We start from the raw sequence: 57671 nt of genomic DNA, 5'->3' as shown, positions 1-57671 counted from the left end.
CAATATTGTTGATTAACTCCTTGATGAGCACGGTTTTACCTACACCGGCGCCACCAAACAATCCGATTTTACCACCTTTCAGATACGGTTCCAAAAGGTCAATAACCTTAATACCTGTAAAAAGTACTTCCTGAGTTGTTGCCAAATCCTCAAAACGTGGAGGCTCGCGGTGTATAGGGAAACCGTCCTTCTTGTCCAGTTCAGACATTCCGTCGATAGTCTCTCCCACAACGTTCATCACACGTCCCCTGATCTGTGCTCCCACCGGCATGGTTATAGGCTGTCCGGTAGGCACAACTTCCATTCCGCGTTTAAGTCCGTCAGTACTGTCCATGGCAACTGTACGCACAGTATCCTCACCTATGTGCTGCTGCACTTCGATAATCAATGTACGACCGTCCTTGCGGACTACAGTCATTGCATCGTGTATCTTCGGCAGTGCCACCTCGGCGTCCAATCCTTCAAGATTGAAATGAACATCCACTACAGGACCGATAACCTGCGAAATATGTCCAACGATTTTTGACATAAACTAATCTGTTAAATTATTATCTTAATTGATTATCGCAAATTTAATACATAATACAATACTAATGTATTATGATGTAACATTTTTTAGCCGAGAAACATCGTTATAGGACATAATTAAAGAAATATATCCCACTAAGCTTTACATATAATCACAAAGTATTAACACATATTTTACAGTATAGCATTAATTTTTCTCCTTATTGCTATAATATTATATGCAGAAACAAATATAAACAATGCCACTCCAACAGTGCATGACATAATAATACCGTTGCCCTCGAAACCTGTTATAATTTCTGCAAGAACATCGGAATACAAGCTTCGTATAATAACAAGAGCCATTATGGCAATTAAAAGCACAGCAAAGTTTATCCCGACAGTGAGAATCTGGTAAGGCAATGCCACACGCGAAGTGCTATATCCCATTAAAATAAGATTTTCAAGTTTATCAGTATTTTTCTGCAAAAGCAAATATATACTTAACAACAATATATAGAACGACAACGCACTGATTACAAGTCCTATTGCCATAACTATACCAACAGCTATTTTAAGGAACCATGTAATTTTTCCGGCATCAAGTTTATTATCCTCTGTCTCGTATCCGTTGTCGTTAAAAAAATGTGCGATTCTTTCGTCGGCAGGATTGTCAACCTCAATAATAACCCTCGAAGGTTCCATCTCATTACTATCACCATACTTGCTGTTTGCCGCGTTCATAAAATCTTCAGGTACGAGTATCGTATTAAGTCTGTTCGAGAATCCTACAATACGGCCTTTCTTCATATCACGCATACCATTGCCTGATATATAAAGATTGAGCGACACCATGCCTATCATTCCTTCCGAAAGTTGAGGAAGATTTCTGCTTCTGGCAAATCCAAAATTATACAGATTCAGATAATTCCGTGGGATTATTATAGGTATTTCACCCTGTCCTTCAACATATTTCCATTCGTCGGCTTTCACATCCACAAAATTGTCAGGAACTGATTCGAGAAACATGGCAGTAGATATGCTCATTCCGGCAAAAGACAATCCGGCCGAGACCTTAAAACGTGCCGGCTGGAATTTTCCTACACTAACGGCAAAAGGTTGCGACTTTATATTATCAACCTCATACGATGAAAAGGCAGAGTTCTTTCCTGAAATGCTTCCCAGCGTACTGACCTTCTTCGTTACAACCACATAATCTTTTTTTATAAAACTATCTTCTTCATTGAAAACGGGCGAAACATCGTTATAAAACTGAACGCCCAACATAACTATAACCATACCGCAAAGGTTGGCAATGAAAAAGCCTGTCAACTGAGCAACGCTTATATGTTGTTTTAATAATTTCCAAAGCATATTCCAACTTGATTACTTAGAGTTTTATCATCTCACTATAATTCATCAGCAACCGGCGGCCGATAGATGTAACTATGACCCCCACTCCTCTTTCCTTTATTTCATTTTCCATAATTGATGCCATAATGCCACCGTTAATATCATCAAGATGGCTTACAGGCTCATCCATCAACAGGAAATCGGAAGGCTGGCACAACATTCTGACGAAAGCCACTCTCTGCTGTTGTCCGAACGACATTCTGCCTATAGGCTCTGACCATTTATCATCAATGTCCAACATCCTGAACCACTCTTTTATCTGTTTTTCTTCTCTATATGCAGTCAGATTGTTCTTCAGTATAACATTTTCTCCGGCAGTAAGTTCCGGGAACAACCTAAGTTCCTGAAACATCATCCCGATGCTGTTCTGTCTAACCGAAGTCCATTCATTACCTGAAAAGGTTCTGACGTCTCTTGAATCGAAACAGATTTGTCCTTCATAATCCTTTCTGTATCCGTATATAAAACTTATAAGCGATGATTTGCCAGTACCGGATGCAGCTTCAATAAGATAAGATTTACCTTTCTGAAAAGTTACATTTTTTCGCCAGATTTCAGAATTTATATCATCTCTTGATGAGAATATACTTGGCACAATATTATTCAAACATATTTTTTCCACTTTTCATCACTCGGTTTAGTTCAACAATGTAGCCAATGGATTTTTATTATTATCTTTCATCAATATCTCGATATGAACATTGTTTCCATCTCCTGTCTCCACAGTAAGATAGTCAAGTCCTCCAAAGAAAGCAAGCACAGAAGCCATGGTACCTTCAAGATGTTTCAAATCAAACAAGCGGTTCAACGACGACAAATCCGAAACCATGAAGAATCTCTGACCAACTACCCTGTCTCCCCATTTACAGTTTCTCAATGAAAGGCCCAAGACACGTCTGTCTATCAATGATTCCTTATTCGTGATATAAAATCGTCCGTCCTTCACTCCTATCCATAGCGACTTAGGGCCGGAAGATAATCCGACAAGACCGCCATCTATTGTCTTGAACTCATACGCCTTGTCAGCATAATTTTTCAATACTACCTGACCTCCGGACATAGCAGCCATTGCCTTAAGACGCTCAAAAGAATTCATAAACGAATCAGAATTTACATCGGCATAAGCAATGAATTCCTTTCCTTCAGGACCCGACATAGCCAAAGCCACATCTCCGCTGATGGAACTGAAAATAGAACGGAAATCAAGAGGAATCATAGAGTTTTCAAAATATCTCCTCATAGCAGGGTTTTCGCATAAGAAATTATAGAACTCTCCACCTTTTATATTGGCCGTTGCCCAGAAAGGAGTATTCGACGGGAACAAATCAAGATAACTGCCCTTGATATTCGAAGTGACCTGCTGTTTCTTGTCAAGAATGTCCTTCATCACCTTGTCCGCAATCATTGTCTCTATGTCAATAACGGTTTTTCCATTCTGGAAATCTACTACAGACAGTGCTTTCACATCCTTCAGCTTCAGTTCTGCCGAAACTCCCATAGTGAGCGGATACACAGCTTCCTGAGGCAGCAGTTCAAGCGATGTCCACATTACGACATCACCATTCTTACTCTCGATAGACTTGAAATCTTCTGTAGCAGAAAATCCTTCACCCTCTTTCTGTCTAAGCCACATCGAAGCCTGTCTCACCAACGACTCAGGGTTGGAACCTTTATTATCGGCCACCAATACAAATGCACCTTTATTATACGCAAGCAGCCACTCACCAAGAATTGCCCATCTGCAGCCGTCAGATTCCTTTACATCCGAACACAACTGCTGTTTTTTCAACACTTCAAGCAGTTCTTCCAGTTTACTTCTGTCTGTCACCTTGATAAGCAGACCTCCCATTTTAGCCTGTTCGCCGGCAAAAAGATAAACCTTATTCTTAAGTGCGAGCCCACTCTCCGAACCGTCATCAAAAATTCTCTCTATAAGGGCATCCGAACCTGTCAGCCCGCTTTTTACCATATTTTCCAGCTTGTCGAGAAGAGCCTTGTCGGCTTTTTCTCCACTGAGTCCCATCTTTTCTGACATTGAGTTCAAGTCAACAGCAACTACAGCAGCAGATTTGGCCGGGATAGCATTTCTATAATCAGGAGCGTTACCACACGCGGCCATCAGAAAAGCCAGCGCAGGAATATATAAGCATTTAAGTTTCATATATTGTAAGTTATTAGTTGATAAATGGTTTAATCAGATTATTCAGCATTCAGCATATTCATAGTATGAACGGCTACAAGAGCGGCAGTCTCAGTACGTAATCGAGATTTTCCAAGACTGACAGGTTTAAAACCTTTTTCTATAGCCATTTCGACTTCCTCTATACTGAAGTCACCTTCCGGACCAATAAGTATCAAGGCGTCATTTCCTGGTACAATTGCATCTTTCAGCAATACCTTTTCTCCTTCATTACAATGAGCTATGAACTTATCGCCCTTGAAATCCTGATTTATAAACTTATTGAAATCTGTCATTTCATTAATCACAGGCTTACGGGCTTTCAATGATTGTTTCACTGCCGAAACTACAATTTTCTCTACACGTTCAGTCTTGATAACCTTGCGTTCCGAATATCTGCAGTTAAGAAAAGTAATTTCATCTATTCCTATTTCAGTAGCCTTTTCCGCAAACCATTCAATACGGTCCATCATCTTGGTTGGAGCCATAGCAATATGCAGATGTCCTTTCCACAATGGTTCCTGGAAAATCTGTTCTATAATCCTGACCTGACATCTCTTGGATGTCGCGGCACTTATAGCTGCCTTATAGAAATATCCTTTCCCATCTGTAAGCGTAACTTCATCCCCTACGTTCAAGCGCAAAACTCTTACACAGTGTCCTGCCTCTTCCGACGGAAGTTCAGAATCGGAAAGTATGTCCGGTGTATAAAATACGTGCATAATAATATACTTGAAATTAAAAACAAGCAAATGTAGCCATTTTTTCCGACACTTCAGACTACTGATACGTTTTAAATTAAATGACCTGTCATTTGAAGTAAAACGACAGGTCATTTAAGACCGAATGACAGGTCATTTTATTTAACAAATAAAAACATATTGAAATGATACATTATATCTTCAAAAAAGATTTTTTTTGTAAGTTTGCTGCTACTTACTACAAAAAACAAACACACATGAAGAAATTACTATTAATTATCTTGGCTATCATGCCATTTGTTGCCATAGCAAAGGACAACAAGAAAAACGACAATTCCAATCCAAAATATTTGGAAGGAGCAATAACTTTGAAAGACGACAAAGTGGTTTTCGAAGAGAAAATAAAAGTACCGTCAATGACGAAGGAAGAATTATACAATACAATGCTGGATTGGGCAGAAAAGAGATTCATATCAGAAAATAATCTGACAAGCAAAGTTGTATATACCAATGAAGAGAAAGGCGAAATTGTAGCATCGGCCGAAGAATATATTGTGTTCAGTTCGTCTGCATTATCATTGGACAGAACAAGAATTTACTATTATTTCTACATAGAGGTCGAAAACGGAATATGCAACCTCACTATGAACCGCATCAAATACTGGTACGATGAAAACCGCGATGGAGGCGAACGATATACCGCTGAAGAATGGATTACTGATGATATGGCGCTAAACAAGAAAAAAACCAAACTGGCACCTATATGTGGAAAATTCCGTCGTGAAACAATTGATTTAAAAGACGAGTTATTCACATCTGTAAAAAACTGTTTCGGACTTAAACTGATAAACAATAATACATCAACTACTACTCAACAGACATCGGAAAATGTCCTTGGAAAAGTTTCAGTATCACAATTACCGGACAATCTTAACGAAGTAGCCGCAAAAGGTAAAATCACTATAACAGCAGACAACAAAGAAACTGAAATAGAACATAATTCATGGGGTGGCTTCGGAAAAATGTTCAATAAAGATGTAGCATACATCCTTATAGACAAAAACCTGTCTGATATATATAAAAGTATGGAAGAAAATTCCGATTATAAGGTTTCATTCTACTCCTCCGAAAAAGCTTCCAAAGCAGAAATAATAGTAGAATGCAAGAAAACCATGACACAAACTTTATCATCCGAAGAGCTTAAATCACTAAACCAGAACATTGACACTTCAAAGGAATACATAATGTATATATGCGAAGTTACTTCTGCAGAGATTAACCAATAAAATATTTTGAAGCTCCAAAAAACGAATCAGGCTGCCCTCAACGGACAGCCTGATTCGTTTTTTCTGGGGGTATCATTATCTCTTCGGTATATCTACCGAAGTTTCCTTCTGACCTTTCAGATGTTCAGAGAAATAATCTACAAGTCGCCAATAGAAATACTCGTTCATATCTCCAAACCCATGACGCTGACCAGGCAAATATAACATGTCGAAACGTTTGCCTGCCCTGATAAGAGCATTAACCACTCGTGTGGTATTAGCCGGATGGACATTATTGTCTATGTCACCATGAACCAGCATCAGATGTCCCTTCAGCTGTTTTACTATTTCAGGATTAGTAGCAATCTTATATACAAATGTAGTGTCGCCCTGCTCCGTAATAGTTTCCTTCACACCATGATGCGTCTCACTCCACCAACGGTTATAAATACGGTTGTCATGGTTTCCGGCACACGAAACAGCAGCCTTATAGAAATCAGGATACTGACATATTGCGGCTGTGGACATAAATCCTCCACCTGAATGTCCGTGGATTCCTACCTTATTTATATCAATATATCCATATCTTGCAGCAAGTTGTTCCACTGCCGCCTTATGGTCTGCCAACGGATAATCACGCATATTGCCGTAACCGTAATTGTGATACCACTTCGAACGGCTTGGATGTCCTCCCCTTTGTCCTACGGAAATAACTATAAATCCAGCCTGTGCCAGACGGTCTGTCCGGACGCTCATCCGTGTGAAAGGATAATATACGGCCTCTACCTGCGGACCCGGATATACATAATCAATTATAGGATATACCTTGGTCGAATCAAAATTGTATGGCTTGTACATAACCCCGTAAAGGTCTGTTACGCCATCGGCCGCCTTGACTTTGAAGAGTTCCGGAAACTTGTATCCTGCCGCCATAAGACTTGAGAAATCGCTTTCCTGTATGGTCATAACCTTATTTCCGTTTCTGTCGATAAGGTCTGCACATGGGACAGTATTCACACGCGAGAAATTATCAACGGCAAACTGTGCATTGTCCGACAATGAAATCTGATGGAAATAATCTCCCTCGGTAAGTCTTGTCAGACCACTACCGTTCACATTTACTTTATACAGATGTTCATAATAAGGATTCTCGTCTTTTTCTTTTCCGTTAGCCAGGAAATATACTGTGCGTGTAGCCTCATCAATCTTTAATACCTGTTCCACATGCCATGGTCCTTCGGTAATTCTGTTTTTCAGATTACCCTTGTCATCATACAGATAAAGGTGTGCCCAACCGTCACGCTCGCTCCACTGTATGAATTCCTTTCCACCGTTTATCACATGTATAGGACGTGTCTCCTGATAGGTGTTCATACGCTCCTTAACGATAGGAACAATAGAATCCTCTCCTACTGTATATGTACATACGTCGATACGATGAAGATCTCTGCTGTATCTTGTCACAAAGAAACGTTTATTATCGCCTTGCCATACAGAAGGACGGAACTCCATGTCTCTCTGTTTTTTCTCCATTGGCTTATACTCCAGTCCTAACCACTGGTTCTTCCATGCCGACACCTTGATTTCCTTACGTGTATTCGATGTCATATCGAATATATAAAGATGTTCCTCTGGAGCTTCCATTTCTCCAGGCATCTGATACTTGTATGTTTCAAGTGTTGGACGTGGCTCAGCTATTGAGTTGATTACCCAAAGAGGTTTTACAGCCCTGTCATCCGAAACTATAGTCACAAAATGTTTTGAGTCAGGCGACCAGCATCCCCATGCCTTACGACGCTTGCCATTACAAAGAGTGTCTGTATTTAGAAGGCTGTAAGGTATACCATAACCGAAATCCGGCATACCGTCTGTAGTAAGCTGAATTTCAACGATTGTGCTGTCCTTTTCATCCTTCTGTGCCTTGCGATAGTCGGCTATGCTCATACGATACAGATTACAATCCTTAGCATAAACCACCGATTGTCCGTCAGGTGAGACAGATGCCCATTCAAGCTTCTTTGGTTCCTTTTCCTTGTCAGTCAGATGAGTCAGTTTTTTTGTAGGATAATCATACGAGAAATAAAAAACTTTTTTCTCGTCCTTGTTTTTTTTATCCTTATCCTGCTTCTCGTCCTGCGATGACACGACCTCGAAAGTAAAAGTCTTTCCGTCAGCTTCAGCCTTCAAATTCTTAACAGGCAGATGTCTTGCCTCGAACGGGTCTTGAACAATTTCAGTAAGCTGTGCAGCAAGCTTATCACGGTCGAACAGTAAATCTTTTCTTTTCAGCGAAGGATTTACCACGTACCAGAAAGTACCTTCGGAAGTTTTATATTCATACCAGAAGCCATTCCCATTTTGAAACCAATGTGGGTCCACCAAAGTAGAAAACAACATGTTTTTGAGTTTTTCTTCAGTAAACTTCTCTGCCTGCAGATATTCAGGAAGCCTTTCCTGAGCTTTTGAGACAGTAGATGAGAACACTAACCCACCTAATATTGCACACAACAATATTCTTCTCATAAACAAATATTAATTATAACAAAAATCTAAGTACATCATTAAAGTTTGCCCATATAAGCAAAGCGAAAAGCAGGAACATTCCTACCATCTGCGCATATTCCAGAAACTTGTCACTCGGTTTGCGGCGAGCCACAATCTCATAAATCAGGAACAGTACATGTCCACCGTCAAGAGCAGGAATAGGCAAAATATTCATAAATGCCAATATGATGGACAGAAAAGCTGTCATAGACCAGAAACGCTGCCAGTCCCATACTTTAGGGAATATACTTCCAATTGTTCCGAAGCCGCCTACACTCTTGGCTCCTTCTTTTGTGAACACATACTTAAGATCGTTTACATATCCCTTCAGAGTGTTTACCCCTAAAGTTACTCCTGCAGGAAAAGATTCAAAAAAGCCGAAAGTACGTACTGTTGGAGTATAATTAAGCATACCACCTATGGCAGCCACCTTGAACTGTTCGTCAGTAGTCACGTTCACAGTATCTCTCACCCCGGCACGTGAATATACCAGTGTAAATTCAGCAGTAGTTTTTTCAGACACTTCGGCCCTTAGTTTAAGATCAGACATCTGGTTCTGGAAATCATTCCATGAATTCAAAGCCTTGCCATTCACGGCTATCAGAGAATCGCCTTTCTGTATGCCCGCATTGGCAAAACCTCCACCGGCCAAAACCGAATCGACTACATTGGGACAGAAAATATCTACAAACATAGGATCCTGTTGTGCCACATCCAGAAGGCTTAGTTCGGGCATCCTGATTTCAACTTCTTCTCCATTACGCAATACCTTAACATCCTTGGCCTCAACTACACTGCGTATCATATCCATACCGAAACGGTCAAGTTCCTTTCCGTCGGCACTCAAAATTATATCTCCGTCGCGGAAGCCGATATTCTGGGCTGTCTCGTTAAACTTAAGTCCATAACTCATATCCTTGAGTGCCACATACTTGTCGCCCCATGTAAACAGAATCATGGAATATATGAACAGAGCCAGAATAAAGTTCATCAGCACACCGCCAATCATAACCAGCAATCGCTGCCATGCCGGTTTTGAGCGGAACTCCCAAGGCTGCGCCGGCTGTTTCATCTGTTCCGTATCCATAGACTCATCTATCATACCGGCAATCTTACAATAACCGCCCAACGGCAACCATCCTACACCATACTCTGTTTCGGAATTCTTCGGCTTAAATTTGAATAATGAGAACCAGGGGTCAAAGAAGATATAGAATTTCTCAACCCTGATTTTGAATAATCTCGCGAAAAAGAAGTGTCCTCCTTCATGTACAATGACCAAAATGGACAAACTAAGTACCAACTGAAGGGCACGAATAAAAAATGTCTCCATCTGATTTTTCCAACTTTTTACATTAATAAAAATTAAAAGCGAGAGTTGATTACAAACTCTGCTGCTATGCGGCGTGCTATGGCATCAGTCTCAACATAATCATGATAATTAGGATTACTGATGAAAGCCACCTTATTCATTGTCTTTTCAATTACATCACTCATACCGAGGAAAGAAATCTGGTCTTTCAGAAATGCCGCGACAACAACCTCGTTTGCCGAGTTAACTATACATGGCATATTTCCGCCACGATTCATTGCCTCGTATGCAAAAGCCAGGTTTCTGAAACGCTTTGTATCAGGTTCCTCAAAAGTAAGAGTATTACATTTCATGAAATCAAGACGTTCGCCCGAAAGAGTTTCACGCTTAGGATAGGAAAAGGCATACTGTATAGGCAAACGCATATCAGGCACTCCGAGCTGAGCCTTAACGGCACCATCCTTAAATTCCACCATTGAATGTATCACAGATTGTGGGTGTACCACTACCTGAATCTGTTCCGGTTTAACCCCAAACAACCATTTAGCTTCAATCACTTCAAAACCCTTGTTCATCATTGACGCCGAGTCTATCGTAATCTTCGCTCCCATACTCCAGTTAGGATGTTTCAAGGCCTGTTCCTTAGTGACTGTAGCAAGCTGTTCCATACTGAGAGTTCGGAAAGGTCCACCAGAAGCTGTAAGAATAACCTTACTGATAGGATTATTCATCTCCAGACATTGGAAAATGGCAGAATGTTCCGAATCAACAGGCAGTATAGGAGTTCTGTACTGCTGGGCCAGTTCAGTAATAAGTTCGCCGGCAACGACAAGAGTTTCCTTATTGGCCAATGCTATAGTCTTACCCGAGCTTATCGCATTTATTGTCGGTTTAAGTCCTGCATATCCTACCATAGCGGTAAGAACAATGTTGATTGGTCCTGATTCTACAATCTGACTCAATGCTTCGGCTCCTGCATATACCTTAATAGGCAAGTCTGATAAAGCATCCTTCAATACCTGATATTTATCTTCGTTTGCAATAACCACCGCTTCAGGATGAAACTTTCTTGCCTGTTCTATAAGCTTATCCACCTTATTATTAGCAGTCAGTGCATATACTTCGTACAAATCAGGGTGTTCCTCTATCACTTGTAAAGCCTGGGTTCCAATAGAGCCCGTTGACCCCAAAATTGCTATCTGTTTCTTCATAATCTTAGAAAACTACATATTTTTCCGGATTTATTGGCGTACCCCTGTGCCAGAGTTCAAAGTGTACATAATGTTCATTCTGCTTTTCCTCACTTTTACCCACCAAAGCTATGACATCGCCACCTTTTACCCTTTCGCCAGGCTGTTTCATCAATGAACCACAATGTTTATATATACTGATAAAATTTTGTGAATGCTGTACCTGTATCACATATCCGTCGCTCACCGTATAAGTAGCCATAATCACAGTTCCGTCTAAAACGGCCAACACATTTGCGTTAGGACCTGTCATGACATCTATTCCGTAATGTTTCTTTTCTGCATCAAAGTTCATTTCCATAACCCCTTCAACAGGTTTGAAAAACACAAGTCCTGAAACCGCGTTTCCTATATCAATGGCACGAAGATTATATCTTTCCTTTTCTTCATACTGTTGCCTAAATTCCTCCTCTTCCTTTGTTCTCTCCATAAGCTGTTCAGCACGAAGGTTTGTAAGCGAGTCAATAGACTGTATAGTGTCAGTCTTGATTTTACCACTGAAAATATCCTGAATATTCATTATATATCTGTTCTGCCTGTCAAGTGCAAGTTTTAGTGAATCGGCTCTCAAGGCATTTGATACCACCATTTCGCGAACCTCACTGTTCATATATCCTGGCAGGTAGTTTCGCAACGGTGTAAAAGCTATTATGGAAGCTGCAATAATGAATATCACAGTACAGGCAAAAATAAGTACAGAAAGCCCGTTAAGTTTGGAGACATGTATTCCTACCACCTCCTCAAGTGTATTCTCGTTGATGATAGTAAGTTTGTATTTAAACTTAATATTATGCCAAAACGCTTTACGTCCCTTCTTTCTCATACTCAACAGATTTTCTTATTATTCCAACAAACCTTCAGGAATATCAACTTTTACACATTTCTTCTTGTGGTCGATATTGAGTATAAACTCTTCATGAGCAGGAAGCAATATTTCACTGCCATCTTCCTTTTCAATAACGAACAAGACATTGATAGTAGCATCATCCACATCAACAACCTTGCCTAACATCCCGTGGGTTACATCATCAACATCAAAACCTACAAAATAATTCCATGACGTCACCTCATCCTGTTCCTCCACAAACTTTATCGGAAAAAACACTTCTACATTGGTAAACATCCTTGCTTTTTCCGCCGTATCAACATCTTCAAACTTAACCAATGCCGAATTATCCGAACGGAAACGATACTCTTCTATAAAGAACGGAACAAAAATCCCGTCCATAAGCAAAATCAGATAATCACAATCCACACGGTCGAATATATCATCAGTGAAAGTAAAAGAAACCTCTCCCTTCACTCCATGCGGTTTATTGATGACACCAATTTTATATACTTCTTCTTTTCTTATCATTTCTATTATGAGTTTGTAAGTTTTTGAGTTTTTAAGTTGGCTGATGCAAACACCAACAAACTAAAGAACTAAAAACTAAAAAACTAATTCTCAGATTCTGGTGATTCGCGCACCAAGTGCAGTAAGGCGCTGTTCAATGTTCTGATAACCACGGTCTATCTGTTCTATATTATGAATCCTGCTCGTGCCTTCAGCACCCAAAGCAGCTATAAGCAGAGCAATACCTGCACGTATATCAGGCGAAGTCATGTTTCCTCCCCTCAGACTGAAATTATGGTCATGGCCTATAACAACAGCCCTGTGCGGATCGCACAATATAATCTGCGCACCCATGTCTATCAGTTTATCGACAAAGAATAATCGGCTTTCAAACATCTTCTGATGAATAAGCACACTTCCTTTTGCCTGAGTTGCCACTACCAACATCACACTGAGCAAATCAGGAGTTAGTCCAGGCCACGGAGCATCGGCTATAGTCATGATAGAACCGTCGATAAACGATTCTATCTCATAATGTTCCTGTTGCGGAACATAGATGTCGTCACCTATCTGCTTAAGCCGGATACCAAGACGGCGGAAACTATCAGGAATAATGCCAAGATTGTCATACGAAACATTCTTTATCGTAATCTCACTCCTTGTCATGGCGGCCATAGCAATAAAGCTACCAACCTCAATCATGTCAGGAAGTATTGTATGCGTACAACCTTTCAATTCCTTTACCCCCTCAATAGTAAGCAGATTAGATGCAATACCAGATATTTTTGCCCCCATACGGTTAAGCATCTTGCACAATTGTTGCAGATAAGGCTCGCAGGCAGCATTATAAATAGTTGTCACTCCTTCTGCAAGCACGGCAGCCATGACTATATTGGCAGTACCTGTCACAGAAGCCTCATCAAGCAACATATATGTTCCTTTCAGCTTATCAGCCGAGAGTGTATAAACGCCGCGTTCTGCATCATAGTTAAATGAGGCTCCAAGTTTCTGTATTCCAATGAAATGAGTATCCAAACGACGACGTCCTATCTTATCACCACCGGGTTTGGAAATCAAAGCTTTACCGAAGCGCGACAACAACGGACCGACCAGCATGACCGAGCCCCTCAGTTTAGAACATCTCTGAAGGAATTCCTCACTCTCAAGATAAGACAAATTCACGTTATCAGCTTTGAATGAATACGTATCAGCATTCAGTTTCGTTACTTTAACTCCCATATCGCTGATAAGTTGAATAAGATTATTCACATCAAGTATATTTGGTATATTATGTACCGTAACCTCTTCCGAAGTAAGCAATGTGGCACATAATATCTGTAAGGCTTCATTTTTTGCACCCTGTGGTACTATTTCGCCATGAAGCTTGTGTCCTCCTTCTATTACAAATGAGCTCATACTTTGTCTGTAAGTTTGTGAGTTTGTGAGTTTGTAAGTTTGTTATCATCAGCAAACTTAAGAACTAAAAAACTCAAGAACTAAAAAAAAACTATTGTTTGCGTTTTTGCTGGTTATTATTTGCCTGTCGGCGACGCTGAGTGAACGTACGCTGCTCGAAGAACTTAACGTCATCAACAGTTATTTTGATTTTTCCGTCAGAAAGTTCACACAGGTCATCTATTATTCTTTGATTATCCACACCATCCTTATTCCAGTTCTGATAGTCTTTTTTCATCTGGTTGGCAATAAGATTGATGAGTTGTTTTTTTTCTTCACCTTCCTCATAGTCGGACGCTACCTTAATAAGGTCCTGCACAAAACGTCCGTAATGCCTGTATTTAAGTTTCGACTGGGGATATGGAACCATATCCGGCTTGACATGGAGACTTTCTTTCTTTACAATTTCCACCGGATAGTCAATATCAAGCTTGAAATCAGACATAATAGCCAGATGGTCCCAAAGTTTTTGGTTTAAGTCAGCATTATCCTTAAACTGAGGGAACATGCCCTTCATAATCTTGATTATAGTGTTCGCACATATCTGCCTTTGCTCGCGGTCCTCAATCGTAAGCGCATGGTCCACCATATTTTGTACACTTCGTCCATATTCAGGAAGCGGAAGACGGCGTTGCTGGGTATTATATTCCATATATTTCCAATTAAATATTATCAAAGCAATTTTTTAGGAGTAGATGCGACAAACTCTTTCAGATAGAAAGGTTCAAAATACGCAACATCCTTATAATCTTCAACAGCCACAGCCTTTTCGGCCAATGGGAACATCCATTTTGCCAAAGGATAAACATCATCAATAAAATGAGCATTAGGATGTGTTATCTTATCACGGCACTTTGCCGCACCGTTTCCGAAGAAATAGACCGGATGTTCGTCAAGAAATTCCTTATAAGAGTTTTCATCAATTATGTCGGCACCTATCTCACGACATGCTTTAAGAGAACGGTCGTATATTGCCGCATAAACTTCCATACGACGCGCATCAATCATCGGACATAACAGAGCATCATCAGGCAAATCATTATTCAGCAACACAGGCACACACATAATCTGAGGAGTAGGTATTCCTATAAGAGGAATATTTCTTCCATAGCAGATACCCTTGGCCATAGATACGCCAATACGTAATCCCGTATATGAGCCAGGTCCGCAGCTCACGGCAACAGCATCAAGCGGAATAGCATGATTATCAACAAACGACAAAGCCTCGTCAACATATACTCCGAGTACAGTAGCATGCGACGGACCGTTAAAATCTTCTTTAGTAAAAATAGAAGCTCCGTCCTGACTTACAGATACGGAACATACTTCTGTAGATGTTTCAATATGTAAAATGCACGACATAGTTTACTTTTAATACATTATTGTCTGCAAATATACACTTTTTATCCAACTCTCTTTCTAAAAATTCCTCACTTTTCCTTACTTTTGCAGAAAAATAGAATTTGTTATGATACAATCAATGACCGGTTACGGTAAATCAACCGTTACTTACAACGATAAGAAAATTATCGTAGAAATAAAATCACTAAACAGCAAGGCACTCGACATATCTGCCAGAATAGCCCCTCTGTACAGAGAAAAAGAGATGGAAATCAGAAACATGATTTCCAAAAGTCTGGAACGCGGTAAAGTTGACTTTAGTCTGTGGATTGAAAAAGAAGCCTCAGACGCGGCAACCCCTATAAATGCCGCCTTACTCCAAAATTATTACACACAAATCAAAAATATATCCGAAACTTGCAATATTCCTTTACCATCCGACTGGTTTGCGACTCTTCTCCGTATGCCGGACGTTTTGACCAAAGTTGATATACAGGTACTTGAAGACGAAGAATGGGAAGTGGCAAGAGGAGCTGTCGAAGAAGCAATAAACGCTCTTGTAAACTTCCGCAAACAGGAAGGAGCCGCACTGGAAAAGAAATTCACCGAGAAAATTGATAACATAGAGCGTCTGCTTGCATCAATAGAGCCATACGAAAAAGAAAGAGTGGCACGTATCAGAGAAAAAATCACAGATGCACTCGAAAAGACCATCAGTGTGGACTACGACAAGAACCGCCTGGAACAGGAACTGATATATTATATCGAAAAGCTCGATATAAACGAAGAAAAACAACGTCTGACGAACCATCTGAAATATTTCCGCGAAACGATGGCCGGAGGACACGGACAGGGCAAAAAGCTTGGTTTCATTGCCCAGGAAATGGGACGAGAAATCAACACTACAGGCAGTAAGTCCAACCACGCGGAAATGCAGAACATTGTAGTCCAGATGAAAGATGAGCTGGAACAAATCAAAGAACAAGTATTAAACGTAATGTAAAAATGGGAAAACTAATAATCTTTTCAGCCCCGTCAGGTTCCGGAAAATCGACAATAATAAACTATCTGCTGAAACAAAACCTTAATTTGGCGTTTTCAATATCTGCCACAAGCCGTCCACCACGCGGCACAGAACAGAACGGAGTGGAATATTTCTTTCTTACCCCTGACGAGTTCAGACAGAAAATAGCCAACGGAGAATTCCTTGAATACGAGGAAGTGTATAAAGACCGTTTCTACGGAACACTGAAATCACAGGTAGAAAAACAACTTTCAGAGGGACAGAATGTGATATTCGACGTTGATGTTGTAGGCGGATGCAACATCAAAAAATTCTATGGTGAGCGTGCATTATCTGTATTCATACAGCCCCCATCTGTAGAAGAACTTCGCAAGCGCCTGAACGGACGCGGCACAGACACACCTGAAGTGATAGAAAGCCGTATAGCAAAAGCAGAATTCGAGTTAGGCTATGCCGACAAGTTCGACGTAGTAATTATAAACGATGAACTCGAAAAAGCACAGGCGGAAGCACTTGAAACAATCAGTAATTTCCTGAAAAAATAATATGGCAAGAAATCCCAAAAAGATAATGAGACTGATGATGATTCTTACAATCGTCATCGGTTTCGCCGCTTTGGCTGTAGGCATTGTGGCAATGGCAAAAGAAGAATATATCATAGCTACAGCCATGATACTGGTAGCAGCATGGCAGATAGTCAACTATAGATTATGGAAGAAAAAAAGTTAAGAACAGGCATTTTCGGAGGCTCATTTAACCCTATACATATCGGGCACCTGGCATTGGGCAATTATCTGTGCGAAAACGGATATGTTGACGAATTATGGTTCTTAGTCTCTCCACAGAACCCGTTCAAACAGAACCAGTCACTGCTTGACGACAGCATACGTCTGAGATTGGTACAAGAAGCCACAAAAGGCTATCCTAAATTCTATGCTTCCGATTTTGAATTCAATCTTCCAAAACCATCATATACAGTCACAACACTCAACAAACTGTCAGAGACATATCCTGACAGGGAGTTTTATCTTATAATAGGAGCCGACAACTGGGCTGCTTTCGACCGCTGGAAATCTCCTGAAGCAATCATATCAAAATTTCATGTACTGGTCTATCCACGACTCGGATATGAAATACCGGATTCATTACCTCAGAACGTAGAAGCTATTGACAGTCCTTTAATAGAGGTAAGTTCAACATTTATCCGCGAAAGTATATCGCAAGGGAAAGACGTACGGTATTTTTTGCATCCAGCGGTATATAAGATTATAAATAATGAGGGACTATATAAATGAGTAACAAAAAAACGAACAGCTATTCAATGCTATCCATCATCAAGAATTTCCTTAAATGAAGATGAGTAATGCCATTATCATCATTTTGCGAGAGTAACGGTGTCATGGATATAACATATTTAGGGTAATTATCATTTATATCTCTAAGGTTTCCAAACTCACGTTTTCTTGTTATTTCATCATATATGACATACGACGCTTGAATATATACTCGTTTCATTCCAGCTTTTTTTGTACAGACAAAATCAATTTCACCTGCTTGTAATTGACCCACAGTCACATCATACCCCATTCTTACCAAATGCTGGTAAATTATATTTTCAATGACTTTTTCAATGTCTCCCTCTCTTGTTCCCCCGACAATTGCGTTACGAATACCATTATCTTCGAAATAGAATTTATCATTACTTTCAAATATCCGTTTGCCATGAATATCATATCTATTTACTTTATGTATTATATAAGCATCTTCCAGATATTTCGCATAGTTTATCACTGTATCAGAGGAAATCTTATCGCCTTGTAATTTCATATATTTGGAGATATTATTCGCAGAAATCAATTTTCCTATATTGTCAGCGATGAAATTGGTAAGATTTTCAAGGAATACAATATTACGAATTTTGTTACGGAAAATTACATCCTTCAATAGTACGGTATTAAATACATCTTTCTGGTACTCTACCGCATCATCCTCATCCAGTCCTATTTTGGCCAAACCTGGAAGACCTCCAAATTGAATATATTTTGCCAATGAATCGTCACTATCATATAAATTATGAAACAATAAAAACTCTTTATAACTAAGAGACTGAATATATATTTCCTTATATCTGCCACCGATTATTGTACTAAGTTCATTACTTAACATTTTCGCGTTACTTCCGGTAATAACAACTCTCGCGTCAGGTTCAGTACGATAACTCCTTACTGTACGTTCAAACCCTTCTATATCTTGAATTTCATCTACAAGAATATAATTCATCATACCTTTCCGATAATGTTTATCAATGTAGTCATTCAAGTCTTTATAAGTATTGATATAATCAAAATCCTTCTTTTCCTTATCAATATAGATAATGTTATTATTCAAATCCCTGCTTTTAATATCACGCAACATCTTTAACGTATAGCTTTTACCTACACGTCTCTGCCCAGTCAAAACTATTATATAATCATTATCAAGATACTTTTCTATCTTATCCAGATACATCTGTCTTATTATTATTTCCATATCTCGTTGTTTTATAACAAATACAAAAATAAAAAATTATCGTTTATAATCGATAGAATTGTAAAAAAAAATATTTTATCGATTATAAACGATAAAATGCAAATATACCCATAAAGAACTCTATGTTAACACGTTTTATGATATAAGATATTTTCTGTACAGAAACCTGGAGATGGGCTACAGTTCCGAAAATTTGGAATACGTAACATTATGCCTGTGGCATTTCATAGCTTCATTTAAATTTATCCAACAATATAGAGAAGTCAACAAATCTAAAAAAGGTGATGTAGTACAGGAAGCTATCAACTATATGAGAAGTAATCTTGATAAAAGACTATCACTTGAAGACATTGCAGGTAATGTAAATTATTCTCCATCACACTTCGGACAGATTTTCCTTAAGAAAACCGGACACAGTCCGTTGAATTATTTCAACCAACTGAAGATACAGAAGGCATGCCAGATGCTTGATTTCTCTGATATGAAAATTAAGGAAATAGCCTGTGAGCTTGGCTTCTACGACCAGTATCATTTCTCGAAAACTTTCTTCAAAATCACAAGCGAGACTCCATCTCAATATAAGAAAAGGAATAAGGGATAATAATGATTTTTTCTATTCCAAATACCCAAAATAAAACACGGGCATGTTTTCATTAAAACATGCCCGTGTTTTAACCTAAACGTGCCCGTGTTTTTTTTCAAGGCTTTTCAGCATTTGAAATTGACTTATTCGCTCAATGTTTTTCCTGTATTTCTAACCAGAAGTAAGACTTCATTATTTCCGGCATCCATAAGCGACAAAGTTCCGTCTTCGTTCACTACGAATGAAGCTACCTTGTTCATTGCCTCAAGAACCTTACCTTCTGTTTCCATTCCTGGACCAGCCATCATTGTACTTATCATCTGGCCAAACTTCAAAGATGAAGCATTTCCTTCCTCCTGCGAGAATGAACCGTTGATGATGTTGCATCCGCCATTTCCGTGGACGGCATTATCAGCGACATTGAATGAAAGGAACGGAGTCTTGTCGGCAACTTCAATTTCCACACCATCTACTTTTGAGATAGTCCATTCGCCGTTAATATCATTTATTGATACGGCAGGAGCTTCTCTTTTCTCGAGTGACATAAGAACTTTGCCGTCTTTATCCGTAAGCTCAACCCCTGTAGCCGATGCCTTATAGCCGGCAACTTCGTTCAATGCTTCAAGAACTTTCTGTTCTGTCTCCATATCCGGACACATCATACGTGTAGTGCCAATATTTGTGAGGCCTATATGACCGGGATTTACTGAATCGATTTCTACCCCACCCATTATTCTGTTACATCCTGCATTGCCATACAAACGGCCGTTTTCCATATCAAAACCTATATAAGGATTTCCGGTCACCTCTTTACCTTCTACTGATACGACATTCCATTCGCCAGAGATATCAACTGATTTACTTGCTGTTCCACAAGATGATAATAATACAGCAGCAAAAGCAGCTGCACTGATCAATGTTTTCTTCATACTGTTTTTCCTCTAAATTTTCTATCTAAAATAACAAAATCAATAATCGATTGTTCATGTAAAAGTAGCAAACGATATTATAGATTATTCTATTCTGATATAAAAATTGCGATAATTGGATAATACTGCATGCAGTTTTGAAAAAAGTCTTATCTTTGCATACTGAACGGTAACGTTTACCGGGAATTAAAATTTCACATTAATATATTAAATGAGTAAAGTATTGATTATCGGTGCAGGCGGTGTAGGTACCGTTGTTGCACACAAGGTGGCTCAGCATCCTGAAGTTTTCACAGAAGTGATGATAGCAAGCCGCACCCAGTCAAAATGTGACGCGATTGTAAAGGCAATCGGTAACCCAAACATCAAAACCGCTAAGGTAGATGCAGACAATGTGGCCGAACTGGTGGCTTTATTCAACAGTTTTAAACCCGAAATCGTTATTAACGTAGCTCTTCCTTATCAGGATCTTACCATCATGGAAGCTTGCTTGCAGGCAGGAGTAAATTATCTTGATACTGCCAACTATGAGCCGAAAGACGAGGCCCATTTCGAATACAGCTGGCAATGGGCTTACAAGAAACGTTTCGAAGATGCAGGTCTGACTGCAATCCTCGGATGCGGATTCGACCCGGGAGTGAGCGGTGTATATACAGCATACGCTGCCAAACACCATTTCGACGAGATGCATTACCTTGACATAGTGGACTGCAATGCAGGAAATCACCACAAGGCTTTTGCAACAAACTTCAACCCTGAAATCAATATCCGCGAAATTACCCAAAACGGACGTTACTGGGAAGACGGAAAGTGGGTAACCACAAAACCTCTGGAATTCCATAAGGACCTGACTTATCCTAACATCGGTCCGCGTGACTCATATCTGCTTTATCACGAAGAACTGGAATCATTGGTAAAGAATTTCCCTACTATCAAGCGCGCGCGTTTCTGGATGACTTTCGGTCAGGAATATCTCACTCACCTGAGAGTGATACAGAACATCGGCATGGCAAGCATCGAGCCTATCAACTACAACGGAATGGAAATCGTTCCATTGCAGTTCCTGAAAGCCGTATTGCCTAACCCACAGGATCTTGGCGAAAACTACGAAGGCGAAACTTCTATCGGTTGCCGTATCCGCGGTGTGAAAGACGGAAAGGAACGTACATACTACGTTTACAACAACTGTTCTCATCAGGCTGCTTACAAGGAAACCGGTATGCAGGGTGTAAGCTACACTACAGGTGTTCCGGCAATGATAGGTGCCATGATGTTCCTGAAAGGATTATGGAAACGTCCGGGAGTATGGAACGTGGAAGAATTCGATCCGGATCCATTCATGGAAGCATTGAACATGTACGGATTGCCATGGCATGAAGTGTTCGACGGAGATTTGGAACTTTAATATAAGATGACAAAGTCACAGAGTTACAAGTTGACAAGGTTTCTATCCAGAAGGATAGCCTTGTCAACTTGTCATCTTGTAAACTTGTCAACTAAATAAAAAAAACTAATATTATGAATGTAGGAGACAAGGCACCCGACTTTTTGGGACTGAACGAAAAAGGCGAAGAAATACGCCTGAGCAATTACAAAGGAAAGAAAGTAGTACTTTACTTCTATCCTAAAGACATGACCAGCGGATGTACTGCACAGGCATGCAATCTGCGCGACAACTACGAGACTCTGCAAAATGCAGGATACGAAATTATAGGTGCAAGCATACAGGATGCCAAGTCGCACCAGAAATTCATTGAAAAGAACAGTTTGCCATTCACCATCATTGCCGATACGGAACAGAAACTGGTTCAGGAATTCGGTGTTTGGGGTGAAAAAAGCATGTACGGAAGAAAATATATGGGAACTTTCCGTACTACCTTCATCATCAACGAAGAAGGGGTGATAGAAAGAATCATTTCTCCTAAAGAGGTGAAGACAAAAGACCACGCAGCACAGATTTTAAAATAATAACAACATATAAACTCAATCATATATGGCAAAGAAAGACGAACTGGAATTTGAAGGTGGCATTGACAGCCCTTCGAAGCCAAACAACTCGGAAAAACTGAAGGCACTGCAAGCTGCCATGGACAAGATAGAAAAGAACTTCGGAAAAGGTTCAATCATGAAAATGGGCGATGACCATGTGGAAGAGGTTGAAGTTATCCCAAGTGGTTCAATAGGACTTAACGCCGCACTTGGCGTAGGAGGTTATCCTAAAGGACGTATCATAGAAATCTACGGTCCTGAATCATCAGGTAAGACAACTCTGGCAATACACGCCATTGCTGAAGCCCAGAAAGCAGGCGGTATTGCAGCATTCATTGATGCAGAACATGCTTTCGACCGTTTCTATGCCGCAAAACTTGGTGTGGACATCGACAACCTGCTTATCTCACAACCGGATAACGGTGAGCAGGCTCTCGAAATCGCCGACCAGCTGATACGCTCATCGGCTATCGACATCATAGTAATAGACTCAGTGGCAGCCCTTACTCCTAAGGCAGAAATTGAAGGCGACATGGGTGATAACCGCGTAGGTCTTCAGGCACGACTGATGTCACAGGCTTTGAGAAAACTTACATCTACAATAAACAAAACCAACACTACATGTATCTTCATCAATCAGTTGCGCGAAAAAATCGGTGTGATGTTCGGCAATCCTGAAACTACTACCGGTGGTAACGCTCTTAAGTTCTATGCATCCGTAAGACTTGACATCCGCCGCGCTACACAGCTAAAAGACGGTGAGGACGTGATAGGTAACCAGGTTAGAGTAAAAGTTGTAAAGAATAAGGTGGCACCTCCATTCCGTAAAGCTGAATTCGATATAATGTTCGGCGAAGGAATTTCAAGAAGCGGTGAAATAATCGACCTCGGAGCGGAGTTGGGTATCATCAAGAAAAGCGGTTCATGGTACAGCTATAACGACACTAAGTTAGGCCAGGGACGTGATGCCGCCAAAGTCTGCATACAAGATAATCCAGAACTCGCCGAAGAATTGGAAGGTCTTATTTTCGCAGCTCTGAAAGACAAGGAATAATCATCACCAGATAACTGAAAAAGCCATTCACGAAACAAGGCTCTTTTACATTTTCTATATAAAAAAATCGTAAAAGATAGAGCCATATATTCGTGGATGGCTTTTTTTTGTATAAATTTACGCTGTGAGTAAAATATAAAATTAATATTAACATATAAAAAATCAGATTATGAAAATATCGCACCTGTTATTATCTTCAATATTATGTTGCGTATCGCTTGCGGCACTTGCACAAAAAAAAATCCCATACCGTTTTGCTACAAGAGCTGAATCACAAATGCTTATAACAGACATTGACAACTTCACAAACAAACTAAACAGTTTCGATATTAATCTGCGTCTGGAAAAAAAAGACGGGAAAAAGTCTGAACTGCTCCGTTTAGCCATGAACGAAACAAAAAACTGGAGTGATACAGACAAGAAAAAAATAGAAACAGCAATAAAATCACTTCAATCGAAAATAGACAAGCAAAAACTTAAAATAAAATATCCGCAGGAAATCATTCTTGTAAAAACCTCAATGAAAGAGGAAATGAACGTAGCCGCTTACACCAGAAAAAACTGGATTGCTTTAGGCGAAGACTTTATACAGAATGCCTCAAACGAAGAGTTGGAATATCTCATAGCCCACGAAATGTTTCATGTATTAACCAGAAGTAACACTGATTTCAAGAAATCGGTATATTCCATTATAGGATTCAATGTGACAGACAAGGAACTTTTCTTCCCTATAGACATCACTGAAAAGAAAATTTCAAATCCTGATATAGAAAAATATGACAGTTATGCCGAGTTCACCATCGACGGTACAAAGCAGAAATGTTCTATGATTATATATTCCGACAAGCCTTATACATCGGGCGGACTCGACAACTATCTGAATGTTGGTCTGATTCCGCTTGACGACAACCTGTTGCCATTACGCGCCGACGGTAATACAATAATATATAATATAGACAAGGCTACAGACTTTTACGACAAAATAGGCAAAAACACACAAAATGTTATCAACCCTGAAGAGATAATGGCTGATAATTTTGCTTATATGCTTATACAGAAAAAAGATTTGCCTAACCCTGAAATACTTGAAAAGATAGCTGCCATACTGAAATAACTGCAAATAGTGGAATGAAAAGAATTGGGTTACTGTCCGATACACACGGATACTGGGATGAACGCTACCTGAAATATTTCGAAGAATGCGACGAAATATGGCATGCCGGAGATATCGGAGCAAAAGATGTTATGGACAGGCTAATGGAGTTCAAACCTTTCAGAGGAGTATATGGAAACATTGATGGGCAGGATATCAGAAAGATATTGCCTGAGACAAACATATTTACTATTGAAGGGGCAGAAGTGATAATGAAACACATAGGAGGATATCCGGGCAAATACGACCCGAGCATAAGGAATTTATTAAAAGTCTCCACTCCCAACCTGTTCATTAGCGGCCATTCGCATATATTAAAAGTGAAATATGATAAAGATTTGGGTATTCTGCATATAAATCCCGGAGCTGCCGGAAAATACGGTTTCCATACTGTACGCACATTAATCAGATTCGATATCGATAATTGTAAATTTTCAAATTTGGAAGTTATTGAGCTTAAAGATTAATTGCTAAAATATTTGTCAGTTAAAGAAATCTTTCCCAAATTTGCACTCGAATTATAAACACTTTTTATGAAAACGTATTTAGTCACAGGAGCGGCAGGCTTCATTGGTTCGAATTACATCAAATACATCCTGAAAAAGCACGACGACATAAAAGTTGTCATATTGGATGCATTGACGTATGCCGGAAATTTGGCTACTATTGCCAATGACATAGACAATGAGCGCTGTTTCTTCGTAAGGGGTAATATATGCGACAGTGAATTGGTAGAACGCCTCTTTGCTGATTATAAATTCGACTGTATAGTTAACTTTGCCGCTGAAAGCCATGTTGACCGTAGCATAGAAAATCCTCAGTTATTTCTTCAAACAAACATATTAGGCACACAAAACCTTATGGACGCTGCCCGCAGGGCATGGGTAACCGGTAAAGACGAAACAGGCTATCCTACTTGGAGAAAAGACGTAAGGTTTCATCAGGTTTCTACTGACGAAGTTTATGGCTCATTAGGAGCTGAAGGCTATTTCACTGAAACAACACCTTTATGCCCACACAGCCCATACAGCGCGTCAAAAGCAAGTGCCGACATGATTGTTATGGCATATCACGACACTTACAAAATGCCAACGACAATAACAAGATGCTCAAACAATTATGGCCCATACCACTTCCCTGAAAAGCTCATACCGCTTATAATAAAAAACATTCTTGAAGGGAAGAGACTACCTGTTTACGGTGATGGCTCAAACGTAAGAGACTGGCTGTACGTAGAAGATCATTGCAAGGCTATTGACCTCGTAATAAACAAAGGACGTAACGGAGAGATATATAACGTAGGCGGACACAACGAAAAGAAAAACATCGACATAGTAAAGCTTACAATCAGTACTATCCACGACATGATGGAACAACAGCCTGAACTGAGAAAAATCCTTAAGAAAAAGGAACTCAATGCAAATGGCGAAATTTCAATAGACTGGATTAATGATTCGCTGATTTCATTCGTAAAAGACAGATTAGGACATGACCAACGTTATGCCATTGACCCTACAAAAATATTCAATGAATTAGGATGGACTCCTGAAACAAAATTCGAAGACGGTATCGTAAAAACCATAGAATGGTATCTTAACAATCAGGAGTGGGTAAAAAACGTAACAAGCGGTGACTATCAAAACTATTACGAAAATATGTACAAGAACAGATAAATCATCCATTATAGAAAAAAATAACGGTGCAAGTTTTGACATTTGCACCGTTATTTTTTTATCAGAACTGGAAATAAATGAATGGTTGGATATCACTACTCTTTATCTGGATTACTACGAATACTACTATAATAATCAGTATTGCCTGAACAAACAGAGGCATCTTTACAACAACGTTTGAACATGCGTCCTGCCATTTGTCCGGACACCAATGCAAGACAAATCCTAAAGCCATAAGCAAGAAAACTTCACTATAGCCGGACACAAGTTGGGTGAACAACTCAGGATGAAAAGACGTGAATATCTGATTTATCATGGTCAAAGAACCATCGAATGTTGTATTGCGGAAAAATATCCAGCAGAAACATACAAAATGGAATGTAATAATTACCGCAAAGAACTTCTTTATTCCGCGGCTTTGATAATGCTTGTCCCTTCCCAACAGACTGCGGAAAAATTTATGTATGGCAAGAGCAATTCCGTGCAGACCTCCCCAGACTATAAAATTCCATGACGCACCATGCCATAATCCGCCAAGAAGCATTGTCAAAATAAGATTGATATATGTACGTATTTTTCCCTTACGGTTTCCACCCAACGAAATATACAGATAATCTCTCAACCAGGAGGATAAAGATATATGCCATCTGTGCCAGAAATCAGTAACACTGTCCGACTTATATGGCGAATTAAAGTTTATCGGGAAACGAAATCCCAACAACAATGCCAGACCAATAGCCATATCACTATATCCCGAAAAGTCGCAATATATCTGTAATGCATAACCATATATACCGAACAGGTTTTCAAGTCCGGAATATAGTCCTGGATTTTCAAATATTCGCTCTACAAAGTTTACGCTAATATAGTCCGAAATCACCGCCTTCTTGAACAACCCGCTCAAAATAAAGAACACTCCCTGACCGAACATTTCATTGCTCACGAACAAAGGCTTGCGTATCTGCGGAATAAAATCGCGCGCACGAACTATCGGGCCTGCCACAAGCTGCGGAAAGAATGATACATAAAATACGTAATCAAGCAGATTGTTGAGAGGTTTCAAATCGCCTCGGTACACATCAATAGTATAGCTTAACGATTGGAACGTGAAAAATGAAATTCCTACAGGCAGGAAAATATCCAACGGACTGAAAGTGCCTCCCCACAAAGGTGAAAGTATCTCATAAAAGAAATTAGTATATTTAAAATAACATAACAGACCTAAATTAACACATAAACTAATCAGCACCAAGAATTTGCGTCTTAGTCTTGACTCAGTGTGATACATTATACGCGCAAGGACGAAATCAGTCACTGTAACAATTCCAAGCAAGAAAAAATAAACCCCACTGCTCTTATAATAGAAATAATATGAGAATACTGACACAAACAGCAGACGTGCAGTAGTATGATTGCGAAGCAAAACATACACAAAACTGAATATAAGAAACAGAAACACAAACAGACCGCTACTGAAAATAAGCGGTTGTTGCGGATCGTATGTCAATACATCAAGAATCTTATGATAATCTATACCTAAACTTCCCAAAAAATCAATAAATCTTTGTGGCCACATAATCATTGTATGCTTTAATGAATGCTTCGTGCAATAATAATCCCTGAAGAGAATATCCATCACGGGTGAAATGTATCTTATCCCTTTGATACATACCTGCTGCTGACCAGTTCCTGCAAGCAAATTTCTCCCCTCCCACTACATCGTAGAGGTCCCAGACAGCAATGCCATTTTCCTGTGCGAAATCTTTTTCTGTTCTTACCACAAGAGGTGTACGGACATTAATTATCCTATTCCTCTTGCCCGACTTAATATACGCCCCGGGAGGAGTTGTAATAAGAAATTCCGCTTCCTTACACTCTTTTTTCAGTTCACCAATAAGACCGGCCATCTGGATACGATGTTGCGCAGCCCTATAGTTCCTTCCATGTGCCTCATTTGTTCCAAATGACAGAATTATAAGGTCTGGATTGAGAGAGGAAATCTCCTTTATCCTTTCAGGCTTATTGAACGATTCGCAGGTTGCGCCATTAACACCCATTATATGATAAACAATACCGGATCTTCCTGTTTCGTGGGCAATACCTGTAGTATTATATGATATATTATAGTCGATAACAGCTTCATCGCCGAAATCTTCTTCAAGCAATTTACGCATCTTATAAGGAAACACATGTCCCCTTACGTGAGAATCACCAATATGTACAATTCGGACAGGACGTTCCATTATCGACAGCTTTTCCCAGAAAACGTCCAGTGTACCTTCAGGATCTATTATCACATTCTCTGTAGTATCCTTAAACGCCGAAGGCATAGGACTTGATACAGCAATGAATCTCATAAGCTTCTCCATGGCAGAACTTGAATACACCGGTCCTGAGTTATAGTCACGCTTAGCTTTCTCCGGTATAACATCTTGCGCAAAAACGCCATACCAAGACAGCGAAATGGTTAACAGCAAAACCATTGTGAACCTTAAGTCAATGGAATTACTCCATTTCGTATGATTTTCTCTTTTCATATTGTTCCTTTCCATACATTAAAGCATCGTAAAGCAAACCTGCAATATGTTTTCCACCACGAAAATTAATGTGAGTATAATCATAATTGGCCATGGCTGGTTTGGCGTTGACCATTTCTACCATACTGCCATCTCCACCCATAGCATTAAACAAATTCCAGAATGCCACTCCTGTCTCTGCAGCAAGCATCTGCTGGCTTCGTATAAGAGCTTTTACACCGGGCATGGTCCTGAGATTGCCATTTTCATCTTTAGTTTCTCTGTCTCCAATACTTACAACAAGTATTGAAGTATCAGGAAAAGCTTTCTTTAAGTGTGCTATTACCGGTTTCATACCTTCCTTATAATATCCATAGTCAATTCCACCTTCGAAAGCCACATTCAGACCGAATTGAATTACCACAAGATCATATTTCCTCAGTTTATTATACCCTTTCAAAATTGAGACGGGAATGCCGAGCAACTGCTGTCCGCTACTTCCACGGGTACTGAAATTATCAAGTATTACTCCATTGTTGTCATCCATCGTAACGGCATAGAAAACAGCCTCTGGCGACGATTCGACTATACTCCATTTCACTTTCTTTATATTACCGTCAACAGTCAGACACTGAAGCGTACTGTCACCTTTCACTCGAAATTCTTCAGTTTCTGTATCGTTTATTTCTGCAGTTATATACAGCGAATCATCTGTAAGATAAAATATTGATGAAGATCCACATTCAGCAAGACATGAAGCATATTTCGAAGTAGTTTCAAGACTTGTATAGGCACCGTCGGATGCAGAATAATAATTATTGGAAATATCCTGTCTGGAACGAACAAAGTCAACAGAATCTGTTACATGATGTGATGTCCATCCCGAAAATCTGTGTTTTACCGTAGGACGGAAACCGGCAAACTTTGATGTCATTGACACATATCCCACTCCACGACCACCAAATTTCTGTTGAAGAAGACTACGCAAATCAGCAGTAAGAATATCACCCTCTATAAAAGAGTCACCAAAATAAGCGATACGCGCCGGACGATGACCTTTGTCCGCTTCTGAAAGCGCTTCATAAAAATGCGACATTCCGTGTGATGTGGAATCAGAATAATCTTCTATACATTCTATTCCGGACTTGCATGAGTCAACGAATAATGGTTTAACAACAGATACAACAGAAAAAGTATCAACAACAAATGAGTCAATAACCTTTACGTCACAACGAACGTCGGACAATAAATCAACCTTTCTTAATTTCTTATTTTTGATGCTTATCTCAGGTAAATAATGCAGTGCAAGCAGACCTGACGCAACAATCAAAGCAAGAAAAAAAGTATAATGAAGTCTATTTTTCATTTAAACAATATTCAAACAATCATAAAAAACGGTGCAAATATACATCATTATATCCATATAAAAAAAAGCCGGTACCAACTTGTGTCAGTACCGGCAAATATTCAATAATAGAGATTAATGAATAATACCAAGTTTTGATGACGAAACAAAATCAATAATCATATTGATATGCTCGCTGTTAGGAACCTGCTCTCTTATTCTCAGCAATGCATCATTTTGAGATGTATTTGCCTTGTAAAGTATTCTGTAAGCCTGAGCAATATGCTTAATCAATGTTTCCGGGAAACCTTCATGCTCAAGTACATGAGTGTTTATGCTATAGAATGATATAGGCTCATGGGCAGCAACTATAAAAGGAGGAATATCCTTTGTAAATCTACAACCGCCCTGTACTATCGAATAGCTACCCAAGCGGGTATTTCCCTGCATCAGAACATTCGAAGTAAGTATGGCGCGATCGAAAATCTTACAGTTACCCGATACTTGCGAACCGTTTCCTATAATACACTCATTACCAATCTCAACATCGTGCGAGATTCGCACTCCCTGCATAATAAAATTTCCGTTGCCTAACACTGTATCATGTTCAGCATGTGTACCACGTGTTATTACAGCATTCTCACGAATCACATTGTTATCGCCTATCCTGGCAATTGTATCTTCACCGGTATAACAGAAATCCTGTGGCACTGCAGCAATCACAGCTCCCTGATATACTGTATTACCATTTCCCATACGCGTGCCACTCATCAGACTGGCATATGGCATTATCACATTATTGTCGCCTATCTCGACATTCTTGTCGATGTAAGCAAACGGATGTACCGTAACATTGTTACCCAACTTTGCAGAAGGATCAACATAAGCTAAAGGACTAATCATGTGTTTATTGTTTTAAGGTTAATTATTCACGTCCACCACCAAGCGCACTATACAGGTTTATAACAGCCTGAATACGCTGGAAATTATCTGATACTTCAGTCAGTTCTGCACTCAGCAGATTTTGTTGTGCTGTAAGAATCTCAAGATATGTGGCTTCTGCACTCTGGAACAAAGCTTTTGTATATGTCACAGCTTTTTCAAGTTGTTCTACCCTACCACGATCCTCAATAAGTTTCTTTTGAGTAGTTTCATACAGACACAAAGCATTGCTTACCTCCTGCCCTGCTTCAAGAATAGTCTGCTGATAGTTCATGCGGGCTATCTCTTCTTCAGCTTTTGAAACTTTCAGGTTAGCCACCAGTTTACCGTGATTAAAAATAGGCTGTGTCAAAGAAGCCAAAGCCTGGAACATAAACTGTCCCGGATTAGCAACCTGGATACCCGAACCATTTGTCCATCCGGCAGTACCACCAATAGTGATGCTAGGATAGAAAGCTGAACGAGCCTGATTAGTAGTATAGTATGCGCTTGCAAGTGTCATTTCTGCTATTTTCACATCAGGACGGTTTTCCAATAATTGCAATGGCACTCCTGCTGTCAATTCATCAGGCATTACCTGATCAGTTAGTTTACCTCTCTCTATTGTCTGAGGGGCTCTGGCAAGAAGTACAGCCAAAGAATTTTCCGTCTCACGTACCTGGCGTTTCAAGTCGAGCAAAGAAGCTTCAACCTGATGACTTGCGGCACGCATCTGAGTTACAGCTGCTTCATTTACATATCCTGCCAGCTTCATAGCCTCCATAGCACGTACATTCTCTTTGTAGATAGCGGCCGTTTCTGTAGTTATTTCCACCTGACGGTCAAGCATCAGCAATGTATAATATACGTTTGCAATACCACAAATAAGCTGCGAACGTACAGCCTGCTGTGCATACTTACTCTGCAAATACACAGCCTGCTGTCCACGTTTAGCATTAAGTATCTTACCGAAAAGGTCTATTTCCCAGCTCGCTGCTGCAGGCAACTGGTAAGCTTTTGCCATATCACTGCCTCCCATAGTAGTCATAGTACCCTGAGGAGCAAGATTAATGGAAGGCAGATAAGACAGACGAGCTGAAGTAAGCATAACCTTAGCTTCCTCCACACGAAGCACAGCTGCCTGCATATCAACATTGTTTTGCAGTCCTTCTTCAATCAATGCCTGAAGTTTTGAATCCTTAAACACTTCCTTCCAAGCCAAGTTACCCATATTTGTAGTATCTGATACCAATGTATCATTAGCCGCAACAGGGTCTCTATAAATACCGGAAGCATCAATAGTATCAGGACGGTCGTAAGCCTTGTAAATGTGGCAACTGCTCAAAGCAGCAGCTGCACACATTGTCAATATGATTTGTTTCTTCATTATAGTCATAAATTATTTAGTAGTATGAGAATATTGTTCGATTTCCGCTTCAACTTCGCTTTCGTCAAGGCTATCCCATTCGATAGGCTTGAATTTCTCCTGAAGCCACTGGAATATTACGAACAATACCGGAACAATAAATATCTGGAATATCATACCTATCAACATACCACCGATGGCCGATGCACCAAGAGTACGGTTACCGTGAGCACCTACACCCATCGCAAGCATAAGCGGGATAAGTCCGACAATCATCGCGAGTGATGTCATAAGGATAGGACGCAGACGGGCTGAAGCACCAAGTACTGCCGCCCATGCTATACTCATACCCTGCTTACGGCGGTCAAGGGCAAACTCAACGATAAGGATTGCATTCTTAGCCAACAATCCCATAAGCATGATAAGAGCAATCTGCATATAGATGTCGTTTGACATTGTACCAATTATCATCTTTAATGCAGGTATGCTACCCAAAGCACTGAAACCGTTTACGAACAAGAAGCTTCCCAACAAACCGGCAGGAACTGAAAGCAATACGGCCAACGGCAATATATAACTTTCGTATTGGGCACTCAACAGCAAATATACAAAGACGAAACACAGAACGAAGATAATGGCTGTTGTACCACCACTGGTTTCGGCTTCCTCACGGGCCATACCTCCAAGTTCGTAACCGAAACCTGTAGGAAGGTTTTCTTTTGCAACCTCAGCAATAGCCTGAAGTGCCTGACCTGAAGTATAACCTGATGCAGGTGCAACCATCACCTTAATAGAAGTATAAAGGTTGAAACGGCTGATAACGTCAGGTCCGTATATTTTCTTCAAAGATACAAACTGAGTAATAGGAGCCATCTCGTTTCCGTTACGTATTTTTATACGGTTCAATGATTCCATATTCTTCGTAGCTTCCGGAGATGCCTGTATCATTACACGGTACATCTTACCGAAACTGTTGAAGTTTGATGCATACAAACCTCCGAAATATCCCTGCATGGTAAGCAAAATATCCCTTGGACTTATACCTGCTTTCTTACATGCGGCAGCATCAATATCCATCATGTATTGTGGGAAACTTGGGTTAAATGTAGTCTGTGCAGAGTTGATTTCCGGACGTTGCTTCAATGCGTCCATATAGCTATGTACTACATCATTGAACTTGTTCAGATCACCACCAGTTCTATCAAGCATGTTCAACTCGATATCACTTGAAGCCGAATATCCAGGAATCATAGGCGGTGTAAAGAACAATACCTGGGCATCCTTAATGATTTTTTGTGCTCGCATGAATAATGTTCCTACTACAACACTTGAATTTTGCATCAAGGAACGTTCTTCCCAGTCTTTAAGTTTGATAATCACAGAACCGTATGAAGGACCCTGTCCACCGATAAATCCGAAACCGGAAACAATAGTTCTTGAACTTACAGCAGGTTCTGCGGCAATCAGGCTATCAACCTTATCCATGATTTCCATCGCGCGTTCCTGTGATGTACCAGGAGGAAGTGTCACTGCACCCATAATAGTACCTGTATCTTCTGTAGGCACCATTCCTGTAGGAGTAGTGTTCATGAAGAATACCAATAATACTATAGAAACAGCTACCAGTCCCATAGAGAACCATTTCTTATGTATAAAGAATACAACACGCTTCTTATAACTGCTCAACAAAGAATCGTATGCAGCATTGAAGGATGTATGGAAACGGTCTATCATAGACATTTTCTTCTCGCCATGTTCAGCCTTATGAGGTTTCAAGAATAAAGCGCACAATGCCGGTGACAGAGTCAACGCATTCAATGCTGAGAAACCGATTGAAATAGCCATTGTCAAACCGAACTGACGATAGAAAGTACCGGCAGTACCACCCATGAAACTAACAGGAATGAACACTGACATCATGACAAGTGTAATAGACACGATAGCTCCACCAAGTTCACTCATGGCATCAATAGAAGCCTCTCTTGCCGACTTATATCCCTGGTCAAGTTTAGCGTGTACACCTTCAACCACCACTATGGCATCATCCACCACTATGGCAATAGCCAATACCATGGCAGAAAGAGTAAGCAAATTGACACTAAATCCGATAAGTTTCAAAACGAAGAATGTTGCAATCAAAGCAACCGGAATTGCAATCGCCGGAATAAGTGTTGAACGCATATCCTGCAAGAACACATAAACCACGATAAACACAAGCACAAATGCCTCAATCAAAGTCTTGATTACCTCATGAATTGAAGCGTAAAGGAAGTCGTTGGCATTTTGGGCAATATTGATTTTCAATCCTGTAGGGAGTGATTCCTGTGCCTTGGCAAGAACCTCTTCCAAGTCAGAAATAGTCTGTGTAGCGTTTGATCCGGCCATCTGGTAAACGATGACAGATACAGCCTTATGTCCGTTAACCCTATTATTAAATGTATAAGCCAGACGGCCAAGCTCTATCTCTGCGATATCACCCAAACGTAAGATTTCACCGTCAGGCAATGCCTTTACAACGATGTTCTCAAATTCCTCTGCTTTCTGCAGACGTCCTTTATACTTAATAGTATATTGGAATGTCTGGTTTCCGCGTTCACCGAACTGTCCCGGTGCAGCTTCTATGTTCTGTTCAGCAAGAACAGCAGAGATATCAGAAGGAACAAGTTTATATTGCGCCATGATATCAGGCTTCAACCAAATACGCATAGAGTAGTCCATACCCAACACATTGGCATCACCCACACCGTTTACACGCTTGATTTCAGGCACGATGTTAATGTTGGCATAGTTTTCAATAAACTCTACATTATATTCGTCAGTTTCATCGTAAAGAGAGAAAACCATCAACATTGAGTTCTGGCGCTTCTGTGTTGTAACACCAATCTGTGTAACTTCAGCAGGCAGCAAACCTTGAGCCATTGACACACGGTTCTGTACGTTGACAGCCGCCATATCAGGGTCAGTTCCCTGTTTGAAGTAAACACTGATATCAGCAGAACCGGTATTAGTGGCATTTGATTGAATATACATCATGTTTTCAACACCGTTTATCTGTTCTTCCAAAGGAGCAATGACAGAATTCAATACGGCAGAAGCACTGGCACCTGTATAAGTGGCCCTTACGGACACTGTAGGTGGTGCGATATCCGGATACTGAGTAATAGGCAAAGTTGCCAAACCTATAACACCCAAGATAACCATCAAGATAGAAATCACCGTTGACAGTACCGGACGATTAATAAATTTATCTAGTTTCATTCTTTTATTCTTTTTAAAATCTCATTAAATAAGATTGATATATCTGTTTCTGACCAAGATATGCAATTAATTGAAGGCAGTCTGTATATTACCGTCACGCTGGTCCTGCAAATGTTTCTGATACTTTGCTTCCTTTTCAGCAGTTGTAATAGGTACAATCTTCTGTCCGTCAGTCAAAATCTGAACACCTTCAACCACAATCTGGTCACCAGCCTTCAAACCACCTGTCACGATATAATTCTTTCCATCGCTAAGATTTGAAATCTGAATTTCAGTATGTTTCAAAGTGCTGTCCGGCTGCAATACATAAACAAATTTCTTATCCTGTATTTCCTGTGTTGCATACTGTGGTATCAAAATAATATCCTGCATTTCATAAGGGAATATGATATTTGCAGTTCCACCGCTTCGCAAAATATTTCTACTGTTAGGGAATATTGCACGCATACTTACAGAACCTGTAGTCTGGTCAATAACGCCACTTACAGCATCAATCTTTCCTGCAGCTTCATAAATCGAGCCATCAGCCAATTGAAGTTTTACTTCAGGCATAGCAGCAAGCTGGTCTTTCAGTGATTGTTCGGATTTTGTCATTTCCAGCAACTGTTTCTCTGTCATTGAGAAATATACGTACATGTCACCTATTTGTGAAACAGTAGTCAAAGGCTCTTGTACTGAAGGGCTTACCAGACTACCAACCCTGTATGGGAAAGTTCCGATAACACCATCAGACGGACTTGTAACGGTACAGAAGCCCAAATTCTGTTTTGCTGCAGTATATGCAGCTTCAGCCTGTGAATAGTTGGCTTTCGCTGAAAGCAGATTATTCATAGCTGTCTGATACTCAAAATCACTGATGATTTTTTGTTCGTGAAGCATTTTCTTGTTTTCAAGAGTTGAAGTCACAGTTTCAAGGCTCGCCTTAGCAGCTTCCACACCGGCCTTGGCCTGATCGTATGCAGCCTTATACTGTGTAGGATCTATTTGGAATAATGCCTGTCCACGTTTGACTGTAGCACCCTCGTCAACACACAGTTTTACGATAAAACCTGAAACCTGTGGACGGATTTCAATATCCTGAAGACCCTTTATTGTGGCAGGATAAGTTTTTGTCTGATGACTTGAAGTATAAGCCGTTGTCATAACAGCAAATTCATTGTCACCCATCTTCATACCACCCTGGCCACCGCCACAAGCAGTAAGAACAGAAACACCCAACATAGCTATGGCAATACGGCCATTGCTAAAATTCAATTTACTTTTCACGCTCATTTTCATATAAAATTATTATATATTTTTTTCAAATACCTTAGTTCGCCAACTATTTTCCTAAAAACACACGTGCAAAGATATAAAATTCAGACCATCTAAAATTAACAATTAACTAAGAATAACCAATAAATCTGACGATATTAAAATTGTACTAGTGAATATGATTATTAGACAAAAAAAGAAGAGTTTATGAAGAAACAATTTCAGAAAAAGAAAAAACAATTTAGAGATTTTAATTACAAATGAATCCTATATTAGATTTTTATTCATACATTTGCGCATCTTAATAAACAAATAACAACAAAATGTAATAACTTATGGTAAAGATAACAAAAGAAGCTGCCCTACTTTATCACTCACAGGGCAAACCGGGAAAAATAGAGGTTATTCCCACCAAACCATATCAGACACAGCGCGACTTGTCATTGGCATACTCTCCGGGAGTAGCAGAGCCATGTCTTGAAATCCAGAAAAATCAGGAAACAGCATACGACTATACAGCAAAAGGAAATCTTGTTGCCGTAATCTCAAACGGAACAGCCGTACTTGGACTAGGAGATATAGGAGCCATGAGCGGCAAACCAGTAATGGAAGGTAAAGGACTTCTGTTCAAAATATACGCAGGCATTGACGTATTCGATATCGAAGTAAACGAAAAGGATCCTGATAAATTCGTTGAAGCAGTTAAAGCCATCGCACCTACATTTGGCGGTATCAACCTCGAAGACATCAAAGCGCCTGAATGCTTTGAAATAGAAAGACGACTTAAAGAAGAACTCGATATTCCTGTAATGCATGACGACCAGCACGGAACCGCAATCATTTCCAGCGCAGGACTTCTCAACGCCCTTGAAGTAGCAGGCAAGAAGATTGAAGATGTCAAGATTGTAGTAAACGGTGCAGGAGCATCTGCTACATCATGTACAAAACTATATATATCATTAGGAGCCCGCAAGGAAAATATCCTTATGCTCGACAGTAAGGGAGTTATCACAAGCGACCGTACTAACCTGACAGAAAGCAAGAAATTCTTTGCCACAGACCGTCGTGACGTACACACCCTTGAAGAAGCGATAAAAGGTGCCGACGTATTCCTTGGACTTTCAAAAGGAAACGTACTTTCACAGGACATGATACGCAGCATGGCTGACAATCCTATAGTATTTGCTTTGGCCAATCCAACTCCTGAAATCTCCTACGAAGACGCCATGAGCGCACGTCCGGACGTATTGATGTCAACAGGCCGTTCAGACTATCCAAACCAGATAAATAATGTAATAGGATTCCCATATATCTTCCGTGGAGCCCTCGATACACGCGCCAAAGCCATCAACGAAGAGATGAAACTGGCAGCCGTACATGCCATTGCAGACCTGGCAAAGAAACCCGTTCCTGACGTAGTAAACGAAGCATACCACGTAAACAACCTCACATTCGGCCGCGACTATTTCATTCCGAAACCGGTTGACCCACGTCTTATCACAGAAGTATCAATGGCAGTAGCCAAAGCAGCCATGGAATCAGGCGTAGCGCGTAAGGAGATAACAGACTGGAACGAATACAAAAACCACCTTCTCGAGCTCATGGGTCAGGAAAACAAACTAACCCGCAAGCTTTACGAAACAGCGCGCAGCTGTCCTCAGAGAGTAGTTTTCGCCGAAGGTATCCATCCAAACATGCTCAGAGCCGCTGTCGAGGCCAAGGCAGAAGGTATCTGCAACCCTATCCTTTTAGGAAACACAGAAAGAATACAGAAATTAGCCAAAGAACTCGACCTGAGCCTTGAAGGAATAGAAATCATCAATCTCCGCCACGACGACGAAGCTGAAAGAAGAGAGAGATACGCCCGTATTCTTTGTGAAAAACGCGCACGCGAAGGAGCCAACTTTGCAGAAGCCAACGACAAGATGTTCGAGCGTAACTATTTTGGTATGATGATGGTAGAGACAGGCGAGGCAGACGCTTTCATAACCGGTCTTTACACAAAATACAGCAACACCATCAAGGTCGCCAAAGAAGTTATCGGAATACAGGAAGGCTATAAGCACTTCGGAACAATGCACATCCTCAACTCAAAGAAAGGAACATACTTCATTGCCGACACTCTTATCAACCGTCATCCTGACACAGATACCCTGATTGATATAGCACGCCTTTCAGAAAAAGCGGTTCGCTTCTTCAATCATGAACCGGTCATGGCAATGCTTTCATACTCAAACTTCGGTTCCGACCAGGAAGGAAGTCCTGCAAAGGTACACGAAGCCGTGGCTTATATGCATAAGAATTACCCGAATTTGGCTATTGATGGTGAAATGCAGGTAAAATTTGCCCTCAACGACGAATTGCGTGACGAGAAATACCCATTCACCAAACTTCTTGGCAAGCAGGTCAACACATTGGTATTCCCTAACCTAAGCTCAGCCAACTCCACATATCAGCTCATACAGAACATGAGTGAGACTGAAGTTATAGGCCCTATCCAGATGGGATTGAACAAACCTATCCACTTTACCGACATTGAAAGCTCTGTACGCGACATCGTAAATATCACGGCAATAGCATGTATCGATGCCATAGTAGAAAAAAAGAAAAAGAGCCAAGGTCAATGCTAAACCATAAAACAGACTAAAATTAACCATAAGCAGGGGCGAGGTCGTAACCCACGGATACATCCATGGCTTGCGTACCCCGCCCCTACTATTTATTATATACAATCTATGCGCAAACCACTCACCAACACCCAGTGCATACTTCTCACCCTATTTTGGGCTGCCCTTTGTTTCATTGTCATAACATCCTCACCGAAGATTGACGGTCCGTTGATTGTCACCATAATCATATCAGGAGCATTGGTTTTCATCCCTATAGGGAAGTCAATCAGGCGCCGCAACAAATAAGCATTTCAACACATTTTACGCAATAAAAGCATGAAAAAGATATTTTTCTCATTTTTTTCAAGCAAAATGTTGCATAAACAAAAAAAATGATATATTTTCGCACCATCAACTTAAGAGATAAAAACAACAATAATAACAACCAATTAATTTAAGGTAAAGATTATGAATGCAGCTAAAGTATTAGAGGATCTTAAAAGAAGATTTCCTAATGAACCTGAATACCATCAGGCAGTAGAAGAAGTTTTGGGAACAATCGAAGAAGAATACAACAAACATCCTGAATTCGATAAAGTAAATCTTATAGAACGTCTTTGTATTCCAGATCGCGTATATCAGTTCCGTGTAACATGGATGGACGATAAAGGCAACATCCAGACCAATATGGGTTACCGTGTACAGCACAACAATGTTATCGGTCCTTACAAAGGTGGTATTCGTTTCCACTCTTCAGTAAATCTGTCAATCCTTAAGTTCCTTGCTTTCGAACAGACTTTCAAGAACTCACTTACTACACTTCCTATGGGTGGTGGTAAAGGTGGTTCAGACTTCTCTCCACGTGGAAAGTCAAATGCCGAAGTAATGCGTTTCTGTCAGGCATTCATGCTTGAATTATGGCGTCACATCGGTCCTGAAACAGACGTACCAGCAGGAGATATAGGAGTTGGTGGTCGTGAAGTAGGCTACATGTTCGGTATGTATAAGAAACTGGCTCACGAATTTACAGGCGTACTCACAGGTAAAGGTCGCGAATTCGGTGGTTCACTTATCCGTCCTGAAGCAACCGGTTACGGTAATATCTACTTCCTTCAGGAAATGCTTAAGACACGTAATATCGACATCGCAGGAAAGACTTGCCTTGTATCAGGTTCAGGTAACGTAGCACAATATACAGTAGAAAAACTTATCCAGTTGGGTGCTAAAGTCGTTACAATGTCCGATTCAGACGGTTACATCTACGATCCGGACGGTATCGACCGCGAAAAACTCGACTATATCATGGAACTTAAGAACTTGTACCGTGGCCGTATCCGCGAATACGCAGAAAAATACGGATGCAAATATGTTGCAGGTGCTCGTCCATGGAACGAAAAAGCCGATATCGCTCTTCCTTCTGCAACTCAGAACGAAATCAATGGCGACGATGCCAAAGCACTTATCGCAAACGGTGTATTTGCAGTATCTGAAGGAGCCAACATGCCATCTACTCCAGAAGCAATCCGCGTATTCCAGGAAGCTAAGATACTTTATGCTCCGGGTAAGGCAGCCAATGCAGGTGGTGTATCAGTATCAGGTCTTGAAATGACTCAGAACTCAATCAAGTTGAGCTGGAGTGCAGAAGAAGTTGACGAAAAGCTGAAGAGCATCATGAAGAACATCCACGAAGCATGCGTTCAGTACGGTACAGAACCAGACGGATACATCAACTACGTGAAGGGTGCTAACGTAGCCGGCTTCATGAAAGTTGCTAAGGCAATGATGGCTCAGGGTATCGTATAAGCCCTATAATCTACTATAGACATAACAGTCAAGTTTAGAATATATATACAACTAAGACTGTCTCACACAGAAATGTTGAGACAGTCTTTTTTTTATTTATACAATCAATATAAAAGTCATTTCCATAGATTTCAGTCTATCTAAACATAAAATCCATTATTATATATTAACATTTGGTTTTAGTTATTGCAGTATAAAGAGCATAAGAATATTAATACAAATCGTAATGATTAGAAATTAGAATTTTACAGTCCATAAAGACATCAATATTCAAAATTTAGTACCTAAAAGATATTTTCATACCACAAACACCAACAAAGTCTTTACAGAACTTTTCCAAATACGTCATAGAATGAATTTAAACAGTTTTTTATATGGGAATTTATCTTTATATATTATTGTTTACCATAGTACAAAGTATTAAAATCATAACAGTTTTAACATCGTGATGTTAAAACGTAACTTTTAGATTGTTTTTTATAAAAAAAAGATATTGATTTCAAGAATATAATTATATATTTGCATCGAAATATAAATCGCTCAACTTTTATATTCTTATATTTTTATAATAAAAGAAGTAAAGTTCTGTAAAGACTTTGTTATTATTATTGATGAGTTATCAGTTAACAATAATTTAAATTAAGAGAGAATTTATGAAAAGAAGATTAATGCTATGGCTTGTTTGCCTCTTTGCAGGGGTAAATCTGGCATTGGCTCAAACGTCAAATGTAACTGGTGTAGTAACATCCAGTGAGAGCGGTGAGCCTGTAGTTGGTGCTTCAGTATTAGTATTAGACACCAATATGGGTGTCATCACTGATATTGATGGCAAGTTTGTAATTAGTAATGTACCTTCCAATGCTAAGACATTACGTATTTCATTTGTAGGTATGCAATCGCAAGATGTTCATATCAATCGCAATAGAACAATGTATGTTGTATTGCATACAAATGCTGAATTGCTTGACGAAGTAGTTGTAACAGCAATGGGTATCAGCCGTTCAGAAAAGTCGTTAGGATATTCAGCAACGACAGTCAAGAGTGACGAAATCATAAGTGCCCGTACAACTAATGTAGCAGATGCACTTTCAGGTAAAGTAGCAGGTTTACAAGTTAGTAGTACTTCAAGCGATCCAGGTTCGGTAAGTAACGTTGTTATTCGTGGTTTTGGTTCTATCAATGGCGATAACCAGCCTTTATATGTAGTTGATGGTATTCCACTTTCTAACAGTTCAGTATCTGGTTCAGGTAAGAACGTTACATTAGGTGGTATTTCAAACATCGCCTCACATGATATCGAATCAATGACCGTTCTGAAAGGAGCAGCCGCAACCGCTCTTTACGGTAGCCGTGCAGCAAACGGTGTAGTTGTCATCACAACAAAAAGCGGTAAACGTAGCGATGGACGTAATTTCTCTATAAATTATAGTGGTAGTGTACAGGCCAGACAGTTGTCATATTTGCCTGAAATGCAGAACAGTTTCGGACAAGGATGGAATGGTGGTCAGACATTTATTGAAAACGGATCATGGGGACCTGCGTTTGATGGTTCCACTCAAGTATATGGTCCGGTTTGGAATAACCAACAGTTGATACATGAATACAGTGCCAAAGAAAACAATGTTAAAGATTTCTTTGACTTGGGTTGGTCACAGAACCACAATATTTCACTAAGTGGAGTATCAAACGATCAAAAGATGACATATTATCTGTCATACTCTTATACAGGCGATGATGGTATTATGCCTGAAAACTACGATGTCTACAAACGTAATACAGTAGCTTTCCGTAACAGTTACGAACCAACTAAATGGTTAAAGCTTTCATCTTCAGTAAACTTTGCCCGCAGCCAGACTGATGCTGTAGGAAACTTCCAGGGTACTTCCGTTATTGACGGTTTGATGGAACTTCCACGCGATATTTCCATTGTTGATATGAAAGACTTGAGTAGTGCATTCAATACTCCTGAAGCATACTTTACACCTTATGGTATTACCAATCCATATTGGGCACTTGCCAACAACTATTTCCATACAAACTCCAAACAGATTTATGGAAAAATCCAAGCAGATATCAAACCTGTAAAATATGTTACATTGACATATCGTATGGGATTGGATTATACAGACTATGACATCAAAACAGGAAGTCCACAGATTGCTTTGGACGATGCCCTTATCAATAACGACTATGGTTATGCCCCTTCAAACATGAATCAGGAAGGTAGTGTATCTGCAATTTATAGCCGCCGTTATGAATTGAACCATGACTTTTTAGCAAACTATGCACAGAAATTCCTTGACAATAAATTAGATGTTAATGTCAATGTAGGTTTGAACATGAACGAGCGTTATGCAACAAGCCTCAACGGTACAGGTACTAACCTTTCTATTGAAACTGGATTTTGGGATTTAAGTAACACATCATCACAAACCATGAGCGAATCTCAGAGCAAGCGCCGTCTTGTAGGTCTTTTTGGAGATGTTACAATTGGTTGGGATGACATGATATATCTTAATGCAACAGCCCGCAATGACTGGTCATCTACTTTGCCTATTGGCAAGAACAGTTTCTTCTATCCTGGTGCAACATTGAGCTGGATTTTCACACGTCTTATTCCTGAAAATGATATTCTAAGCTTTGGTAAAATGCGTTTGGCATACGGTAAGACAGGTAATGATGCCAGTCCATATCTGACAGCTTTATCTTACATCCAAGGAGTATCAAACGGAACTTATGTAGCTCCAAATATCTCCTTCCCTCTTAATGGAGCAAATGCATACCAGACATCCAACACATTAGGAAGTGATAAACTGAGACCTGAAATGACATCAGAGTTCGAAGTCGGTATGAACTTACAGTTCTTCAACGGTAGATTTGGTATCGATGCCGCATACTATAACCGCCGTACAAAAGACCAGATATTTACTCTTCCAGCCGATCCTGCTGCAGGATACAGCTATGTAGTTACTAACTTCGGTGAAGTAGAAAACCAAGGTGTAGAATTAGCAATCAACCTTACTCCTATACAGACACGTGACTGGCGTTGGGATATCGGTTTCAACTTTGCAAAAAACAAAAACAAAGTGCTTTCATTACCTGAAAGTCTTGAAGGTGGACAAGTTTCAATCTATGGTTTCTCAGCAGGTAACGATGCTGTAGAAATGTACGCAGTTGAAGGAAAACCAATTGGACAATTCTATACATATTTGCCTAAATATACAGAAGACGGACAGATGATTGTAGACTCAAACGGTTATCCTGTTTTGGGTACAACATTAGAGGACACTGGCAAAAATATGAATAATGACTGGACAGGTGGTATTACTACAGGTTTGACTTATAAGAACTTCACATTAAGCGCATCATTAGACATCCGTAAGGGAGGTTACATGTTCTCACGTACAAAGAATTTGATGCAATTTACAGGAAACGGCTTAGTTACTACATACAACAATCGTCAACCATTTATTATTCCAAATTCAGTAGTTGACAACGGTGATGGAACATATTCACCAAACACAACTCCTATTTACCAATACAATGGTAGCTACCAGACATACTTCAATGACTATGGTTACGGATATGGTGGTGAAGCATACTTGGTAGACCGTTCATTTGTAAAACTTCGTAACATCAGCCTTTCATGGAATGTACCAAAGAAATGGGTACGCCAGATGCAGTTAAGCGACCTTTCGCTTACAGTATTCTGTAACAATGTATTTACATGGACAGCTTCAGACAACCGTTATATAGACCCTGAAACAACAACAGTTTCACAGTCTTCATACGGAGATCTGGCTACACAGTTCGGAGAACTTTACAGCAACCCATCATGCAGACTATTTGGTTGCAATCTTAACATCACATTCTAAAAAACATGGAGATTCAGACAATGAAAAAGATATTTCTTTTATCAGCTTTTACCGTAGGTATGGGCTTGGGTATGACTTCGTGCGAAAGCTATCTTGACATAAATCAGGACCCAAACTCACCATCGGAAGAGAACGTTACAACTGGTATGATTATGCCTGCAGCCGAGATGAGCATCGCCGGAAGTTATGGTGACTTTCTGTTCATCACCGGAGGTTATTTCGCACAGTATTATGCACAGCAGTTTGGTACATCAAACTATTTGGATTATTCACGATTCAATATGTCACCAACTCGTAGTAGCGGAACTTACACTCAGCTTTATCAAAAAGCTCTTAACAACTTAAAAAATATCAACGACCGTGCTTCTGCCGATGGCGACTGGGGTACATCTTTAGCAGCAACAGTATTGCGTGCATTCACATTCCAGATATTGGTAGACTGTTATGGAGAGACACCATACACACAGGCTCTTGATCCAAATAACCTCTCCCCTATTTACGACGATGGCCAGACAGTATACGAAGGATTATTGGTAGAATTGGAAGAAGCAATTTCACGTGTTGAGCCATCAGCAAGTGTATGTACTAATTTTCTGTTTCCAAATCAGTCTGCCGACAGTTGGATAAAATTTGCAAACGCATTGAGACTGAAATTGCTTATGCGTATGTCAGCAGTAAAAGACGTACAGTCTGAAGTTGCAGCACTTATTGCTGAAAACAATTTTCCTGCTTCAGATATAAAATGGGAAGGATGTTGGAGCGATCAGGCAGAAAAACGTAATCCACTGTATTCAGAAGAATTCGCACCAGGACAGCAGCAAAACCTAGTAGCAAACCTTGCAATTGTAAACACAATGCAGGTAAGAGACGAAGTTGGTAATATAGAATATACAGACCCACGTCTGTCAGCATTCTTCAATCCTAATACATACGGCAATTACGAAGGTTCAATATCAGGAACACAATATACAGGAACTGCAACATTCAATGCCAACTATTGGTGTCGCCCTGCAGTGTCATACGACCAGCCTGTTTATCTGCTTACAGTAGCCGAAACAGAATTCTTTATCTCCGAATACTATTCACGTTACGGTTCAGCAAGCGATGCAGCATCACACTATGCAGCAGCTATCGAAGCTTCTTTTGCAACAGCCGGTGTAAGTGGTGCCGATGAATATCTTTCACGCTACCCTTATGACAGTAATAATGCCATCAAATGCATAGGTATTGCCAAGTGGGTTGCACTTGCAGGTGTAAATCCATTCGAATCATGGTGTGAAATCCGTCGTCTGGATTATCCGGCATTTGGAGAAGCCGAGGGTGACGACTTCTATAATAACAGTGATGAATCGTTCGATACAAGCAGCTATGAGCCAGGAACACTATATACTCCTATTCAGGTTTTCGGCCAGGTTGGAGCAAACAAGTTATTGGAACGCTATCCGTATGCAGAAAGTTCTTCATCACGTAACGAGAATGTACCTGATTTTCCTGGTTATACAGCACCTGTATTCTGGGCTAAATAATATAAGATGTAATATTTATAATCAGAAATACACAGAACAATGAAAAAAACATTATCATATTTACTGATTTTTGTACTTTCCGTAGCTTTATGGAGTTGCGAAAAGACAACAGAAGGGTTAACACGAATAACCTACTATCCAACATTAGAGGTACTAGGTGAACCCACAATAATCTTAAACGTAGGTGAGACCTATACAGACGAAGGATGTTATGCCGAGCTTAATGGTGAGGATGTCAGCAGCGAGGTTCAGGCAACTTCAAATATTGACAATACCACTCCTGGAGTATATTCTATATCATATATCATTTATAATGCCGACGGCTTTTCTACAACAGCTTCTCGCACAGTATATGTAGTTGATTCCGAAAATATTGCAACTCTTTATCTTGGTGAAAGCATGACAAGTACAAGACATTATTATGATGCTTTAATATACATCACAGATAATGGAGATGGAACATATCATCTTGACGACCTGATGGGAGGATTCCAGTTTAACGGATTAAATCCAGGTTTCGAGCCTACATATGATTTCCATGCTGAAGTAGATTTCCAGATAAATGCCGACAACAGTATATCATTAACAAGCGAAGTTGGCAGTTGGTATTTCGGTGACACAGGTGATGTCGTATTGGGTTTAAACGGTGGAAGTTACGATCCAGCTACAAAAACATTTACTTTAGATGTTGATTATGGTGGTACCCAGATGACAGTGATTCTCAAAGCTATTACAAAATAACTTAATTGAAAAAGACACAATATGAAAAAAGCAATATATTTATTAATGTTATGTACTGTAGCCTTTTTCTCTTCTTGCGAAAAGGATGAGATTGGAGGTACAGCTACCCAGGCATTGGCAGGCGAATGGCAACTTACAGTAGATGCTGTTGACGAAGCCGGAAATGTAGTTATTTCCGATCCATTTGGTTTAGGCGTAATACTTGGTATCACATATAATACCAACGAAAATGTAGCCGATAAAATGTATGTTAGCGATTTAGGTAATTTTTGGGAATACACAGTAGTAGTAAATTGTGATTGCAATGCTTTGACATTCAGCACAAATGGTGAAGCTCAAAATGAAGCCTACGATTGCAAAGTAAACATTGAAGACGGAAAAATGCTTCCTGGTGCAGCAACTACTCCTAGCGGAATGCCAGCCGACAGTTTGGTATATTACGTTTCTTTTAGCGATGATGAAAATCCTGCAGCTAACGGATATGCCAAATACAAAGTTTCAGGCTACCGCCGTACAGGATTTGCAGCCGACGAACAATAATCGTACATTATAAAAAACTTTCCCATAAGAAGCGTCTTATGGGAATTATATATCTCTCGCCGGAAAAAATATCCGGCAGTTTAACTTTACATTAATGTTTCTTTAATATATAAGTTAAGGAACACGGGTGCGGTATCTTCGTGAGAAGGTACCGCACTTGTTATATATGAATTTCTTTATTGTATTTCTTCGATAATAATTAAAGTCCTATTATCCATTATATACTATAGATGCAGGAAATGAAGTAGAAGTAACCAGAAATTGATTATTGAAAGATTAAAGGGTAAAGTAAAAGATGTAAAGGTGAAATGGGATATAAAGTTACGGTTGTATATATATACTAAAACAAAAGCAGGAATTTCTTCCTGCTTTTGAGATTCTATTTTCTTAGTAATTATAATTACTATTATCATGCATACGGATTAATACTTTCAGTAAGTATTACTTCTTCAGATAAAGTTCCATCTACAATAATTCCAAGAGTAACTGTAGAGTTAGCGCTATCACCATCTATTTTTACAGAGAATTTATAACTCTTCGATGGCTCCATACTAAATGTACCAGTATAAGGTTGGTAAGGAGAAGGCAATGTAACAGTATACGACAATTCACGAGTTCCTCTTACATTGAAATATGCCGTCTTGAATTTATAATTTGTTTCGTCAAACTTAAAAGTACGGCTACTTGCATCAGTAGCATAAATATCAATAGAATAATTGTCGAAAGAACTTACAATGTAATCACTGAAATCTACACTCACCGATGAATTAGCCAAACCACAGTTCACTGTTACTGTATTTGTTTCATTAGCAACAACAGTAAAAGACTCTTCTCCGTACACACGTGCCTGTCCCCAATTGCCATTCTTGCTTTCAGCTTCTGCTTCTGTGCAGTTTTCCGCTTTCAGCAAATAATTCGGACCTGCCGAACAACTAATAGTAGTCCCGGCAATATCTTTATATTTCCGACTGGTAAATATTGGTGTATCGCCCCTATTAAGGCTTACACTAAATTCATTTACATCTAAATTAAGCGATGCTCTTGTAGTGATTTCCACTTCAGTGGTATCTACCAAAGAGAAACGTATCTCTCCTGTCTCATTAGAGAGTTCCGGACTGTTATCATTCGAACAAGATGAGAATGATAGTAATCCAAATAAAAAGATTATGTATGGACATTTTTTATTCATAAATTCAATTATTTATATTGTACAGAAAAATGGTCACAAACAACTCCAATATCACCTGTACCAACAGACCAACCAGTAACGTTTCCTCTTGTATATATACAAATTTTACCTACCTTATCTGTTAAGGTAAACATTGTACTAATATCATGAAATGAAGCTGTTCCTGGAACTTCAATCGATCCTTGCAATGTTGTAATCACAGTAGAGTTTATACCAACTTCTGATGGATGAATTGAAACTGTAGGCTTATAATCATATGGAATAGATCCTCCATAGGCATACGCGTTCAAAACTACTCCAACATCTAAATCCATAGGTATATGAAATTTAGGGGATAAAGCATAAGCCTCACCTTTTTTCAATGTAAGTCTATCACCACATTTTCCATTATTACTTAAAATCCAATTTTCAGGATTAGTATTTCCATTAAAACTAACATAATAAGGTATCCCAGTAACATCACATTCTACCGATGATGTAGCACTACCTTTATCAAACATTACAAAAGCTGTCAAAGTACGTTTACCCCATTTAAGGTTTTCAAATACAGGTGATTCTTCTGTAGTACTTTCTCCAGTATCCAAAGAATATGTAACACTTAATAAATTTGTATATTTGTCATTACCTAAAATTTCAGGTGATATAGATGCTGTAGCAGTTACATTAAATATACTTGACCCATCAGTATTATTCGCAGCAGCTGCCCCATCTGATTGATATATTGAATAACTTGTCTGAGCTGAAGCAACTGCATTAAATACAGGTAATGGCATTGACACTATTTTTGCTTCTGTATTTTCCTCACTTACCTTCTCGCCATCAATAGTATAACTATATCTTAATGTATAATCTCCCTGAGGTAAATAAGGCCAATTATTCTCAACCAACATTTCACCAACACTATTAAAATCATTAGTACTATAGCTACGCACCAATTCACCCTCTGCATTCTCAAGAGTTACGTTTAATTCTGAAATCAATGAAACAGGTACTCCTGATAAATCTCCAAATGTTAGAGATACTTTTGTACCATTCAACTCACCTGAATCATTAGTAGTATGTTCAGCTACAGCATTTAAACCAAATGAAAATACAGGTATATCAGGATCACATTGAATAAGATATTTAGTGCAGGCAACAGCCTGTGAAATAACAGTCCACTCATGAGATTTTTCATTACCCAATATATTAGTACCTTCAAACACTGCACTTACAGACGTACCAGCTTTTGCGAACAAATATCCATCAGTTTTTTCATTATCAGCAAGTTTCAAAGATGTCTCACCAACTTTGAGAGACAGACTCCATTCTGAATAATGATTTTGCAGACTTTCACTTACAGATGGAGTAATCATTGCATTAGCTAAAACAGCATTCACTTCTGTCTTTGTTGGTTGTCCAGGATTAATCTGAGCAGTTGACGAGCCATAAAAATAAGGTTTATCCTGTATCTCATTATTATCTCCACTATAAGCTATTACTGAATACGAACCTGCCATCAATTCAATATCTTCCGTAATTTCTGTATATGGTTTTGGAAATCCATCAACAGATTTTCCATTCATCTTTATATCAACCATAAAATCAGAAGTTTCAGGTATGAGATCTGCAGGAAGTTGTCCTGCATCAGCCCTTGAAGTAGATGAAAGTTCTACGTTCACACTTCCCAAAGCAAGACGCAAATAACCTGTTCCGTTTCCACTTTCCTGATTAAAAGTTTCATCGGAACATCCCACCATCATTAAGCAAAGGGAAGCAAAAGCCACAACATATAGTATTACTTTATTCATATATATCCTTAATTAATTCTTATTCATAAACCAGTTCCATTTCATCTAACCAAAGCTTGCTGCCTACTCCACCTATATAATAATCACCATACTTGCTTGACGATGCTACTATAATGATATATTTAGGTGTGCGACCTGTAGCTCTATATTCCAATGGTATTTCCAGTTTTTTATAGCTTGTCACTGTTTCGCTGGAAGAAAATTCACCATAAGCAATGATATTTTCATCATTAGGATCAAACAGTTGTCTGTTCTTCGGATTATTACGGATTTCATAAGGCTCAGACTTATCTGAAAGAGCTATATATATTTGGCAAATGTCTGTTTCACCTTTCAAATTAGCCAAATCGCCTACATCATCGCCAATCATATTTATAGTGGCTGGAGTATATTTATAATAAAGTCTTAAAGCTGTAGGAAAAGAACTAAACGGACGTCCGAAATGAAGAAGCCCATTCAATCCGTCAAGAGCGAAATCGCCTGTAAAGATATTACCTGCACCAAGCTTTATTATCGCATTTTTTGTTTCCAGCAAAGCAGCTTTTCCTGAAACACTGTCATCTGTAGGAGTAGTAAGATTTCCTATAAAGGCTGCCGCCCCGGGATTTCCAGTCCCCCAAAAAGAATCATCTCCCGAAGCCCAAGGATTATACTGTTTACCTTCCAGCGACCACTCTTCCATACTTCCATTTTCTAAAGGAGTAGCAGCTACAGTTGTGAACGACTGTTCTTCACCCATGTTTCCATCAGTACCTACACGATATTTATACTTGGTAGCAGCACTTAAACCAGTCAAAGTAGCTGTAAAAGTATTACCGGATATACTAATATTTGATGAAGCAACAGTATTCCACAATGTTTCGCTATCTTTACGATATTCCACATTAGGAGTCTTTCCACTCTGTACTTTTCCTGAGACGGTGGCCCGCGAAGTCATGGCAAATGCCCCTTTAGAAGAGCTATTGCTACTCTCACCATCAGGATAATCCTCGACATATACAGTCCATTCGTATGAATATTCCTGCCATGAACAGCTCACATTGAAAGTAGAAGGACTTGAATAGTCTTTCTTCAATGTAGGATCAGGAGATACGCGACCGTATTCACCTCCCAAATTCATTTTTGTTATATTGACATTTGTCAAGTCCGTCCCCTTCTCAACATAAATAATAACCTTACGAGTATATGTATCAATTACACAATCAGCCGGCATCCCATCTATTTCTATATCCCGTTGGATTATCTGATTTACAGTTACCTTCCACTTGTAGTCCTGATAAGTACGCAGAGTAAATGTCACAGGATTTGTAAAATCCACACGTGTGTTTGACGACAGAGGAATACTATCAAGCGAAGCAAATCCAGATGTAGGAAATTTCGAGAAGTTCTCGCAAACATCCGGATTATCGACCACAAGTTCTGCCCCTACATTTGTTTTCAGGCTGAGAATCTGCAAATGAGAGATATCCACTCCATCGTTGACGTATAGAGTTACTGTACGTGCAGACTTATTGATAGTTGCTGCAGTAAAAGTGTTTTGGTCAGCACCACGTTGGCCTTCTACTGTTATCGATTCAATGGATGCTTCAACAATTGGATAAGGAATATCATTCTCAATAGCACATGATGATATTATGCCGGCAATAAAAGCCAACATAAACATTATTTTAGTTATATAATATCTTCTCATTATTGTCATTCCTATAAATAAAATGTCATTCCTAAATTAATAGAAAACAGATTTATCTTGAAGTTACCGGATGAAACGCGTCTCCTACCTTGTTCCACCTGATTTGTCGTCTGGTCTGTCCATTTGAAATCAAAACCCATCACGCCTACTGAAACCTCTGCAGCCGCCCAGTCCGTAATAAAGGCTGTCAATCCTGGAGCAAAACCTATCTGGAAATTCTGTATTTTCTGATACGTACCATCATACTCTGCACCTGAGCCTGTGGAGTTTTTTCCTTCTCCATATCCGTATGTAAGACGAATTTCATTGAACAATCCAAATACCTTACTTTTTCCTATAGGTATATAGGAACGCATAAACCCGGATACTTCGTATTTATGCTCAAGGTAATAGAGATCTTTAAAAGAAAGTGTAAGGTCACCAAGATCCATATCAAGATTTCCTAAATCCAGATAATCACGATTATAGGCAAATCGGATACCGGCTGACATATTATTACGGAAAAAATATCCTACATAAGGACTGATGGCAAAATCGTAACCGTTTCCTACAACATCCTTTATGACAAGAAAATTCAGATTATCCTGTTCATGTTCGGAATAAGAAACAGTCCCCCCTGCCATCCAAGTTCCTTTAGGTATAAATACACGCGACTGCGTTTCACGGTCTATTCTTTCAATGGCTCTCTTGCCTCGCTGAGCGTACATACCTGCAGTCGTAACGAAAGCTAATAATATTATCAGAATTGTTCTTTTATTCATCTATTTTATTTATAGAAATGTATTATATTTTTAAAACCTCAATAAGGGTTAGAAATCATTTCTTACATAGAAAAGGTTTCTAACCCTTAAGGTATATAAAGATTATTATTTATTCCGACATTACCGGAGTATCACCATAAATCAGTTCAAGGTCGTCAACGTACATGACACTATTTGTACTTCCTGTGAAATAATCACCGTACTTGCTGGCCGAGGCTACGACGATAATGTACTTCGGCGTGCGGGTCAGGTCGCGATATTGCAGGTCGATGGTGAACTGTTGCCAGGCTCCGGTTCCTTTGGCTTCTTCGTCAGTTATTGAACCGTATGCAATGATGTCCTTGTTGGCTTCGGAGAAGTCGATGGCATTCTTATACTTGAAGTTTGCTGGGTCGTCACCGCTCAAATCGCCGTCAATCTGGTAGGCGAAGTTCTTGCCGTCGTAGTTGAAGCCTGCATTGTCCGTCAAGGCAATATAAATGCTGCAGAGGTCGCCGCCAGCAGCTTCTAGGATGGTCTTGTAGCTACCAGAACCTTCGTCAATTTCAGTACCTCGGTTGTACTTGAACCATCCGGTCAGCTGGGTTGGCCTTGACGAGAACGGCTGTCCAAAGTTGATTTTAGCTTGATAGGTTTTCATGTTTGCACTACAGAAGTGTCCGGTGAAAACATTTCCGGCGGCGAACTTGCCCATATTTAAGAACTTTACTCCTACATACTGCGATGCTAATTTGGCAGATTTTCCGCCTGCGGTGTGTACTTCGCTCGATTCGGGCGAGGTCGGGTTTTTACTCAAAGTAACCGTTCCTCCATTGCCGGAATCCCAGAAAGAAAACAGATAATGGCTATCACTATTATCAAAGGATGTAGCATCATTACTACTTATAGCATACCAAGGAGAACTGTCTTTTTCTTCTTGACGCCACCAATTATCAAAATTCCCGTTATATAATTCTATGGGCGTTTCCGTGGTAAAGTCCACTATATCACTTGTAAGACCTTTCTCTAAACCTTCGTTGTAACAGAGACGGTATTGATAAGCAGTAGCTGGTGTCAGACCAGTAAGTTTGGTAGAGAACTTTTTATCCTTCTCTTCTACGTTAATGTTAGTTGTTACTTTAGTCCATTCAGCAGCATCAACTGTTTTATATTGAAATTCCAGTTTGCTTTGGTCGAAGACTTCCGCAAATGAGGGAACTTCTGCTGTCAAATAGGCAAAAGTACTCCAAGCATTAGCAGAAGCAATTAAAGTACTTGTAGAAGTCACAGGAACACCAATTGTATAAGTATAAGTCTTTGTCGCATCATCTATTGATACATTGATGTTTGATGAGCCACTAGAAGCTATACGATATCGCAAAATAACGTTTTCCTGAGCTTTGATTCCAGTGATGATATCTTTTTTGCTGTGCAATTCACCTTTGTGGTTAGATACAGTTAGGTTGGATATCAAGTCAGTCACAGGAAAATAAGCCTTACCTGTTTCGCTGGCTTGGCGCATCTCGAAAGTCACTTTGTTGTCACTGTTGCTTTTGTCTGAGACGCCAACCACGGCGCTCTGGAAAGCGGCTCTGAAATCGTCGCTAAATTCTACGGTTACTAATACATTAGCCAGCTTGCAGACAATCTCTTTGCTGGTATTAGTATTCATTTTAATGTCTACGGTTTCCTTAGCGGCATAATAGGGCTTGTCCCATCCTGCCGTTTTCCCATCGAATCCAGCGGAAGAGGCCTCGATGGTGTAGGTGCCTACGGGCAGCTCAATAGCTTCTGTCCAAGTTGTCCAGTCATCTGTTTCTTCCACTGTTTTGCCTGCGGAGTTTACAATCTTGACGGCAATCTGTTTAGGATTGTACTCATCTTCTGCTCTGGTTTGGGTAGTTTTATCAGTTCCTACTTCCAGTTTCAAGAAACCAACAGCTTCATGTTCCAGTTCCAAGTTTTGGCAAGCTGTTAAAAGAATACAAGCTGTTAAAAGAATATATAGTTTCTTCATGTCATTATTCTATTATTTAGTTACTTTTACATTTAATTTACTAGATACAGTTTCCCCATTTTGGTCTGTTACAGTAATGCTAAACACATGTCCATCGGATGCTGTCGTAGGTCCAAATGCAGAATCAGATAATATAGGGAAAAAATTTCCTACAGGAAATATATATTCCGTGTCATTAGCTTCAGGAAGCTGAATATGCATGCTTTCAAACACTGCGCTGAGTTCCTTATTCCCGATTAATTCAAATGGATTTTCCCCTTTGAACATTCCATTGACAGCAACACTAAAAGCATCGTTTCCAGCTATAATTTCTACTTGAATGCTTTTCAGCCCTGCTTCGGCCGTAATCGTTACATTTGCATTTTCATCTGAATCATCAGGCAATGTATATGTAGATTTTGGGAACGAAATAGTTGGTACAGCAACGGTTTCTTCTCCACCATCACCATCTTCCCCTGTTCCAGGTTCTTCTGTATTACCACCTTCAGTACCTGGATTGACAGGAATTTCTACATTTTCATTCTTTTCTTGATTAAATAATGTAATTTTTATCTCAACACCTTCACTCTCAATACCAGGAGTAGAGCCTTCAACCTTTACAGGATTAAACTCAATCTTCAGTTCATCTCCTCCAATGAAAGACGTATCATCTCCTTCTTCATATTCAGGTAAACTAGATTTATTAGCTGTGCCAGAAATAGTAACAGTTTCACCTCCTACTGTTTGTGCAGTTCCGTTAATATAGATAGTCTCAACTCTTTCATCCATTTTCCAATATACAGGAGCTGGTGTATTTCCATTTTCTGATTTCGTATAGGTTTCTATGTGGCCTTTATTATCAGTTACGTTAAATTCCCAATCATCATAAGTAGCCAAAAATTCTTCCGTGAGATCAATTGAAATCTTAACGTTCTGCATAGTACAAACTACTGAAATCTCAGATGTCTGACCTTTTTCAATCTTAACGTTTTCCAATTTACCGCCATAAAAAGGTTCATTCATTGTACTTAGAAATTCTCCTGGAGAACATGCTTCAACAGTATATGTACCAACAGGAAGAGTTACTTCTCCTTCAGCCTGTAAATCAGCATAAGAATCAAACTTCTTAGTATAATCAACATCTTTACCTGTAATTGTCACCGGGAATTGATCTACCTTATCAGTTGTTCCACGACTTGATTTTCCCGTTTCAACATTTAAGCTTAATAATCCCGTATCACCTGACATTAAATCTTTGCCCAAAATTTCGTCTTTCATTTCACACGACGACAGCCCTGCCATTAAGGTCACGACCAATGCCATTGTATTAATTATTTTCAACATATTTATAAATGTTTAGTAGATTCTTAATATAAATTTATCATACCCACTCTGAAGGAACTTCAATATCCACAGGATGCTCAATCACGGTTTCGTCTATCGTTATAGTGATGCTTAAGCTACCCGAACCAATTACGGGTGCCAATGTCATCTTCATTGCATCCGCAGGACTGAGTGTATAAGTCTTTTGAATTTCAGTGTCAGCTTCTACTCCACTTTTAGGAGTAAGTTTAATAGTCATTGCCACACTTTCTTTTTGTTTCACCTTAAAATAAACAGGACCAGCAGTTGTTTTATCCCATATATAAGTAGAGCCACCTTGAGCCGCAGTTTTGATTCTTACTTCATAATCAGAGAAGTATTCATCCATTTTTTCATCGAACTCAATATTTATTCTGGCAGAATTAGGTTTACATGTTACATCTACATTTACAGAATCATTATCTACTTTGAATGATTTAGAACCTAATACGCAAAGGTCATCTGTATATACAGCCTTTGTACTATCTCCACATATAGCCAACATAGTATAAGTATTATTTGCCAGTTCTGTAAATTCAGGAATGTCATTATAATCCCATTTATGAAGAGAATTCCCGTCTTTGAGAATCTGCACAGTATAATTACTTAAATTCTGATAGTCAGATTCATTAACGGCTCTTGACTGAAACCCGATATTTGTATTCAAATTCAATGATACATATCCTGTTCCTTCAGAAAACTGCAATTCAGCCTCATCAGAAGAACAAGAGTACAACAATACTCCACTCAAAACATAGAGTAACATTTTAGCTACTTTTTTTTCTATTCTATTCATTTTTACTTTATTTAAGTTTCGCAAGTAGCTTTATTCCGTTTTCTTCTCTGGACATAGCTTTTTGATGATAGCAATTTTTTGGTTATCATTAGCAATCATCCGGATGATTTCTTCTTC

The 57671-nt window shown here is 39.5% G+C and carries 48 protein-coding genes (1 of these 48 running past the window's edge); 18 read left to right on the top strand and 30 right to left on the bottom strand.

Features of this window, described 5'->3' with window-relative positions; all coding sequences use genetic code 11:
• From atpD to H6A27_RS07545, 5 genes are all read right to left on the bottom strand, one after another.
• Positions 1–529 carry the start of a F0F1 ATP synthase subunit beta gene (gene atpD, locus H6A27_RS07565; protein WP_204508177.1) on the bottom strand. Its footprint begins 998 nt before the window's first position, so the window shows 529 of its 1527 coding nt (coding positions 1–529); the start codon lies at positions 527–529; the stop codon falls past the left edge of the window.
• Positions 530–702: 173 nt separating this feature from the next.
• Positions 703–1881: an ABC transporter permease gene (locus H6A27_RS07560; RefSeq protein WP_204508176.1), complete on the bottom strand. Its 1179-nt coding sequence runs from the start codon at positions 1879–1881 to the stop codon at positions 703–705.
• Between the two features lie 16 nt (positions 1882–1897).
• Positions 1898–2542, bottom strand: coding sequence for an ATP-binding cassette domain-containing protein (locus H6A27_RS07555; RefSeq protein ID WP_204400915.1), 645 nt, complete (start codon positions 2540–2542; stop codon positions 1898–1900).
• Positions 2543–2557: 15 nt separating this feature from the next.
• Positions 2558–4081, bottom strand: coding sequence for a DUF4836 family protein (locus H6A27_RS07550; RefSeq protein ID WP_204508175.1), 1524 nt, complete (start codon positions 4079–4081; stop codon positions 2558–2560).
• A gap of 38 nt (positions 4082–4119) precedes the next feature.
• Complete coding sequence (locus H6A27_RS07545; RefSeq protein WP_204400911.1) at positions 4120–4821, bottom strand: 16S rRNA (uracil(1498)-N(3))-methyltransferase; 702 nt, start codon at positions 4819–4821, stop codon at positions 4120–4122.
• A gap of 236 nt (positions 4822–5057) precedes the next feature.
• Here H6A27_RS07545 and H6A27_RS07540 point away from each other — a divergent pair, with 236 nt between their 5' ends.
• Positions 5058–6086 (top strand): DUF4468 domain-containing protein, encoded by a 1029-nt coding sequence (locus H6A27_RS07540; protein WP_204508174.1) that lies wholly within the window; start codon positions 5058–5060, stop codon positions 6084–6086.
• A 75-nt stretch (positions 6087–6161) separates the two neighbouring features.
• Here the strand turns inward: H6A27_RS07540 and H6A27_RS07535 are convergent, their stop codons facing one another.
• From H6A27_RS07535 to tsaB, 8 genes are all read right to left on the bottom strand, one after another.
• Entirely contained in the window at positions 6162–8588 is a 2427-nt protein-coding gene (locus H6A27_RS07535) for a S9 family peptidase (RefSeq protein ID WP_204508173.1), read from the bottom strand.
• A gap of 13 nt (positions 8589–8601) precedes the next feature.
• The gene (gene rseP, locus H6A27_RS07530; protein WP_204400905.1) at positions 8602–9942 is read right to left on the bottom strand and encodes an RIP metalloprotease RseP; all 1341 of its coding nucleotides are present in this window, start codon (positions 9940–9942) and stop codon (positions 8602–8604) included.
• 32 nt (positions 9943–9974) lie between these two features.
• Positions 9975–11132, bottom strand: coding sequence for a 1-deoxy-D-xylulose-5-phosphate reductoisomerase (locus tag H6A27_RS07525; protein WP_204508172.1), 1158 nt, complete (start codon positions 11130–11132; stop codon positions 9975–9977).
• A 4-nt stretch (positions 11133–11136) separates the two neighbouring features.
• Positions 11137–11994, bottom strand: coding sequence for a murein hydrolase activator EnvC family protein (locus H6A27_RS07520; protein WP_204400901.1), 858 nt, complete (start codon positions 11992–11994; stop codon positions 11137–11139).
• Positions 11995–12012: 18 nt separating this feature from the next.
• Positions 12013–12528 (bottom strand): ribosome maturation factor RimM, encoded by a 516-nt coding sequence (gene rimM, locus H6A27_RS07515; RefSeq protein WP_204400899.1) that lies wholly within the window; start codon positions 12526–12528, stop codon positions 12013–12015.
• A gap of 90 nt (positions 12529–12618) precedes the next feature.
• Positions 12619–13923, bottom strand: coding sequence for a UDP-N-acetylglucosamine 1-carboxyvinyltransferase (murA, locus tag H6A27_RS07510; protein ID WP_204508171.1), 1305 nt, complete (start codon positions 13921–13923; stop codon positions 12619–12621).
• A gap of 91 nt (positions 13924–14014) precedes the next feature.
• The gene (locus tag H6A27_RS07505) at positions 14015–14614 is read right to left on the bottom strand and encodes a DUF4290 domain-containing protein (RefSeq protein WP_204400895.1); all 600 of its coding nucleotides are present in this window, start codon (positions 14612–14614) and stop codon (positions 14015–14017) included.
• Between the two features lie 20 nt (positions 14615–14634).
• On the bottom strand, positions 14635–15324 hold the full coding sequence (tsaB, locus tag H6A27_RS07500) for a tRNA (adenosine(37)-N6)-threonylcarbamoyltransferase complex dimerization subunit type 1 TsaB (protein ID WP_204400893.1): 690 nt from the start codon (positions 15322–15324) through the stop codon (positions 14635–14637).
• Positions 15325–15430: 106 nt separating this feature from the next.
• Here tsaB and H6A27_RS07495 point away from each other — a divergent pair, with 106 nt between their 5' ends.
• From H6A27_RS07495 to nadD, 4 genes are read left to right on the top strand one after another with little or no spacing between them, the layout of a single operon-like run.
• Positions 15431–16306 carry a YicC/YloC family endoribonuclease gene (locus tag H6A27_RS07495; RefSeq protein WP_204508170.1) on the top strand — a complete coding sequence of 292 codons (876 nt, stop codon included), beginning with the start codon at positions 15431–15433 and terminating at the stop codon, positions 16304–16306.
• A gap of 2 nt (positions 16307–16308) precedes the next feature.
• Positions 16309–16872, top strand: coding sequence for a guanylate kinase (gene gmk / locus H6A27_RS07490; protein ID WP_204400889.1), 564 nt, complete (start codon positions 16309–16311; stop codon positions 16870–16872).
• Between the two features lies 1 nt (position 16873).
• Positions 16874–17056 carry a hypothetical protein gene (locus H6A27_RS07485; protein ID WP_204508169.1) on the top strand — a complete coding sequence of 61 codons (183 nt, stop codon included), beginning with the start codon at positions 16874–16876 and terminating at the stop codon, positions 17054–17056.
• Positions 17038–17622 carry a nicotinate (nicotinamide) nucleotide adenylyltransferase gene (nadD, locus tag H6A27_RS07480; protein ID WP_204508168.1) on the top strand — a complete coding sequence of 195 codons (585 nt, stop codon included), beginning with the start codon at positions 17038–17040 and terminating at the stop codon, positions 17620–17622. Before H6A27_RS07485 ends, nadD begins: the two co-directional genes overlap by 19 nt.
• A gap of 19 nt (positions 17623–17641) precedes the next feature.
• Here nadD and H6A27_RS07475 read toward each other — a convergent pair whose 3' ends face one another.
• The gene (locus H6A27_RS07475) at positions 17642–18856 is read right to left on the bottom strand and encodes an ATP-binding protein (RefSeq protein ID WP_204400883.1); all 1215 of its coding nucleotides are present in this window, start codon (positions 18854–18856) and stop codon (positions 17642–17644) included.
• A gap of 193 nt (positions 18857–19049) precedes the next feature.
• On the opposite strand from H6A27_RS07475, the gene H6A27_RS07470 reads away from it, so the two are divergent.
• A complete protein-coding gene (locus H6A27_RS07470; RefSeq protein ID WP_239469607.1) occupies positions 19050–19457 on the top strand; it encodes a helix-turn-helix domain-containing protein in 408 nt (135 codons plus the stop codon).
• 125 nt (positions 19458–19582) lie between these two features.
• Here H6A27_RS07470 and H6A27_RS07465 read toward each other — a convergent pair whose 3' ends face one another.
• Positions 19583–20368: an META domain-containing protein gene (locus H6A27_RS07465; protein WP_204508166.1), complete on the bottom strand. Its 786-nt coding sequence runs from the start codon at positions 20366–20368 to the stop codon at positions 19583–19585.
• Positions 20369–20579: 211 nt separating this feature from the next.
• Between H6A27_RS07465 and H6A27_RS07460 the strand changes: the two genes are divergently transcribed.
• The 6 genes from H6A27_RS07460 (at position 20580) to rfbB (ending at position 26237) form a co-directional block, all read left to right on the top strand.
• Complete coding sequence (locus tag H6A27_RS07460) at positions 20580–21773, top strand: saccharopine dehydrogenase family protein (protein WP_154044693.1); 1194 nt, start codon at positions 20580–20582, stop codon at positions 21771–21773.
• A 113-nt stretch (positions 21774–21886) separates the two neighbouring features.
• Positions 21887–22336, top strand: coding sequence for a thioredoxin-dependent thiol peroxidase (gene bcp / locus H6A27_RS07455; RefSeq protein ID WP_204508165.1), 450 nt, complete (start codon positions 21887–21889; stop codon positions 22334–22336).
• 25 nt (positions 22337–22361) lie between these two features.
• Positions 22362–23411, top strand: a complete 1050-nt coding sequence (recA, locus tag H6A27_RS07450; protein WP_204400875.1) for a recombinase RecA — start codon at positions 22362–22364, stop codon at positions 23409–23411.
• 169 nt (positions 23412–23580) lie between these two features.
• Complete coding sequence (locus H6A27_RS07445; protein ID WP_204508164.1) at positions 23581–24525, top strand: eCIS core domain-containing protein; 945 nt, start codon at positions 23581–23583, stop codon at positions 24523–24525.
• Between the two features lie 14 nt (positions 24526–24539).
• Positions 24540–25031 carry a metallophosphoesterase family protein gene (locus H6A27_RS07440; protein WP_204400871.1) on the top strand — a complete coding sequence of 164 codons (492 nt, stop codon included), beginning with the start codon at positions 24540–24542 and terminating at the stop codon, positions 25029–25031.
• A gap of 66 nt (positions 25032–25097) precedes the next feature.
• Positions 25098–26237: a dTDP-glucose 4,6-dehydratase gene (rfbB, locus tag H6A27_RS07435; RefSeq protein ID WP_204400869.1), complete on the top strand. Its 1140-nt coding sequence runs from the start codon at positions 25098–25100 to the stop codon at positions 26235–26237.
• A 61-nt stretch (positions 26238–26298) separates the two neighbouring features.
• Here rfbB and H6A27_RS07430 read toward each other — a convergent pair whose 3' ends face one another.
• The 7 genes from H6A27_RS07430 to H6A27_RS07400 all read right to left on the bottom strand — a co-directional run bounded on the left by H6A27_RS07430 (position 26299) and on the right by H6A27_RS07400 (position 36921).
• Positions 26299–27813, bottom strand: coding sequence for an MBOAT family O-acyltransferase (locus H6A27_RS07430; RefSeq protein WP_204400867.1), 1515 nt, complete (start codon positions 27811–27813; stop codon positions 26299–26301).
• The gene (locus H6A27_RS07425; RefSeq protein WP_239469606.1) at positions 27791–28774 is read right to left on the bottom strand and encodes a GDSL-type esterase/lipase family protein; all 984 of its coding nucleotides are present in this window, start codon (positions 28772–28774) and stop codon (positions 27791–27793) included. Before H6A27_RS07425 ends, H6A27_RS07430 begins: the two co-directional genes overlap by 23 nt.
• Positions 28743–30119 carry an SGNH/GDSL hydrolase family protein gene (locus tag H6A27_RS07420; RefSeq protein ID WP_204508163.1) on the bottom strand — a complete coding sequence of 459 codons (1377 nt, stop codon included), beginning with the start codon at positions 30117–30119 and terminating at the stop codon, positions 28743–28745. The genes H6A27_RS07425 and H6A27_RS07420 overlap by 32 nt, the downstream gene beginning before the upstream one ends.
• A gap of 114 nt (positions 30120–30233) precedes the next feature.
• Complete coding sequence (gene lpxA, locus H6A27_RS07415; protein ID WP_204508162.1) at positions 30234–31001, bottom strand: acyl-ACP--UDP-N-acetylglucosamine O-acyltransferase; 768 nt, start codon at positions 30999–31001, stop codon at positions 30234–30236.
• Positions 31002–31023: 22 nt separating this feature from the next.
• Positions 31024–32406 carry a TolC family protein gene (locus H6A27_RS07410; RefSeq protein ID WP_420867848.1) on the bottom strand — a complete coding sequence of 461 codons (1383 nt, stop codon included), beginning with the start codon at positions 32404–32406 and terminating at the stop codon, positions 31024–31026.
• A 12-nt stretch (positions 32407–32418) separates the two neighbouring features.
• Positions 32419–35643 carry an efflux RND transporter permease subunit gene (locus H6A27_RS07405; protein ID WP_204508160.1) on the bottom strand — a complete coding sequence of 1075 codons (3225 nt, stop codon included), beginning with the start codon at positions 35641–35643 and terminating at the stop codon, positions 32419–32421.
• A gap of 66 nt (positions 35644–35709) precedes the next feature.
• A complete protein-coding gene (locus tag H6A27_RS07400; protein WP_154044379.1) occupies positions 35710–36921 on the bottom strand; it encodes an efflux RND transporter periplasmic adaptor subunit in 1212 nt (403 codons plus the stop codon).
• A gap of 311 nt (positions 36922–37232) precedes the next feature.
• Here H6A27_RS07400 and H6A27_RS07395 point away from each other — a divergent pair, with 311 nt between their 5' ends.
• Positions 37233–39527: an NADP-dependent malic enzyme gene (locus H6A27_RS07395; protein WP_204508159.1), complete on the top strand. Its 2295-nt coding sequence runs from the start codon at positions 37233–37235 to the stop codon at positions 39525–39527.
• 92 nt (positions 39528–39619) lie between these two features.
• Here the strand turns inward: H6A27_RS07395 and H6A27_RS15575 are convergent, their stop codons facing one another.
• Positions 39620–39805 carry a hypothetical protein gene (locus H6A27_RS15575; RefSeq protein ID WP_204400854.1) on the bottom strand — a complete coding sequence of 62 codons (186 nt, stop codon included), beginning with the start codon at positions 39803–39805 and terminating at the stop codon, positions 39620–39622.
• 169 nt (positions 39806–39974) lie between these two features.
• Here H6A27_RS15575 and H6A27_RS07385 point away from each other — a divergent pair, with 169 nt between their 5' ends.
• The 5 genes from H6A27_RS07385 to H6A27_RS07365 all read left to right on the top strand — a co-directional run bounded on the left by H6A27_RS07385 (position 39975) and on the right by H6A27_RS07365 (position 47991).
• Complete coding sequence (locus tag H6A27_RS07385; protein ID WP_204508158.1) at positions 39975–41309, top strand: NADP-specific glutamate dehydrogenase; 1335 nt, start codon at positions 39975–39977, stop codon at positions 41307–41309.
• Between the two features lie 653 nt (positions 41310–41962).
• Complete coding sequence (locus H6A27_RS07380) at positions 41963–45184, top strand: SusC/RagA family TonB-linked outer membrane protein (protein ID WP_204508157.1); 3222 nt, start codon at positions 41963–41965, stop codon at positions 45182–45184.
• Between the two features lie 20 nt (positions 45185–45204).
• The gene (locus tag H6A27_RS07375; RefSeq protein WP_204508156.1) at positions 45205–46710 is read left to right on the top strand and encodes a SusD/RagB family nutrient-binding outer membrane lipoprotein; all 1506 of its coding nucleotides are present in this window, start codon (positions 45205–45207) and stop codon (positions 46708–46710) included.
• 39 nt (positions 46711–46749) lie between these two features.
• The gene (locus tag H6A27_RS07370) at positions 46750–47451 is read left to right on the top strand and encodes a BT_2262 family domain-containing protein (RefSeq protein WP_204508155.1); all 702 of its coding nucleotides are present in this window, start codon (positions 46750–46752) and stop codon (positions 47449–47451) included.
• 21 nt (positions 47452–47472) lie between these two features.
• Positions 47473–47991 (top strand): lipid-binding protein, encoded by a 519-nt coding sequence (locus H6A27_RS07365; protein WP_204508154.1) that lies wholly within the window; start codon positions 47473–47475, stop codon positions 47989–47991.
• Between the two features lie 409 nt (positions 47992–48400).
• On the opposite strand, the gene H6A27_RS07360 is transcribed toward H6A27_RS07365, so the two are convergent.
• The 7 genes from H6A27_RS07360 to H6A27_RS07330 all read right to left on the bottom strand — a co-directional run bounded on the left by H6A27_RS07360 (position 48401) and on the right by H6A27_RS07330 (position 57554).
• Positions 48401–49180: a DUF4493 domain-containing protein gene (locus H6A27_RS07360; protein ID WP_204508153.1), complete on the bottom strand. Its 780-nt coding sequence runs from the start codon at positions 49178–49180 to the stop codon at positions 48401–48403.
• An 8-nt stretch (positions 49181–49188) separates the two neighbouring features.
• Positions 49189–50970, bottom strand: coding sequence for a DUF4493 domain-containing protein (locus H6A27_RS07355; RefSeq protein ID WP_204508152.1), 1782 nt, complete (start codon positions 50968–50970; stop codon positions 49189–49191).
• Between the two features lie 19 nt (positions 50971–50989).
• Complete coding sequence (locus tag H6A27_RS07350) at positions 50990–52627, bottom strand: PCMD domain-containing protein (RefSeq protein WP_204508151.1); 1638 nt, start codon at positions 52625–52627, stop codon at positions 50990–50992.
• Between the two features lie 44 nt (positions 52628–52671).
• Positions 52672–53421 (bottom strand): hypothetical protein, encoded by a 750-nt coding sequence (locus H6A27_RS07345; protein ID WP_204508150.1) that lies wholly within the window; start codon positions 53419–53421, stop codon positions 52672–52674.
• Between the two features lie 109 nt (positions 53422–53530).
• Positions 53531–55417 carry a DUF4493 domain-containing protein gene (locus tag H6A27_RS07340; RefSeq protein WP_204508149.1) on the bottom strand — a complete coding sequence of 629 codons (1887 nt, stop codon included), beginning with the start codon at positions 55415–55417 and terminating at the stop codon, positions 53531–53533.
• 12 nt (positions 55418–55429) lie between these two features.
• A complete protein-coding gene (locus tag H6A27_RS07335; protein WP_204508148.1) occupies positions 55430–56740 on the bottom strand; it encodes a DUF4493 domain-containing protein in 1311 nt (436 codons plus the stop codon).
• A 37-nt stretch (positions 56741–56777) separates the two neighbouring features.
• Complete coding sequence (locus H6A27_RS07330) at positions 56778–57554, bottom strand: DUF4493 domain-containing protein (protein ID WP_204508147.1); 777 nt, start codon at positions 57552–57554, stop codon at positions 56778–56780.
• Between the last annotated feature and the right edge of the window lie 117 nt (positions 57555–57671).

The sequence above is a fragment of the Bacteroides caecigallinarum genome, from assembly GCF_016902295.1.
Classification (GTDB): domain Bacteria; phylum Bacteroidota; class Bacteroidia; order Bacteroidales; family Bacteroidaceae; genus Phocaeicola; species Phocaeicola caecigallinarum_A.
This window is presented reverse-complemented; position numbering and strand designations above follow the sequence as displayed.

Excerpts from the sequence above, each read along its gene's own strand:
- rseP (WP_204400905.1), bottom strand. The coding sequence starts at position 9,942 with ATGGAGACATTTTTTATTCGTGCCCTTCAGTTGGTACTTAGTTTGTCC.
- H6A27_RS07345 (WP_204508150.1), bottom strand. The coding sequence starts at position 53,421 with ATGAATAAAAGAACAATTCTGATAATATTATTAGCTTTCGTTACGACT.
- H6A27_RS07475 (WP_204400883.1), bottom strand. The coding sequence starts at position 18,856 with ATGGAAATAATAATAAGACAGATGTATCTGGATAAGATAGAAAAGTAT.
- H6A27_RS07380 (WP_204508157.1), top strand. The coding sequence starts at position 41,963 with ATGAAAAGAAGATTAATGCTATGGCTTGTTTGCCTCTTTGCAGGGGTA.
- H6A27_RS07375 (WP_204508156.1), top strand. The coding sequence starts at position 45,205 with ATGAAAAAGATATTTCTTTTATCAGCTTTTACCGTAGGTATGGGCTTG.
- nadD (WP_204508168.1), top strand. The coding sequence starts at position 17,038 with ATGGAAGAAAAAAAGTTAAGAACAGGCATTTTCGGAGGCTCATTTAAC.
- H6A27_RS07460 (WP_154044693.1), top strand. The coding sequence starts at position 20,580 with ATGAGTAAAGTATTGATTATCGGTGCAGGCGGTGTAGGTACCGTTGTT.
- H6A27_RS07420 (WP_204508163.1), bottom strand. The coding sequence starts at position 30,119 with ATGAAAAATAGACTTCATTATACTTTTTTTCTTGCTTTGATTGTTGCG.
- H6A27_RS07400 (WP_154044379.1), bottom strand. The coding sequence starts at position 36,921 with ATGAAAATGAGCGTGAAAAGTAAATTGAATTTTAGCAATGGCCGTATT.
- gmk (WP_204400889.1), top strand. The coding sequence starts at position 16,309 with ATGGGAAAACTAATAATCTTTTCAGCCCCGTCAGGTTCCGGAAAATCG.
- H6A27_RS07335 (WP_204508148.1), bottom strand. The coding sequence starts at position 56,740 with ATGTTGAAAATAATTAATACAATGGCATTGGTCGTGACCTTAATGGCA.
- H6A27_RS07520 (WP_204400901.1), bottom strand. The coding sequence starts at position 11,994 with ATGAGAAAGAAGGGACGTAAAGCGTTTTGGCATAATATTAAGTTTAAA.
- H6A27_RS07350 (WP_204508151.1), bottom strand. The coding sequence starts at position 52,627 with ATGTTGGCTTTTATTGCCGGCATAATATCATCATGTGCTATTGAGAAT.
- H6A27_RS07405 (WP_204508160.1), bottom strand. The coding sequence starts at position 35,643 with ATGAAACTAGATAAATTTATTAATCGTCCGGTACTGTCAACGGTGATT.
- lpxA (WP_204508162.1), bottom strand. The coding sequence starts at position 31,001 with ATGATTAGTCCTTTAGCTTATGTTGATCCTTCTGCAAAGTTGGGTAAC.
- H6A27_RS07430 (WP_204400867.1), bottom strand. The coding sequence starts at position 27,813 with ATGTGGCCACAAAGATTTATTGATTTTTTGGGAAGTTTAGGTATAGAT.
- murA (WP_204508171.1), bottom strand. The coding sequence starts at position 13,923 with ATGAGCTCATTTGTAATAGAAGGAGGACACAAGCTTCATGGCGAAATA.
- recA (WP_204400875.1), top strand. The coding sequence starts at position 22,362 with ATGGCAAAGAAAGACGAACTGGAATTTGAAGGTGGCATTGACAGCCCT.
- H6A27_RS07545 (WP_204400911.1), bottom strand. The coding sequence starts at position 4,821 with ATGCACGTATTTTATACACCGGACATACTTTCCGATTCTGAACTTCCG.
- tsaB (WP_204400893.1), bottom strand. The coding sequence starts at position 15,324 with ATGTCGTGCATTTTACATATTGAAACATCTACAGAAGTATGTTCCGTA.
- H6A27_RS07355 (WP_204508152.1), bottom strand. The coding sequence starts at position 50,970 with ATGAATAAAGTAATACTATATGTTGTGGCTTTTGCTTCCCTTTGCTTA.
- H6A27_RS07365 (WP_204508154.1), top strand. The coding sequence starts at position 47,473 with ATGAAAAAAGCAATATATTTATTAATGTTATGTACTGTAGCCTTTTTC.
- H6A27_RS07550 (WP_204508175.1), bottom strand. The coding sequence starts at position 4,081 with ATGAAACTTAAATGCTTATATATTCCTGCGCTGGCTTTTCTGATGGCC.
- bcp (WP_204508165.1), top strand. The coding sequence starts at position 21,887 with ATGAATGTAGGAGACAAGGCACCCGACTTTTTGGGACTGAACGAAAAA.
- H6A27_RS07465 (WP_204508166.1), bottom strand. The coding sequence starts at position 20,368 with ATGAAGAAAACATTGATCAGTGCAGCTGCTTTTGCTGCTGTATTATTA.
- rimM (WP_204400899.1), bottom strand. The coding sequence starts at position 12,528 with ATGATAAGAAAAGAAGAAGTATATAAAATTGGTGTCATCAATAAACCG.
- H6A27_RS07425 (WP_239469606.1), bottom strand. The coding sequence starts at position 28,774 with ATGAAAAGAGAAAATCATACGAAATGGAGTAATTCCATTGACTTAAGG.
- H6A27_RS07535 (WP_204508173.1), bottom strand. The coding sequence starts at position 8,588 with ATGAGAAGAATATTGTTGTGTGCAATATTAGGTGGGTTAGTGTTCTCA.
- rfbB (WP_204400869.1), top strand. The coding sequence starts at position 25,098 with ATGAAAACGTATTTAGTCACAGGAGCGGCAGGCTTCATTGGTTCGAAT.
- H6A27_RS07525 (WP_204508172.1), bottom strand. The coding sequence starts at position 11,132 with ATGAAGAAACAGATAGCAATTTTGGGGTCAACGGGCTCTATTGGAACC.
- H6A27_RS07395 (WP_204508159.1), top strand. The coding sequence starts at position 37,233 with ATGGTAAAGATAACAAAAGAAGCTGCCCTACTTTATCACTCACAGGGC.
- H6A27_RS07485 (WP_204508169.1), top strand. The coding sequence starts at position 16,874 with ATGGCAAGAAATCCCAAAAAGATAATGAGACTGATGATGATTCTTACA.
- H6A27_RS07495 (WP_204508170.1), top strand. The coding sequence starts at position 15,431 with ATGATACAATCAATGACCGGTTACGGTAAATCAACCGTTACTTACAAC.
- H6A27_RS07410 (WP_420867848.1), bottom strand. The coding sequence starts at position 32,406 with ATGAAGAAACAAATCATATTGACAATGTGTGCAGCTGCTGCTTTGAGC.
- H6A27_RS07360 (WP_204508153.1), bottom strand. The coding sequence starts at position 49,180 with ATGAATAAAAAATGTCCATACATAATCTTTTTATTTGGATTACTATCA.
- H6A27_RS07385 (WP_204508158.1), top strand. The coding sequence starts at position 39,975 with ATGAATGCAGCTAAAGTATTAGAGGATCTTAAAAGAAGATTTCCTAAT.
- H6A27_RS07540 (WP_204508174.1), top strand. The coding sequence starts at position 5,058 with ATGAAGAAATTACTATTAATTATCTTGGCTATCATGCCATTTGTTGCC.
- H6A27_RS07330 (WP_204508147.1), bottom strand. The coding sequence starts at position 57,554 with ATGAATAGAATAGAAAAAAAAGTAGCTAAAATGTTACTCTATGTTTTG.
- H6A27_RS07445 (WP_204508164.1), top strand. The coding sequence starts at position 23,581 with ATGAAAATATCGCACCTGTTATTATCTTCAATATTATGTTGCGTATCG.
- H6A27_RS07505 (WP_204400895.1), bottom strand. The coding sequence starts at position 14,614 with ATGGAATATAATACCCAGCAACGCCGTCTTCCGCTTCCTGAATATGGA.
- H6A27_RS07370 (WP_204508155.1), top strand. The coding sequence starts at position 46,750 with ATGAAAAAAACATTATCATATTTACTGATTTTTGTACTTTCCGTAGCT.
- H6A27_RS07560 (WP_204508176.1), bottom strand. The coding sequence starts at position 1,881 with ATGCTTTGGAAATTATTAAAACAACATATAAGCGTTGCTCAGTTGACA.
- H6A27_RS07440 (WP_204400871.1), top strand. The coding sequence starts at position 24,540 with ATGAAAAGAATTGGGTTACTGTCCGATACACACGGATACTGGGATGAA.
- H6A27_RS07340 (WP_204508149.1), bottom strand. The coding sequence starts at position 55,417 with ATGAAGAAACTATATATTCTTTTAACAGCTTGTATTCTTTTAACAGCT.